Raw genomic sequence first — 54,987 nt, forward strand, 5'->3', positions numbered from 1 at the left:
AGCCGGAGCCGGAGCCCAGGCCGAAGCCGGAGCCGGAGCCCAGGCCGAAGCCGGAGCCGGAGCCCAGGCCGAAGCCGGAGCCGGAGCCCAGGCCGGAGCCGGAGCCGGGGCCCAGGCCGGAGCCGGAGCCGGGGCCGAAGCCGGAGCCCAGGCCGAGGCTGAAGCCGGGGCCGATGCCCGGGCCGACGCCCGGGCCGACGCCGGGGCCGACGCCCGGGCCGACGCCCGGGCCGAAGCCGGGGCCGGGGCCCGGGCCGGGGCCGACGCCCGGGCCGACGCCGGGGCCGACGCCCGGGCCGAAGCCGGGGCCGACGCCCGGGCCGAAGCCGGGGCCGACGCCCGGGCCCGGGCCGAGGCCGGGGCCGGGGGTGGGGGCGCGTTGGAGTTGTCGGCCGAGTTGACCAATACCGCTCCCCCGGCCGAGACGCCCCGGCGGACCCTCGTGCGGCGGGTCAAGGTGTGGACGCCCATCGTGCTGCTCCTCGGCGGCGTGTTCGTCGGCGCGCAGTTGCTGCGGCCGCTGCCCGGCCCGCAGCTCGTCGCGGACCAGCCCGTGCACGTCCTCGACGGGCAGCTCTCCATCCCCTGGCCCGCCAAGGGCCAGGGGGCCGTCCGCGTCCCCGGCTCCGGTGACATCGCTACCTTCGGCGAGCAGAAGCCCGTCCCGACGGCGAGCGTCGCCAAGGTGATGACGGCGTACGTGATCCTCAAGGGGCACCCGCTGCGCAACAAGGCCGACGCGGGCCCCGACATCGCGGTCGACGCGAAGGCCGTGGCCGACGGCAACTCCGAGCACGAGTCCCGCATCGAGGGGCTCACCGCCGGTACGAAGTTCAGCCAGCAGGACATGCTCAAGATGCTCATGATCCCCTCGGGCAACAACGTGGCCCGCCTGCTCGCCCGTTGGGACACCGGCAGCGGTGACGAGACCGCGTTCGTCGCGAAGATGAACGCCGCCGCCAAGGAACTCGGGATGAAGGACACCACGTACACGGACCCCAGCGGTCTGGACGCGGGCACCGTCAGCACCGCCGTCGACCAGCTGAAGCTCGCCGAGGCCGTCATGAAGGACGAGGCGTTCCGCTCGGTCGTCGCCATGCCCAACGCCACCATCAAGGGCCTGCCCAAGCCGATCTACAACAACAACGACAGCCTGCTCACCGCGACGGGTCTGAGCATCCGGGGCATCAAGACCGGTTCGAGCACGCCGGCCGGCGGGACGCTGATGTGGGCCGCGTACAAGTCCGTCGGCGACGAGACGCCGATGGTGCTCGGCACGATGATGGACCAGCACGCGGACGGCCCGGACCCCGACGGCCGGGACAGCCTGGTCCTGGTGAAGGAGAACAGCCGGAAGGTCATCGAGGCCGTCCGGGCGGCACTGGCCGCGTCCCCGGCCGTCCGCAAGGGGCAGACGGTCGGGTACGTGGACGACGGGCTCGGCGGCCGTACCCCGCTGGTGGCCGCGAAGGACCTCAACGTGATCGGCGTACCGGGACAGCGGATGCGGCTCTCGCTCGGCGTCGCGGCCGAGGCCGGCACCGTCCCGCACGCGGCCGAGGACGGCGCCGAGGTCGGCGTCCTCACGGTGGGCGACGGGGACGGGGCCAAGCGCGTGCCGGTGGCGGTGCGCGGGAAGCCGGCCGAGCCCTCGTTCTGGGCCAGGCTCACCCGGCTGCGCTAGGCAGGGTGGGCGCGCGGCCCTCAGTCCTTGCGGGCCGCGCCCCGCCAGATCGTCACGTCGAGGGTGACGTATCTGCTCGGGTCGTTCTTCGTCGAGCTGGACTTGTAGACGACCAGGGCGATGGTCCCTTCCTCGCTCTTCACGCACATCGCGCCGCCCTTGGAGAGTGCCTCGACCGGGATCTTGCTGGTGAAGCGGGTCTCCTGGCGGCAGGCCTGGAGCGAGCCCTCGGTGCCGCTGTCCAGACGCGCCAGTTTGGCTTGGGAGACGCCGAACTCGCAGTCCTGGAAGGCGCAGTAGTAGTAGAAGTCGTCCTTGGTGCCGTCGTGTGGCTCCAGCGCGTCGTCGGCGAACTTGAGGTGGTAGCCGCTGGGGAGCTTGAAGTCCTTGGAGACGACGGGCTGGGGGTCGGGGCGCGGCTGCCCCTTGGCCGTGGCCGTCGGCGTGGCTCGGTCGGCGCCGTCAGCGTAGGAGCCGCGGGTGCTCTTGCCGATGGCGTTGAGCATGGCGCCGCAACCGGCCAGGAGCAGGAGCAGACCGCCGAAGACGGAGACCAGGATGATCGCGGTCCGGTTGCGCCGCTTCGGGGGGTGCGGCGTGCCCACCTGGATGAGCGGCATCTGGACGGGTACGGGCGCCGTCGGGCGCGGCGCGTACGTGGCCTGCGGCGGCCCGAAGGACCCGGACGGGCCGTAGCCCTGCGGGCGGGGCGGAGTGACCGGCTGGGCGGGATGCGGAGCGGGGTGGGCGGCGCCCGAGGGGTACGGGGTGGGCGGCTGCGGTGCCGGGGTGGGCGGCTGCGGTGCCGCGGTGGGCGGCTGCGGTGCCGGGGTGGGCGGCTGCGGTGCCGGGGTGGGGGTGAACGCGGGCTGGGCCACGGGCGGTGCGGCCGGGGGTGCGGGTGGCGCTGCCGGCGCGGTCGGGACCGCGGGCGTCGGGACCGGGGCCAGGGACTTCCTGGCGGTTCGAGATGCCCGCGGCGATCCCTCCCGGCAGCCAGTCCTCCGGGCGGCGCAGCTGGGTCTGGTCGGCGGCGGTGCGGCACAGGTCGAGGATCTCGGTCAGCGAGGCCCGCCCGGCCGGGTCCTTGACGAGGCAGCGCGTGATCAGCGGCCGCAGTTCGGCGGGGATCCCGGAGAGGTCCGGCTCCTCGTGCACGATCCGGTACAGCACGCCGTGCGAGGGCCCTTCACCGTATGCGGGCGCGCCCAGCGCGGCGTACGCGGCGACCTGGCCGAGGGCGAAGATGTCGGTGGCGCCGCTGATCTCGCGGCCGGCGGCCTGCTCGGGGGCCATGAAGGCGGGGGTGCCGACGGCGACTCCGCTGGCGGTGAGCGACGTGGCGTCGGCGGCCCGGGCGATGCCGAAGTCGATGACCCGGGGGCCGTCGACCGCGAGCAGTACGTTGGAGGGCTTGAGGTCGCGGTGGACGATGCCCGCCCCGTGGATGACCTGGAGGGCCTCGGCGATCCCGGCGACGAGCATCAGGATGGTCCTGGCCGGGAGCGGGCCGTGTTCGGCGACCGCCGCGGAGAGGGTGGGGCCCGGTACGTAGGCGGTGGCGAGCCAGGGGTTGGGGCCGTCGGTGTCGCTGTCCATGACGGGTGCGGTGTACAGGCCCTGGACCCGCTGGGCGGACTGGACTTCCTGGCGGAACCGGCGCCGGAACTCGGGGTCTTCGGCGAATTCGGGCCGGATCACCTTGATGGCGACCGGCCGGCCTCCCGGTGTGTGCGACAGGTACACCTTGCCCATGCCGCCGGAGCCGAGCCTGGCGGCGATCCGGTAGCCCGCCACCATCGGCGGATCGTCGCCCTCCAATGGCTGGAAGACTCCGCCCGCCACGTCCCCGTTCATCAATTCCCCTTGCTTTCCGTGATGTTGAGCCAACCCTAGACGTGCGGGTGCGGGCGGGGCCGTACGGGAGTGCCGTACGGCCCCGCCCGCTGCCGGGTCAGCCCTGCGGCGGGACCCTGGACGGGCGGCCCGAGCCGCGTGTGAGGGAGTACCCGAAGAGGCCCGCGAGGGCCGCGAGGGCTCCGCCGGCCGCGGTCCAGATCCAGCGGTCCGACCACCAGCCGCCGGACCAGCCGCCCTCCGGCTCGCGCAGGGTGCCGGTCACGGTGGCGGGGACCAGCGGAGCGGAGAGGGCGCCGTCCACCGCGTAGGCGCCGCCGGCCTCCTTCACCTCGGCTTCGACTGCCGCGCGTACCGGCAGGCCCTTGTCCTCGTCCGGCAGCTCGGCGACGGTCAGGCGTACGTAGTAGCTGCCCGGCAGCGGGTCGTTGGACCACGGCTCGGCCGAGGCGCGGACCGTGCGCAGGGTGCAGGACAGTTCGACCGTCGCCGCCTCCTTGGCGGCGGCGCGGGTCTCGGCGCCGTACATGCACGCCTGGCGGCGGCGCAGCCCGTCGTACACGTCGATCTGCCAGCTCGCGGCGCCGTGCCGGGTCGCGGACTGGGGCAGCGTGACCGTGGCCTTCACCGTGGCGCGCTGTTGGGCGTCGAGGGGGAGCACCCAGTAGAGGTAGTCGCCGGTGGAGGCGTCGGCCGTGGCCCGCTGGCCCGGGCGGAAGGCGGTGGCGGTGCGGAAGCCGGTGCCCGCCTCGGTCGGCGCCGATTCGGTCTTGCCCGCGTTGCCGGCGGGGGTCGCCGTGGCCGGCGCGGTGGGCGACGCGGAGGCCGAGGGGCTGTCCGCCTCGGCCGTGCAGCCCGCCACCGCGAGGGCGGCGGCGCCGGCCAGCAGGGCGGCGGTCAGGGTGCGTACGGTACGCATCAGTTGGTCCTCCAGACGGAGATGCGCCAGCGCGAGATCCAGCCCCACACCAGACCCGCCAGCAGTCCGGCGAGCGCCAGGGCGGCGAGCAGCCACCAGCCGCGGCCGAGGCCGAAGGAGGCGACGTCGGAGGCCGTGTCGGGGCCGTCCACCAGCTCGACGGTCAGCTCGACGGGCATGCCCGGGGTGGTCTTGACGGAGGCGGGCGCGGAGAAGGAGTTGCTGACCTGGACGCAGACGGTCTCGGCGGCCGGCTTCGTGTCGGCGTCGGCCCCGTCGGCCTCGGCCTTCGGGTAGCGCAGGCCGGTGGAGATGACGTCGGTGCGTCCGTCGCCGGCCTCCGAGCCGCGGACGATCTCGCGGCCGTGGAGGGTGGTGGCGCGCAGCAGGACGCCGTAGTCCCGGTTGACGGCGCGGTCGGCGGCGATGCTCACGGAGGCGCGCAGTTCCTGGCCGGGGAGGACCTCGACGCGGTACCAGCGGTGTTCGCCGAAGGTCTCGCGGTCGCTGTACAGGCCGGGCTTCAGCAGCGGGGCGTTCGCGCACTGCTTGCCGCCCTCGGTGGCCACCGGGTTGACGACGGGCTCGGCGGCCCGGTCGATCAATTGTCTGACTCTGCTGGAGAGTTCGTCCTTGTGCTGCACGGCGGTGTAGGTACCGCCGGTCGCCTCGGCGATGCAGGTGAGCTGGGCGCGGATCTTGGCGTCGGGGACCAGGCCGAGGGTGTCGATGGTCAGGTGGATGCCCTTGGCGGCGATGTCGCGCGCAACTTCACAGGGGTCGAGCGGGGCGCAGGTGTCCTCGCCGTCGGTGATGAGGACGATCCGCTTGGTGGCTTCACCGCCCTCGAGGTCCTGGGCCGCGGCCAGCAGGGCCGGACCGATGGGCGTCCATCCGGTGGGGGCGAGGGTGGCCACGGCGGTCTTCGCCTCGGTGCGGTTGAGCGGGCCGACCGGGTACAGCTGCTTGGTGTCCTTGCAGCCGAGCGCCTTGTCCTCGCCGGGGTAGGTGGCGCCCAGGGTCCGTATGCCGAGCCGCACTTCGTCGGGGACGGCGTCGATGACCTCGTTGAAGGCCTGCTTCGCGGCGCTCATCCGGGACTGTCCGTCGATGTCGTTGGCCCGCATGGAGCCGCTGACGTCGAGGACGAGGTCGACCTTGGGGGGTTCCTTCGCCGTCTTGCCGTCGGCGGCGCTGGCGCCCGCCGGGAAGAGCCCGACGGCGAGGGCGGCGAGCAGGCCGCACGCCCGGGCCGCAAGCCGTTTTCTTGTGATCATCGCCGGATCGTATTGAGGATCGTCCGTCAATCCAAAACGTGATCCCGGCGCCGGTTTTCAGGGGGCCGCGACCGCTATCCGGACGGAAATCCGGGTGCGCGGGGCCGGCGTCCGGCTTAGCCTGCCGGGATGAGCTCCCGTACCTTCCGCATCACCGTCCGCGGCTCCTTCGACGGCCTCACCGACGACCAGCGGGCGGAGCTGCTCGCGGCGGCGCCCGAGCACGACGTGCTGCGCGCGGCGTTCACCGCCGAGGGGCATCTGACGTACGACATCGCGGCCCGCCCCTTCTTCACGTTCCGGTTCCTGGACTCGGGCGAGGCCGAGGAGGACATCCTCGACGCGACCGCCCGCGCCGAGTTGAGCGCGGAGAGCCGGCTGACCGAGCGGGGGTACGGCTTCAAGCAGCTCACGTCTCAGGCCGAGGACCTCTCCCAGGCCCCGCTGGGCAAGCGGCAGCGCCGGGAGGCCGCGAAGGCGGAGGGCCGTTCGTGACGGGGGACGGTGGTCCGCCGGACGATTTCGTCCCGAGCGCCGAGGAGTACGAGGCGGTGCGCGCAGCCGTCGGCGTCGTCACAGGCGGGCAGGCCGACGGGCGAGCGCCCACGCTCAACTCCCTGCTCGCCGAGTGGAACGACGTCGTTGCGGAGCTGGAAACGGACGGCTGCTCGGACTGCAGGCCCGAGTACGACTTCGACGTCTGGTGCCGACACCTTCTCGCGCGCGTCTGGCCTCTGCTGCCGCCGCGCATCCGGGCGCTCAGGCAACCGGAGCTCGACCGCATCGACGAGCGGTTCCGGCCTTTTCCCAAGCCGGTTGCCGTCGTGGTCAGCACCTGGGACTGACCACCCCTACGAGGGTGCGGCGAAGGTGGTCGCCAGGTGCGTGCGCAGGGCCGCCGCGTCGGGCGGGTCGAGGCGGGCGGCGAGGTAGCCGTCCGGGCGGATCACGAAGGCCGTCGGGCCGTCCGGGGCGTAGAGGCGGGCGAACAGGCCCGCGGTGTCGTGGTAGACGGGCAGCCCGTCGGGGGGAGGGGCTAGGGAGGAGGCCGGGAGGACGACGATGGTCTCCGTACGGCCGCCGGAGGCCTCCCGGGCCGTGCGGGCGAGTCCGCCCGGGTCCTGGACGTCTCCGTAGAGCAGCAGGACGTGGTCGCGGTCGCGCAGCAGGTCGAACAGGCGCAGCGGGTAGGCGGCGATCTCACCCGTGAGGCCGGCGCAGTCCGGTGCCCGGTCGCCGGGGCGCGGGTCCGGGCCCTCGTCCGACGGGCCGGTGATCGGGCCGTCCCGGTAGCCGACGAGGAGTTGGGCCTCGCGCAGCATCAGGGTCCGCGGGTCCTCCGGGTCGGCCTGGACGCCCTCCTGCGCGTGCCGGACGGTGCGGCCCACGACTTCCTCGCCGACGGGCCGGCGCTCGGCGTCGTAGCTGGCGAGGAGCGCGGCGTCGGCACGGCCCTCGACCGCGAGGGCGAGTTTCCAGGCCAGGTTCCAGGCGTCCTGGACGCCGGTGTTCATGCCCTGGGCGCCGGTCGGCGGGTGGATGTGCGCGGCGTCGCCGGCGACGAAGACCCGGCCGTCGCCGTAGCGGTTCACGATCCGGTGGCTGATGCGGAAGACGGAGGACCAGCGGATGTCCGAGGCGGTGGTCGGCTGCGGTGAGAGCCGGTCCAGGACGGTCTGGATGTCGGCCAGTTCGGGGCCGCGGCCGGTCTGCAGTCCGTGGGTGATGGCGTCGGGGTCCTTCCCCACCCGCTGCGCCGTGGACAGTTCGGGCGGGACCTTCATCGACATCCGGTAGCGGCCGGGGCCGGGCAGCGGGATGCAGACGAGTACGTCGTCCACGGCGCCGGAGGCGTCGCGGTGCATGGAGCGGACGCCGTAGCCGTGCGGCAGGTCCCAGTCGACCACCACGTCGGCCAGCATGAACTCCTCGGGGAACGCGCCGCCCTCGAAGGTGAGTCCGAGCCCCTTGCGGACGATGCTGTGCGCGCCGTCGCAGCCCACGAGGAACCGGGTCCGTACCTCCTCCTCCGCTCCGGAGGGGGTACGGACCCGGTTGGTCACTCCGTTGGCGTCCTGGGCGAACGACACCAGCTCGGTGCCGCGTTCGACCTCGGTGCCGAAGCGCGCCAGGAACTCGGTGAGCAGGCGCTCGGTCTCGTACTGGGGCAGCGCCGCGAACCCGTACGGGACTTCGGGCGGCATGAGCATCTCGAAGCGGGGCTGTTCGACGCCGTTGACGTACGCCAGCTGGCCGCGCAACGGGACGGCCGCGTCGAGGGCGGCGCGCACCAGGCCCATGCGGTCCCAGAGTTCGAGGGTGCGGGGCTGGACGCCGACGGCCTTCGCGAACGGCAGCGGGGCGGGCAGCCGGTCGACGATCCGGCAGGAGACGCCGCGTCTGCGGAGCTCCACGGCCGCCGTCAGCCCGACCGGGCCGGCGCCGACGACGAGTACGTCCGTTGCGTAGGTGTGCGCCATGGGCGCCTCCCGGCGTGCGGCCCCCGTACGGGTCGGTGCCCCTCCATGGTGGCCGCCCGCCGGATGTCCGGCATCTTCACTCGATGACGAGGTCCACGTCGATGTTGCCGCGCGTGGCGCGGGAGTAGGGGCAGACCTCGTGCGCCTGCTTGACCAGCAGGGTGCCGGTCTCGCCCGCCAGGGACTCGGGGAGCTCGACGCGCAGTACGACGCCGAGACCGAAGCCCGCGCCGTCCTTGCCGATGGAGACCTCCGCGGTGACCGAGACCTCGCTGGTGTCGGCCTTGGCCTGGCGGCCGACGAGGCCCAGCGCGCTGGCGAAGCAGGCGGCGTAGCCGGCCGCGAAGAGCTGCTCGGGGTTCGTGCCCTGTCCGTTGCCGCCGAGCGCCGGGGGCATGGCGAGCGCGAGGTCGAGCTGACCGTCGGAGCTGACGGTGCGGCCCTCGCGGCCGTTGGCGGTGGCGACAGCGGTGTACAGCGCGTCCATCGGAGTTCCTCTCGCAGAAATCAACCGTTGCGGTGGCCGGTGGTCGGCCCGCTCCATGAGTAGAGCACACAATTCAGTTGTGCACAATTAAATGCCTCGCAAGTCCACCCGGGTACACTGGCCGCATGACCGAGCAGCCGACCGCCACCCACCCCGACCAGGACTTCCTCCGCCTGGACGGCCAGATCTGCTTCGCGCTCAACGCCGCGAGCCGCGCGTTCGGGGGGCTCTACCGCGTCGTCCTCAAGGACCTCGGGCTCACCTACCCGCAGTACCTGGTGATGCTGGTGCTGTGGGAGCACGGCGAGATGCCGGTCAAGCAGCTCGGGCAGCACCTCAGGCTGGACTCGGGGACGCTGTCCCCGCTGCTCAAGCGGCTCGAGGCGGCCGGCCTGGTCCGCCGGGAGCGCAGCACGCAGGACGAGCGCTCCGTGCACGCGCACCTCACCGAGGAGGGCGCCGCCCTGCGCGCCCGGGCCGTGGAGGTCCCGCGCCGGATCGCGACCGCCACCGGCTTCGAGCTCGGCGAGATCCTCGACCTCCAGACGCGCCTGAACCGCCTCACGGCCGCCCTCGACGCCGCCGTGCCGCAGGAGTCGCGGGAGGAGTAGGCGCCGCGGGAGGCGCGGGCGCTTCCTCCGCCGGACACTGGGTCGGGGGTCAGGAGGTACGCGATGGACCCGGTTGCCGCGCTGGACCGGATCGCCTTCCTGCTGGAGCGCGCGCAGGCCCCCGCCTACCGGGTACGGGCCTTCCGGACGGCTGCGGCCGCCCTGGGCCGGATGGGCGGGCAGGAGCTGGCCGAGCGCGCCGCGGCCGGCTCCCTGGAGCAGGTCAAGGGCATCGGCCCGAAGACGGCCCAGGTCGTACGCGAGGCACTCGCCGGGGAGGTCCCGGCCTATCTGCGGACCCTGGAGGACGAGGCCGCCGCGCTCCCCGAGGCGCCGCCGGCCACCCCCGCCGCCACCGCCCTGCGGGCGGCGCTGCGCGGGGACTGCCACATGCACTCGGACTGGTCCGACGGCGGAAGCCCGATCGAGGCGATGGGGCGGGCGGCGGCAGCGCTGGGCCACGAGTGGGCCGTCCTCACCGACCACTCGCCGCGCCTGACGATCGCCCGCGGGCTCTCCCCGGAGCGGCTGCGCGAACAGCTCGAGGCCGTGGCCGCGCTCAACGAGACCTGGGCGCCGTTCCGGATGCTCACCGGCATCGAGTGCGACATCCTCGACGACGGCTCGCTGGACCAGGAGCCTGAACTGCTGGAGCGGCTGGACCTCGTGGTCGGCTCGGTGCACTCGAAGCTGCGGATGGACGCGCCCGCGATGACCCGCCGGCTGCTGGCGGCGGTGCGCGATCCGCTGATGGACGTACTGGGCCACTGCACGGGGCGGCTGGTCACGGGGCGGACCCGGCCGGAGTCGCGGTTCGACGCCGAGGCCGTCTTCGGCGCCTGCGCGGAGTCCGGTACCGCCGTGGAGATCAACAGCCGCCCCGACCGGCTGGACCCGCCCCGCCGGCTGCTGCGGCTCGCCGTGGCGGCCGGTACCTTCTTCGCGATCGACACCGACGCACACGCCCCGGGCCAGCTGGACTGGCAGATCCTGGGCTGCGAACGCGCCGTGGAGTGCGGGGTTCCGCCCGAGCGCGTGATCACCACCTGGTCCGCGGACCAGGTGGTGACGTGGACCCGCACCCGGCGCGGGCCCTGAAGCCCGCCGCACGTGAAGCGACACCCCGCGCTCGGAGCGCCGGGTGCCGCTTCGTACCGGGTCGGCCCGGGTCAGGCCGAGTTCTCCTGCGCGTTCCTCAGGGCCAGGCCCGCGAGGACGGCGCCGGCCGCCGCGCACAGCATCGCGGTGACGCCCGCCCAGGCCAGGGAGCCGCCCACCGCTCCGTCGAGCGGGTCGAACCCGGCCACGCCCCCCGCCACGTGCAGGGCGACGACGCCGAGGCCGGTGACGGCTCCGGCCCGCCACACCGCGGCGGTGTCCCGGAGCGCCAGCAGCGCGCCGAGCACCAGGCAGACCACGGTGACCAGCAGCGGCAGGAACCGGCCGGGGGCCGCCGACGGCAGGGCGGCCAGGTCCGCGGGCAGGTGGAGGGCACCGCTGACCAGCAGGGCGATCGCCACGGGCCAGCGCAGCACGTGCCGCAGCACCTGGGAGCCGCCGGCCGTCCCGGCGACCGGGGTGGGGGCGGGGGCCGGGGCCGGGGCCGGAGCGGGGACGGGGACGGGGACGGGGACGGTGCGCACCGGGCGCTGCCGGTACGGGGCGTCGTAGAGCTCCGAGTAGCCGGGATCGTACGGCTCTTCGTACAGCTCGTCGTGGATCACGGCCGGGGCCTCCGGCTCGGCCGCCACCGGGTCGGCCGGCCGTTCCGGTGCGCGGCTCTCCTCGTGGCCGAGGATGCTCGCCAGCAGGGCGACGTCCTCGATCGGGCGCCCGACGGCGGCCGCGCGCAGCGTGATGTCCGCCTCGACCGTGTCGTGCGGGGGCTCGCCGAGGAGGGCGACCATCCGCTGCACATCCTCCACGGACCGGGTCACGGCGGCCGTGCGCAGCGCCTCGTGTCCGGCGTCGGGAAGACTGCCGTCTTCCTTGAGGAGGCTCACCAGCGCGGTGACCTCTTCGAGCGGGCGGCAGGTGGCCGCCGTCTCCAGCAGCGTGCGTATGGGCCGGATGTCCGGCGCTGCGGGCGCTGCGGGCGCTGCGGGCTCTGCGGGGCCTTCCGGCGCTGCGGGCTCTTGCGGTGCTTCGGGCTCGTCCGGCGCGGCGGCGGTGTCGGGGGGCCCTTGGCGGTCTTCGTGGTCCGTCGCCGCGAGGGTGATGGGGTCATTCATGGAAAGCTCCGTTCGCCGACACGCGGGTCTACACGTCGCGCGGCGGTCATCGTGCGTCATGGGAAGCGCACGCTTTGTTACATTTACTGTCGATTCCGCTCGCTGCGCCATTCGGGGCGGGCAAACGGGGGCCCGACCGACCCCCACGGGGAAAGGGCGTCAGCCGTGCCCGACATGCGTGCCGTCCGCCGGCGGTGGTCCGCGCCGCTCCTGGCCCTCGTACTGCCCGCCGTACTGCTCCTCACGGGCGCGGCGCCGGCCCCGACGACCGCTCCCGCTCCCGGACCGCTGGTCGTGGACACCGACCGGGGGGTCGTGCGCGGGCGGGCGCACGGCGCGTACCGGACCTTCGAGGGCATCCCCTACGCCGCTCCCCCGACGGGCGCCCTGCGCTGGGCGCCGCCGCGGCCGGCGCGCCGGTGGGCGGGCGTCCGGGACGCCGGGGCCGCCGGGGCCCGGTGCGTGCAGTTGCCGCCGATGGGGACGGGCGGGCCCAGCGGCTCGGAGGACTGCCTGTTCCTCAACGTCACCGCACCGGCGGCGCATCCCCTCCCGGGCCGGCCGCCCGCACCCGTCATGGTGTGGTTCCACGGGGGCGGCTTCGTCAACGGCGCGGGCGACCTCTACCGGCCCGAGCGGCCGGCCGTCCAGGGCGGCGTGGTGGTCGTGACGGTCAATTACCGGCTCGGCGTCTTCGGACTGTTCGGCCATCCGGAGCTCGGCGGGGCCCCCGCGCTCGCCCTCGCGGACCAGCAGGCGGCGCTGCGCTGGGTGCGGGCGAACGCGGCCCGGTTCGGGGCGGATCCGGGCAACGTCACGGTGTTCGGCGAATCGGCGGGCGGCCTCAGCGTGTGCGCGCACCTCGCCTCCCCGGCCTCGGCGGGCCTGTTCCACAAGGCGATCGTGCAGAGCGGCTCCTGCTCGACCACGATGCCCGCGCGCTCGCTGCTGCCGGACCTCGGCGCGTACGAGCCCTTCGTGCCCGAGCGGCGGACCGTCGCGGACGGGGCCGCGGCAGCGGGCCGGCTCGGCTGCGACGGGCCGGCGGGCAGGGTGCTGGACTGCCTGCGCCGACTGGACGCCCGTAGGCTCGCGACCCCCGAGCTGATGCAGCGGTTCTCGCGCGTGCCGTACGGCAACGACCTGCTGCCGCTGGAGCCGTGGCGGGCCCTGGAGGCAGGCGAGTTCCACCGGGTGCCTGTGGTGCAGGGCACCACCCTCGACGAGATGCGGATCTTCGTCGCGCAGACGCTCGCCGCCTATCCGGTCGCCGACGCCGCCGCCTACCGGGCCCGGCTCGAGCGGTCCTTCGGCGCCGCGACCGCCCGTGTCGTCGAGGCGGCCTATCCGGTGTCCGGCCACCCGACGCCGGCGGCGGCCTGGGCCACCCTGCTGTCCGACGCCTCGTTCACCTGCCCGACGCTGCGCGACAGCGGTGCGCTGGCCCGGCACGTGCCGACGTACGCCTACCGGTTCAGCGACCGCGACGCGCCGAACTTCACGGGGCTGCCGGAGCCGGCCGGGCTGCCGTACGGGGCCTCGCACGGCTTCGAGCTGCCCTACCTGTTCACGATGGCTCCCCTGGCGGCGCCGCAGCGGGAGCTGGCGGACCGGATCACCGGCTACTGGTCGACGTTCGCCCGCACCGGCAGCCCCGGCGGCGCGGGCGGCACGTGGTGGCCGCGGTACGGGGTTCCGGAGTCGGTGCTGTCGCTGGCGCCGGGCGCGGCGGGGATCCACACGGTGGACGCACGGGCCGAACACCACTGCGCGCTGTGGGACGAGTGGTGGCCGGCCCGGATCACCAGGTCTCGGTGACGACGACTCCGTCGCCGGTACGGACGACCAGCGTGCCGTGGTCCCCGTAGACGTCGTGCCGCCACGCGGCGAACAGCTCGGCGATCCGCCGTGCCACGTCCCCGCGGCCCTTGCCCACCTCTCGGGTGCTGAAGAGGATGCTCGCCTCGCCGACGGTGCGGACCTTGCGGACGCGGGTCTCCTTGAGGAGGAACTCGTCGTATTCGCCGCGGTGCTTGGCGGTGTAGCCGGTGAAGTCCCGGGTCATGTCGAACCAGTCCGCCGGGCCGCAGGGGCCGCCGCCGTTGCCGATGTCGCCGTCGGTGGGCGGGCCCGCGGGGGAGCCGGTGTCCTGGTCGGTGGGCGGACCCGCGTAGCCCCCGGTCTCCTGGTCGGTCGGGGGCCCCGCGTAGCCGCCGGTCTCCTGGTCCGTGGGCGGACCGGCGTGGCCACCCGTCTCCTGGTCGGTCGGCGGGCCCGCGTGGCCACCCGTCTCCTGGTCGGTCGGCGGGCCCGCGTAACCGCCCGTCTCCTGGTCCGTCGGCGGACCGGCGGGGCCGCCGGTCTGCTCCTCGGTCGGGATGTCGAGCGCGCACTTCTCCGGCGTCAGGCTGGGCACGGGCGCGGGTCCCGCGGCCTGTCCCGCCCCCTTGGTCCCGCAGGCCGCCAGGACGGCGCACAGGAGCCCCGCCACCAGCACCCGGCCCGTCGTCTTCCTCTTCGTCATGGTCTCCCCCTTCGCTCCGACAGAGGGGAAAACACCGGCCCCGGTTCCCGGACGTAGGGTGCGGCCATGACCGATTCCGCGGCCCGTCCGCTCCTCTACCTCGATGTCGACGGACCGCTCATCCCGTTCGGGGCCGGCCCTTACCCGCAGGGGGACGCGGCCAATCCCCTGCTCGCCAGGGTCGATCCCGCGCTCGGGCCCCTGCTCGCGGCGCTGCCGTGCGAGTTGGTGTGGGCGACGACCTGGATGGACGAGGCCAACGAGTGCCTCGCGCCCCGGCTCGGGCTGCCCGAACTGCCCCTGGTGGAGTGGCCGGAGCCGTCTCCCGAGGACGAACGGGGCGGGCCGGGCAGGCCCCACTGGAAGACCTCCGTACTCGTCGGGCACGCGGCCGGGCGTCCCTTCGTCTGGGTCGACGACGAGATCACCGACGCCGACCGGGCCTGGGTGGCCGCCCACCACCCCGGCCGGGCCCTGTTGTTCCGCGTCGATCCGGGCCGGGGCCTCTCCGCGGCGGACGTCGGCGCGCTGCGCGCGTGGCTGCTCACCGGGTAGCGGCCCAGGAGGCGGCGACGAGCAGGCGCTCCGCCGCCGCGAGGTGGGTGGCCGCGGCCAGCCAGGCCCGGGCGTAGCCGTCGGCCGAGGGGTCGGCGAGGCGGCCGAAGGCGTTGCGGGGGCGTCGGTCGGCCTCGGCGGCGAGGGCGGCGGCCAGGTCCGCGGCCGCGGTGAGACCGGCCCGGCGCAAGGGGCCGTAGGCGGTCGGCGGCCCGTCCGCGCGGGCCGTTTCGGCGACGGCCCGGCGGCCGCCCGCGACCCCGGTCTCCAGGAGGCGGCGCGTCCGCCACAGCGGGGAGTCGGCCAGGGCGTCGGGGACTTCGGCCGCGGGGGCCGGTTCGGGGGCGGCGGCGCGCGGCGGGAAGTGCCCTCCCTGGAGGCGGTCGTAGCCGAGGTCGGCGCGGCCCAGCCACTCCTCGGGCAGCCGGAGGGTGTACTCCGCCCCGGGCACCGGGCCGACGGCCAGCGGGCGCAGGGTGGCGGCGCGGTCCAGGTCGGGGCGGCCCAGGACGCGGAGCACGAGCCCGGGGTACCCGGCGAGGCGGCGCAGGTTCTCCGCGTGGGGCAACTCGGGGTGGGGGTGCGCGGGCAGCAGGCGCAGCAGCGGCGCGTGTTCGCGGACCTCGCGGACCAGGAGGTGCTCCCCCGCCGCGCCGACGACCGTGACGTCGCAGCCGAGCAGTGCGGGCTCGGCCGCCTCCGCCGCCCCCTCCGCGAGCAGCTCCGCGACGGCCTCGGCCGCCGGCCGGGCGAAGAGTGCGGCGGCGGGCCGCTCCGTCCAGGGGATACCTGGCAGCGGCGTCGCCCTGACCTCGCGTCCGGCGCCGAGCCGGCCTTCCGGGGAGACCGTCGCGCCGACGATGCGCAGGCCGCCGCGGGCGAGTCCGGCGTGGTCGAGGACCGCGCCGCCGAGGGCCACGGAGGCGGTTCCCGCTCCGCGGGCGCGGGCCAGGCCGCCGGGGCGTACGTCGGAGACCGAGTAGCGGGCGCCGTCCGGGGCCAGCAGGTGGGTGACCACTCCCCCGTACCCGGTGGCGGACAGTACGGGTTCCCGGCACAGCCCGTGCACCTGGAGGCTGCCGCCGGCGGCGTACGCGCGGCGTACGGTGCCGGGGCCGGCGGAGCCGGCGGTCAGCAGTGCGGCGGTGGTGAGCAGGGCGCGGAAGGCTCCGGTGAGGTCGGCGAGGCGTTGGCCGGCGTTCCGGTCGCGGGCGGCGCGCAGGCCGCGTACGACCCGGAGGGCGGCTGCCTCGGCGGCCGGCAGCCCGGCGAGGCGTGCGGTGTGCGCGGCGCGCAGCAACTCGGCCTGGACCACGGCTCCCCCGGCCGTCACTCCGGCGGCGAGGGCCTCGGCGGCGGCCTGCCAGAGCGCGGCGGCGGCGCCGGTCTGGGCGGCGGTGAGGGGCGTCGAGGGCCCAGCGCTCACGCCCGGCCCGCCGCCCCGGACATGCCCGGCGCCCCCGGCAGGACCGGCGCCCCCGACCAGGCCGGCCGACCCAGCGGGCCCGGCGCTCCCGGCTCGCCCTGCGCCCCCGGCGCTCCTGACCCTCCCGGCAGGCCCGGCGCTCCCGGCCGGCTCAGCGTCCCCGGCAGGGCCGGCGGGCCCGACGTTCCCGGCCGGCTCGCCGCCCCCGGCAGGGCCGGCAGGGTCGGCGGCCCGCTGTGCCGTCGGGGGCTCACCCGACGTCGGGTCCGCGAGCGGCGCCGCGGCCAGGACCGCGGTCCGGTGCAGGCAGCGGGGGGCCAACAGGCAGCTGCACACGGCTTGTTCGGCCAGGGTGACCGTACCCTCCGGCCCCGGCTTCAGGGTCACCACGGCGTCCTCCCCGAAGCGGACGGCGACACTGCCGTCCGCCCCACCCGTGGCGTCCGCGGCGCAGCTCGCGGCGGCGGCATCGAGCTTCTTGCGCAGCCGCGCGGTGAGGTTCTCGACGGCCTCGGCGAGCACCTCAGGGGCGACGGCGGGCAGTTCGGTGCTCAACTGGCTTCTCCACGGAGGCGGTCGCCCACCCAGCGGGCGAGGGCGAGGGGACTGAGGGCGGCCACCGGCATGCCGGCCGCGACGAGTTGCCGGGCCACGGGAACGCTGTAGCGGGGCGTGCCCGCGTCGTCGAGCGCGGCGCAGCCCAGCAGGTGGGCGCCGGAGGCGGCCAACGCCCGGACCTCGCCCAGGAGTCCGCCGATCGGGGCGCCCTCCTCGAAGTCGCTGACCACGACGACGAGGGTGCGGCTGGGGACGGTGATGAGGGAGCGGGCGTGGGCGAGCCCGGCGGCGATGTGCGTGCCGCCGCCGACCCGGACCTCCAGGAGCAGGGAGAGCGGGTCGTCCACCCGGTCGGTGAGGTCCACCACCTGGGTGGAGAAGGCGAGGAAGTGGGTGGACAGGGTCGGCACTCCGCCCAGGACGGCCGCGGTGAGGGCCGACCAGACGACCGAGGCCTCCATGGAGCCGGAGACGTCGACGACGAGGATCAGCCGCCAGTCGGCCTGGCGGCTCGCCCGGGTGCTGAACACGGGCCGTTCCGGGACGACGACCACGCTGCCGTCGTCCAGGCGGCGGGTGTGCGCGAGGTTGGCGCGCAGGGTGCGGGCCAGGTCGAGGGTGCCGCCGGGGCGGCGGGTGGGGCGCGGGGTCGCGAGGCCGGAGAGGGCCGGGCGCAGCCGGGTGGCCAGTTCCCTGGCGAGTTCGTCGACCAGGCGCCGCACCAGGGGGCGCAGGCGGGCGAGTTGGGCTTCGGGCATGCCGCCGGCCAGGGAGAGGACGGAGCTCAGGAGTTCCACCGAGGGCCGTACGGTAGCCGGGTCGAGTTGGGTGAGCACGTCGGTGCGGCCCGCTTCGGCGGCTCCGGCGAGCACCTCTTCCCGTACGTCGGCGCCGAACAGGGACTCCAGCTCCTCGGACCACTCCCGGGCCGTGGGGTACGAGGCCTCCTGGCCCCCGCCCCGGCCCGCGCCGGCCCCTGGTTCGGAGGCGCCTTCGCCGCGGCCGGCGCCGTACAGCTCGTCGAGTGCGTGGGCGTAGCGGCGGGCTCCGGCGGGGAGGCGGTCGCGTTCCCGGCCGAGCAGCAGCCGCCAGCGGTCGGCGGGGGCGAGCCGGGTGTGGGGCGACGGGGTGGGCCGGAGAGGAGGCGCGACGGGCGCCGGCTCGGGGGCTTTCGCGGGCTCCGTCCTGGGCAGCGGGAGGGCCTCGACCGCGGCGAGTCCGGCCGCGTCGGCGGCGGCCCAGAGGGCGAGGAGCGCGGGCGGGGCGTCGAGGGTGAGGTCGATCCGGTCGCCGAGGCGTTCGGCGACGGTGTGCAGGAGCCGGTCGCGGGCGGCGGGCGACAGGGCGTCGAAGCCGCCGCGCAGGGCGGGGAGGCGGTCGAGGAAGAGGCGGTCGTCGAGGTGCTCGACCCGGTCGAGGAGCGGGGTGAGCGCGGCCGGGGAGGCCTGGAGCAGCGGCCCGGCGGCGGTGAGGAGTCCGCCGAGCCGGCGGGTCAGGGCGCGCCGGGTGTCGGGAGTGGCGGCGCCGTCGATCCATCCGGCGGCGCGGGCGCCGAGCTCGGGGGCGGGATCGAGGTCGAGGACGACCCGTACGGCCGAGGCCGCGCCCTGCATCAGCGGGGAGCCGGTGGCGGCGAGGGCGGCGAGCGCGTCGTCCGTGCGCAGGCCCAGGTGGTGGGCGGCGGCGCGGTCGGCGAGGGCCACGAGGGCGGCCGCGTCGGCGGGGTCCTCGCTGCCGGCGAGGCCGGGCAGGGCGCGGACGGCCGCTTCGAGGAGGTCGGCGGTGAGTGCGCTCGCGGTGGCGCGGGATGCGGCGGAGGTGCCGGGGAGGTGGCCGCGGTGGAGGGCGTCGAGGAGGTCGAGGGCGTCGAGGAGTTCGGGCAGGGTGGCCGTCTGCGGCAGGGCGGTGGCCGCCTCGTGCAGGCGTACGTCGACCAGCCCGGGCAGGTCGCACCGCGCGGCGGCGCCGAGCCCGGCGAGGATCTGCGCCGGGGTCGGCCCGCCGTCGGCGGCGGCGCGGCGGGCGGTGTCGCGGAGGGTTCCGGCGGCGGCCTGGGCGGCGGTGACGCCTCGCACCCCGGCGAGGTCGAGCCGGGCCGGTACGGAAGGCGTCCAGGCCAGCCGCCACTTGGTGCCGAGGGCGGTGCCGTCGCCGGTGGCGGCCACAGGGGCGGGCTCGCCGTAGGAGGCGCCGCAGACGAGGAGGCGTTGCAGCAGCACCTCGCGGCGGGCGTCGAGCGCGGAGCGCAGCGGGTCGAGGCGGAGTTCGCGCGGGGCGGGGTCATCGGGGCCGGGGAGCCGCAGTTCGGCCAGCTCCGCCTCGACGGCGGGGCCGAGGCCGGAACGGGGGGCGTGCGGGGTGACCCGCCCGCGGGCGGTGCCGACGAAGACGGCCTCCAGGGCGCGGGCCAGCGCCCGGCCCCGGCCGAGGGGTTCGCCCTGGCCGAGCACGGTGGTGACGGCCTCCAGCAGCTCACCGCGGCCGGGCGCGGGGAGCCCGCGCAGGACGGCCAGGTCGCAGGCGAGCCGCAGGGTCTCGGCGGCCTCGCCGGTCCCGGCGGTGTGCCCGGCCCGGCGCAGCTCCCGGCAGAGCCGGGTGACGGCCCGCGAAGCCGCCTCCCGCACCTGTGCGGGGTCCCCGCCGGCCTCCAGGACGGCCTGCTGCCAGAGCGGGTCCCGGATCCCGGCGGGGTAGCCGGAGCGGGAGTCGAGCAGGTCGAACGAGTAGGGCACGAGCGAGGTGACGACCCCCGCGGCCCCCTCTCCGGCCACCCCCGCCCCGGCACCGTGCCGCGCGGCGCGGAGGCCGGAGTCCGGGCCCCTCGGGGTAGCCACCCCGGCCCCGGCGGCTGGGCCGTCGCCTACCGCGGCCGGGTCGGCACCATCCCCGGGACGGGGTGCGCGAACGACGGTCGCCCCGACGCGGTCGCCCTGACCGTCGGCAGCCGCGCCCGGCAGGACGCCGCTGCCGGTGACCGCGCCGGGCACGGCACCTCCCCCCACACCACCCGGCGCGGCCGGGTCGGCACCGTGCCGCGCACCCGGAACGCCGGTACCGGCCCCGCCGCGGGGGGCCGCGCCGGACAGGACGGCCCTCTCGGCCCCGGCCTGCGCAGCTGGTTCCGCAGCATGCCCCGCACCCGGAACGCTGGTACCGGCCCCACCGTCGGAGGCCACGCCCGACACGGCACCTCCCCCCACACCGCCCGGCGCAGCCGGGTCGGCACCGTGCCGCGCACCCGGAACGCCGGTACCGGCCCCGCCGCGGGGGGCCGCGCCAGGCAGGACGGCCCTCTCGGCCCCGGCCTGCGCAGCCAGTTCGGCAGCGTCCTCCGCACCCCGCACGCCGGTAGCGGGGGCCGCAGCGGGCAGGGCAGCTTCCTCCGGGCCGGCCGGCGGGGCCGTGGTCAGGAGGGCCGGGGCGTGGAAGGCGCCGATCACGGCGGCCACGCGGTGGCCTGCGGCGACGGCGCCCGCGATGACCTCGCGCATGTACGCCTCACGGGCCAGGTCCCTCGCCGGGACGGCGGCGGTGTCCGTGCGCAGGGCCCATCCGACGCCGAGCGCGGCGCGGCGTACGGCCTCCGGGGAGCAGCCGGGGGCGAGCACCTCGACGGCCCGGTCCCACATGTCCTCCCCGTCCCGCCCGGTCCCGGCGGCGGCGAGCCCGTCCGCGAAGGAACCCCTGCCCGCGGGTTCCACCCCGGCGTCTCCGCGCGGGACCGGTGCCGAGACCATGCCCGGGACCTGACCCGGAACAGCAGGCTGTGGGGCGGGGCTTCCCGGGGTCCAGGCATCCGACGCCAGGGGGAGGTCGCAGCACAGGACGGTCGCGCCGTGGGAGGCGGCCCAGCGGATGGCCGCGAGTTCCGGGGAGAAGTCCGCGAAGGGGTAGAAGGCGAGGCTGCCGTCCCGGGAGGTGCCCGCGAGGGCGACCGGGGACAGGGTCTCCGGGTCGGCCAGGTGGTCCACCCACGGCTGGAAGTCCGCCGGGAGCTCCACGCAGACCACGTCCGCGCCGGAGGCGTCCAGCAGGGCGGGGACCACCGCCGCCAGCGCCGGGCTGTGGTGGCGTACGCCGAGCAGGTAGGGCGTACGGGCGGCGGCCAGGGCGTCCAGGGCGGTGCGCGGGTCGGCGGTCAACGCAGGCTCCCGCGCAGGTCCCAGAGGCGGCGCCACATCGCGGAGCCGTCCTCGGCCCGGCGGCGGACGGGGCCGTCCCAGTAGCCGAGGAGGCGGCCGTGGTCGGCGGGGTCGTCCTTGCGGACCACGCCCAGCAGGTGCCCCGGCAGCAGGTCGAGCACGTCGCCGCCCGGCAGGTACGCCGCCGAGACCCCCAGCGAGGCCGCGACCTGGACGGCTTCGGCGGTGGACATGACCGTGCCGGGGCGTTCCACGTCCCACCCCTCCGCGGAGCGCCCGTGCCGCAGGTCCCGGAAGACGGTGACGAGCGCGTCGAGTACGGCGTCGTCCACCGCGAAGGGGGCCCCGGCCCGCTCGACGGCGGCGACGGCCTGGCGGCGGATCAGGGTGGCTTCCGCGTCCGCGTCGGCGATGGGATCGACGGTCTCGAAGTTGAAGCGCCGCTTCAGGGCGGCGGACATCTCGCTGACGCCCCGGTCGCGCAGGTTGGCGGTGGCGATGACCGTGAAGCCGGGGGCCGCGCTGACCACCGCGTCCTCGGTGGCGGTCAGTTCGGGCACGCTGACCCGCCGGTCGGACAGGATCGACACGAGCGCGTCCTGAACTTCGGGCAGGCAGCGGGTGATCTCCTCGACGCGGACCACCTTCCCGGTCCGCATGGCGGAGAGCACGGGCGAGTCGACCAGGGCTCCGGCGCTCGGCCCCTGCGCCAGCAGCAGGGCGTAGTTCCAGCCGTAGCGGAAGGCGTCCTCCGTGGTGCCGGCGGTGCCCTGGACGGTGAGGGCGCTGGTGCCGCAGACGGCGGCGGAGAGGAGCTCGGACAGCATCGACTTGGCCGTGCCGGGTTCGCCGGTGAGCAGCAGGCCGCGCTCTCCGGCGAGGGTGACCACGCAGCGTTCGACCAGGGCGCGTTCGCCGACGAACTTGGGGGCGATGGCCTGCTTGGCGCCGCCGCCCGGGAGGGCGAGCTCGGTTCCGTCGCTGCCGCAGACGAACGTGACGACGGCGCGCGGGGTCAGGGCCCAGCCGGGCGGGCGGGGGCCGGGGTCCTGGGCGGCGAGGAAGGCGAGTTCGGCGGCGTACCGCTCCTCGGCGGGGAGCACCTGGCGGGCCGGTCCCGCCGCGGCGGTCTGATCGGTGAGGGTCATCGGGATCCTTGAAGGGCAGGGACGTCGGAAGTGGTTGGGTGGCCGGCGCACCCGGCGAGGCGCGCGCCCGGCGAGGGCCGCGCCTCGCCGGGACGAGGCAGTACGGGGGCCGGCCCCGGCGGGGGCGTCAGCGGCGGCGGGCCCGGGGGCGGGTCCGCTTGACCTTGAGTTCCTCGAAGCAGGGCGCGTCGCCCTCGCGGACCCGCTGCCAGGCCCTGCGGTACAGGTCCGCGACGGGCTCCGCGGGCACCAGTTGGCCCGCCGCGGCGGACTCGTACATCGCGAGCTTCCACTGCTCCACCGGCAGTACCGGGGAGGCCATCTCCGCCCATCCGCCCGGCAGGAAGATCGAACGCCCCGCCCTGCTCCGGGCGGCCGGGACCACCAGGTCGGTGGCGGCGAGTTCGGCGCGGGCCGCCTTCAGGCGGGCGGGCTTCCAGCCGGTCCAGCGGGCGGTGTTGCGGTCGGTGGGGTCGGGCATGGCGAGCAGCATCAGGTAGAGGGCGGCCGCGTCGGAGCCGAGGCCGTGTGCGGCGGCGGCCTCCGCGACCAGGTCCGGCACGGATCGGCCCGGGTCCTGCGGCCACCAGGTGCCGTCGGCGTCGGCCGTGCCCGCCACCGGGGCGCCCGGGTCGGCGAGCAGCGCGGCGAACGCCGGGTCGTGGGCGAGCCGCAGGGCCCGCTCGATCAGGTTGGGCTGCTGGTCGGCGCCGCGCAGCAGCGGCAGGTACGGGTCGCGGCCGGTGGAGTCCAGCAGCACCGGGCGCAGCACGGGCATGGGCCGGCCGTCGTGCGTGGGCAGGATGACCGCGCCGTAGCGCTCGTATCCCGCCGCGCCCTCCACGGTTTCGGTCGGGGGGCCGGCCGCCTTCCGGAACTCGTCGAGGTCGGTGTAGTAGCCGATGAGGAGCAGCAGTTCGGGGGCTGCCAGCCGCTGGCGTACGGCGGTCAGCGCCGGCGGCAGCGCGGCCCGTACCGGGTCGCCGGCGGGCAGCCGGTGGGCCAGCCAGGCCGCCAGGGCGAGCGCGCCGGTGAGCACGGAGGCGGTGAAGCGTGCGGCGGCCGGCTCGCACGGCTCCGCGCGGTCGCCCTTCACGGCCCAGGGCACGTCGACGGAGAGTTCCGGCGATGCCCCGGGGTCGAGCAGCGCGGGCAGGGCGCGGTGCAGGGACCATCCGGTGCGCACGGCGCGCCCGGCCTCGGTGATCAGCCAGTCGGGTACGGGCGTACGTCGTCCCACGCGCCGGTTCCACACCTGCGCGGCGGCGCCCGCGTCGGGGCCGGTGCTCCAGAGTTGAGCGGGGTCGGCGGGCAGCAGGGCGCCGACCACCGCGCGCCGGACCTCGGCGTCGAGGTCCTCGAGCTCGTCCCGGGCGTGGTCCGCGTCGGCGGCCTTGATGCCGAGGGTGCTGCGCAGCTCGGCGGGCAGGAAGTTGTGGTACCGGACGTCGACGTGCGGGAGGCCCGCGACGACCAGCCGGGCGAGGGTGCCGGAGACTCCGGTGAGGCGGGCGAACTCCTCCGCGGCTTCCGGGAAGAAGGGCGCCGGGCCGTGCTCGGCGGCGGCGTCGAGGAAGGCGCGCAGCCAGCCGGCGCCGCGGTCGCGGTCGCCGAGCGGTGCCTCGCCCCGCACGGTGTAGGGGCCGGGGACGGCGAAGCGGCCGGTGGGGTCGTGGAGCAGCGCGCCGAACTCGTGGCCGTCGGGGACCGATTGGCTGTGTTCGGTCAGGGCGAGCACGGCGCCGCCGCCGAGCGGGAGCAGGCCCCTGTGGTGGACGCCGCGTTCGATCCCGTCGGGGGTGCTCAGGTGGCGCTGGTCGAGGTGGAGCAGGACCCGGCGCCAGCGGTCGGCGGAGCCCTCGGCCGAGTCGAGGCCGAGCGCGTCCACCGCGTCGAGCAGGGAGAGCAGCGCGGCCCGCTGCTCGTCGGTGGAGCTGAAGCCGACGGCGCGGTAGGCGAGGGCGGCGGGCTGGTCGAGCCAGGGCGTCCAGTTGAGCGCGGAGTGCCGCAGGGCGGGCCGGTCCCAGTGGAGGCGCCCGGGCACGTGGGCGGCGTCGGTGTCCGCGCGGGCGGCGGCGAGTTCGCGCAGGAGCCGGTGGGCGGCGTCGGCTTCGCCTCCCCAGCGGTAGTACCCGGTGCCGACGAGGCCGTTCAGCGCGTCGCCGAGCAGGCTGTCGGCGGGACCGGTCTCGTCGTCCCCGGCCGCGTCGGCGTCCGGGTGGAGTCGGGCGGCGACGGCGTCCAGGGCCTTCTGCTGGGTGAGCGCGAGGCGCAGGACCTCGATGACGCCGCCGAGCAGCTCGGGTGCGGTGATCTGCGGGAAGGCGGCGCCGACCAGGCCGGGCAGGTCGGACGCCTTCTCGACGGCGGCTGCCGCGGCGAGCAGGGCGGCGACCGTGTCCCGGTCGGCCGCGCGCAAGGCGGCGGAGCCCTCGGGGTCGCGGGGGCGCAGGGCGTACCAGAAGGGCAGCGGCGGGAGGTCGATGCTGCCGGTGGCGAAGCCCTCGTTGCGGTGGTCGCCGCTGGTCTTCGCGGTGACGACGCCGTCGGGGTCGCCGATGCTCAGCTCGCGCCAGTTCCGGACCAGGGACCGCGGACGGTCGTCGCCGGGGACGGCGAGGGCCGCGACGGGCATGTTGCTGCCGTCGGGAGTGCGGACGGTACGGCCGGCGGTGTCGCGGCCCTGCCAGCCGTGGTCCCGGACGTGTACCGGCTGCCAGCCGAGGAGTCCGTCCACGACCGGGCCGAGGGCCGAGCCGTCGACGGCGGGGGTGGGCCGCAGCCAGGCGGAGGCCGCGGAGAGGGTGGCGTTGGCGGGGTGGTCGCGCAGCGCGTCGGCGAGGAAGGCCGGCTGGGAGAAGCGGCCGTGGGTGCCGTCGGCGGGGTTGTACTCGCACCAGCCGGCGCCGCCCTGGTCCTTGTCGCGGGACCGCCACACCCAGTACGAGGTGCCGTCGCACAGCACTGCCCGCTCGGCGGGCAGCTCGGTGTCCCCGGCGTGCAGGACGCCGCCGCCGACGGTGCGGCCGCCACCGGGCAGGGGCAGGCTGACCTCTTCGGAGCGCAGCGACCAGAGCGCGCGGTCGGTCTTCAGGGTGAGCACGTGTCCGGGGTCGGTGTGCCAGTAGCCCTGTACGTCGCTGCCCCAGGTGGACCAGAAGACGAGCAGCGCGCCGTCGACGTAGTGGAATCCGTACCGGTACGACGTGCCGGTCGGCACGCGCAGGTCGTGGGTGAGCACGGTGGAGTCGGCGTCGATGACGCGGACCTGGATGCTGTTGGCGACGATGAGGTGGGGCCAGGACTCGACGACGGTCAGGTTGGCGCGGTTCAGGGCCTTGCGGTCGGCGAGTTCGACGAGCGCTTCCTCGAAAGCCGGCCAGGCGAACTCCTCGAAGAGGCCTCCGCGCAGGGTCCGGGCGAGGATCGCGCCGACGTCGGCGGCGGCCGCCTCGGCCACCTCCTCGGCGGCGAGTTCGAGGGCCTCGGCGGGCAGCCAGGTCAGCCGGCTGATCGCGTCGGGCAGCCCGGGCAGGCCCGCGGCCTGGGAGTTGCGGGCCACTTCCCGCATCCATTCGGTGAGCATCGGGCGGCCGCCGGGCGAGGCGGCGAGGCGGCGCATGACGTCGGATTCGGCGTCGTCGAAGGCGTTCACGGCGCGGTGGAACGCGGGCCGGAACCGCGGGTCGGCGGCGAGGGCGAGCAGGTCGCGGCGCCGGTCGGCGCGTGCCCAGTCTTCCACGTTCAGCCGGCTGCGGCGGTGGTACGCGGGGGAGTTCTCTTCGGGATCGGCGACCGGGATCCCGAGGGAGAGGACCAGGTCGAGCAGATCGACGTCCTGGACGCCGATCCGCAGCCCGGTCTCGCGGCCGGGCGCGGCGAGTTCGGCGCGCAGCCGGTCGGCGGCACGGGTGACGAGGTCGAGGAGGGCGGGCGGGGTGGGGCGCCGGCCCCAGCCGCTGTGGCGGGCGGCGTGGTAGCGCTCCAGCCAGCCGGCGGCTCCGTCGGCGCAGCGCTGCTCGGCGGGCGGGTCGGCGTCGACGAGCCCGGCGGTGGCGCCCGACTCCTCCAGGATCTCCAGCCAGAGGTGGGACAGATCGCCGTCGCTGCCGGGCGGCATCAGTTCGAGGAGGGTGCCGCGCACGGCCGGTTCGCGGCGGGCCAGCGCGACGAGAGCGCCTCGGTGGGCCTTCCACCAGCCGGTCGCGGCGCGCAGGGTGGCGGGCAGCGGCAGCAGTTCGGCGAGGTACTCCTGCTCGGGCTCGGTGCCCTTCAGCCCGGCGGCGCGGGCGAGGCGGCGCAGTTCGGTGGCGGCCTGCGCGGAGGGCGGCAGTCCGCCCGCGGTGCGGCGCACGCACAGCCGCCGGAAGCGCTCGTACGCCTCGGCGGGGGTGACGCGGGCGGCCAGGTCCTTGCCGTAGCCGGTGAGCACCTTGACCGGCAGCGCGCCGGCCAGGGCGAACTCGAGGAAGACGGTGTCGAGCCGGTCCTCGTCGACGCTCAGCCCGTGCTGGGCCTCGGCGGTGCGGGCGCGGCCGAACAGCTGGGCGGCGTAGGTGGTGTTCTCGACGGCGAGGAAGATCCGTGCGGTCTGCTCGTAGAAGACGGGCAGGAAGTGCGGGACGGAAGCGGCGAGCCGGCCGGCCAGTTCGTGGCAGGCGTCGAGGGCGGCCTTGGGCTTGGTCTTGGCCTGGGGGGCGATCCGGTCGAGCTCGGGGACGACGGCGAGGGCGTGGTGGCCGTCCTCGGGGTGGTGCACGAGCACCCATTCGGGGAAGCCGAGCGCCTGGCGGCGGCTCAGGCCGACGACCGGCGGCTCGCCCTGGTCCCGTACGAGGCCCAGGAACCCGGCGGCGAGGTCCTCGGCCGCGCCCAGTTCGGCGGGGGCGAGGCGGACGACCACGCGGTCGTCGCCGAGGGCGGGGTGGCGGTAGGAACGCGCGGTCAGGTCGACGGCGGCGGTCCCGGCGCCGGGGGTGCCGGGCGGAAGCACCGCACCGGCCTTCAGCAGCAGTTCGGCCTCGCCGGTCCCGGCGGCGCCTGCCTCGACGGTGCCGGGCTCGGCGGTGCCGGGCTCGGCGGTGCCGGGCTCAGCAGTGCCACGCTCGGCGGCGCCTGCCTCGACGGTGCCGGGCTCGGCCGCGCCTGCCTCGACGGTGCCGGGCTCGGCCGTGGCTTCCTCGGCCGCGCCGGGCTCGGCCGCGCCTGCCTCGACGGTGCCGGGCTCGGCGGTGCCTGCCTCGGGCTCGGCGGTGCCGGGCCGGCGCGCGTTCGTGCCGAGTGCGTCGGCCTCGCGGGGGCCGGTCGCGGCCACGACGGCCTCGGTCGTGGCGGCCGTGGCCGCGGGCTTCGTGTCCTTCTGGTCAGTGCTCATGCTCCCGCGCCTTCCTCGATCTTGCGCCCGGCGTACAGCGCCGCGGCCATCCGCATGCCTTCGGACCAGGCCACCGGTCCGACCTCGGGCAGGCGCACCGCCCGGCCGTTCTCGTCGTGCCAGCTCAGGGCGCCGGTGGTGGTCTCGTCCTCGTAGTACGGCTCGCCGATCCACACGGCGGCCTCCGTCCCGGCGCCGGAATCGCGGACCTTGCAGGTGGCGTAGCCGCCGGAGACCCGGTAGCCGAGGCCGGTGGCCCGGGCGGCGAGGCTGAAGCGGGTGGGGAAGACCCCGCCCGCGTAGTCGCGGACCTCGGTGGCGGCTGCGGCGAGCCCGTCGGGCTTGTGCCAGGTGGCCCGGTGGATCTGCTCGACGCGCTGCACGATGCCCAGTTCGGCGGCGAACTCCCGTACGTCGTCCAGGTCGGGCAGCAGCACCGGGTGCGGCAGCGTCACCGTGCGCGGGGAGAGCCGTACGGTCTCGCCGTCCAGGTTGACCACCTTCAGCTCGCCGGACTCGGTGGCGTCCCGCAGGAAGCCCACCTCCTCCGGGTCATCGCCGACGACGGCCAGGTCGCGCAGGGCGGACTGCCAGGCCTCGTCCGGCCAGACGCGGGCCAGCAGCTCGGTCGGTACCGGGAGCGAGGACACCATCCAGGTGTCGACCTGGGCGACGCACGCCGCGGCGTGCCGGTCGAGCCATTCGGACAGCCGGCGCAGCCGGTCCACCTCGGGGTGGTCCTTGAGCGCCTTGGGCAGGGACTTCAACTGCCGTCCCGCCGCCCGGCCGGTGGTGGACCGCGCCGCCACCCGCCCTTCCACGAGGGCGATCTCGTACCCCTCGCCCGCCGCCAGCCATGCCATCAGCCCGTGCCCCCTGCTCGCCTGTCCCGAACGGATCCGCGCAGCCCTGACAGGGGGGACGAAGACCCCCTGAGCTGCGGTATGCCGGGAGACTAGCGAGAGCCACTGACAACGCCCGACGGAGGGTCCATGGCCGGTTTTATGTCCGGTTCTGGGTAGTCTTCCGGGGACAGTTGGAAGCGGCGACCGCTCGGGGTGGGGTTATGGGACGTCATATACGTGTGCGCGGTGCGGTCGTCGCGGCCGCGCTGCTGCTGGCGGTGGCCGGCTGTTCCGGTCCGACGGCTCCGGCCGCCCCGGACGCGAAACCGTCCGCCTCGGGCCCGAAGCCCCCGGCCGGTGCCGAGGCCGCCGCCGGGGACGCGCTGCCCGGCATGGTCGACGCGGCCGTGGCCCGGACGCAATTGGCGGCGCTGAAGGTGGCGCCGGCGGGCACGATGGCCGGCTACAGCCGGGACAAGTTCACGCACTGGACCCAGCAGGGGAACAAGTGCGACACCCGCGAGGTCATCCTCGAGCGCGACGGCACCGGCGTCACGCGGGACGCCGAATGCCGGGCGGTCTCCGGCACCTGGAAGAGCCTGTACGACGGGGTGGTCGTCACCGATGCCGCGAAGATGGACATCGACCACATGGTCCCGCTCGCCGAGGGGTGGCGCTCCGGCGCGGCCGGCTGGGACGCCGCCAAGCGCAAGGCCTTCGCCAACGATCTGACCAACCCTCAGCTGCTGGCCGTGACCGCGGCCTCGAACCGCTCCAAGGGCGACCAGAGCCCGGACCTGTGGCAGCCGCCGGAGAAGTCGAGCTGGTGCCAGTACGGCAGGGCCTGGACCACCGTGAAGTCCGCGTACGGGCTGACCGTCACCGAACCGGAGAAGAAGATGCTCACCACGATGCTGGACACCTGCGCCTCATGACCGGAGCGCTCCACTGGCAGGACGACGTGACCGCCGGCCCGGGCGGCGCGATGACCGACGAGGTCGGCGTGGTCACGGGCCCGCTCACGCTGCGCACGACGGCGGTGCCGGGGGACCTGGTCCGCTTCGACGTCCAGTACGAGGACGCCGACGAGTGGTACACCCTCACCGGCAGCCCGCTCCCCCACCGCGGCGACCCCGCCTCCCTGCACACCGCCGCCCTCTCCGCGATCCGCGCGGGCCGCGCGGCCCAGGCCCCGGGCACCGGGCCCGCCTGAGGAGGCGACCTCGGGGTTCGCGATGATGTCCGGCATGAATGCGATCAGCAGCATGGACCTCACCGGCTTCACCGAGCGGGAACCCGGCGTGTGGACCGACGACCGGGGCCTCGTCCTGTCGGTCCACTTCTTCGACCTCGTGCCGGACCTGCCGGCGCCGCTGGACCGGCCGGACCTCCTGCGGCACGGACTCGCCGTGTCCGTCGCCCGGGCCGGCGCGGGCCTGATCGAGGCGGTGACCGGCGAGGTGGACTCCGTCCCCGCCGTCCGGCAGCTGGTCAAGGTCCGGCGGCCGGACGGGCACGGCCAGGTCTTCCTCGGCTCCTGGACCGTGCCCCGGGCCGGCTGCAGCGCCGTGGTGAAGGTGCAGGCCGGCGAGGGCCCGATGACCGGCCTGCGGGAGGCCCTCGTCCTCGACCGGGTCGGACCGGAGCGCTACTTCACCCCGCACCCCTACGGTCCCGACGTCACGGGCGGGCTCCCGTACCACGTCGGCGACCACGAGGAGTGGGACGCGCAGTTCCCCGACCACCCGCTCACGCTGGTGCGTACGACGCTCGCGCGGATCGCCCCCACCGTGGTCCTGCAGGACGCCTTCAAGGCCCAGCCGCCCTTCAGCGCGCCCGCGCCCGCGCCTGCGCCTGCGCCTGCGCCTGCCGTCGAACCGGCCGCTCCCCGCCGCTGGTTCCGGCGCGGCCGGTCCTCCTGAGGGGCCGGGGGCTCACAGGACGGCGACGCCCAGGGGCCGGTCGCCCGCCGGGAGGCGGTGCGCGGTGCCCGTGGCCAGGTCCACCGTCGTGATGCCGTTCCAGTAGCCGTCACGGGTGTAGCCGCCCGTGACGTACGCGGTGCGGCCGTCGCGGGAGACCGCCACGGACTCGTGCGGACCGTCCAGCGGGTACACGCGTTCCGTGCCGTCCGGGGAACGGACCGTCAGTGAGGGGCCCTTGCCCTCGCCGGGCTCCACCGCTCCCGTGCCGACCACCAGGAGCCGTCCGTCGGGCGCGAGCGCGACCCCGTGCTGGTGGGTGTCGGCCGTCATCGGCTCGATGGCGGTGCGGCCGGTGCGCGGGTCGACCACCGCGAGCCGCTCGCCCTCGAACGGGAGCAGCAGCATCCCGTCGGCGGGGCGGACGGCCGTGTAGTGCGGCTTGAGCCAGGAGCCGAGCCCGCCCTCGGTTCCGTACGGGGCGACTTCGATGCGCCGCGACCGCAGGGAGCCGGCCTCCACGACGGTGACGTCGAAGGAGTCGTGTCCGGTGGCGTAGACCTCGGAGCCGTCGGCCGACACGTCCACGTCGAAGGGGCGCCGGCCCACCGGCACGACGGCGGTGACCTCGCGCTTCGCCGTGTCGATGACTTCCAGGACGCCCGTCCGGCCGGGCACGTTGACCCCGACGTAGGCGTGCGCGCCGTCGGGCGAGAGCGCGATGCCCATGCCGCCGCCGCGGTACTCGCCGTCGGTGGCGGGCCCGGTGCCGGTGCGGTACGGGATGTTCGCCACCCGGGTCCGGGTGTGGGTGTCGACGACCGCGACGCCCTCGGCCGTGGCCACCCAGGCGCGGCCGTCCGCGCCGACCGCCAGGCCGTACGGCGCCCGGCCCACCGGGACGGAGGCGACCGCGCCGCGCTCCGGGTCCACGAAGGTGACGGTGTCGGCCCCGAAGTCGGCGGTCAGCAGCAGCCCTTGCGGGGTCGGCGCGCCGGCCGGCAGCGGGGAGGCCGCGGACGGCGCCGGGCCGGGCGGCACGGTGGCGGCGCCCTGTTGGCACGCGCCGAGCAGCAGGGCGGCGGCGAGGGCGGTACGCGTGGGACGCGCGCGGCGGTTCACCGGCCGGTCCCCCGCTGCGCCTCGGCCGCGCGCAGGATCCGGGCCATGCCGTCGAAGCCCCGGCGGGCGGCGTGCTCGTACGGGGTCACCCCGTCGTGGTCGGGCAGTGCGGGGTCGGCGCCCGCCGCGAGCAGCAGGGCGACGATCTCCTCGTGGCGCGGGCCGCCGTCGCCGAGGATGACGGCCTCCAGCAGCGCGGTCCAGCCGAGCCGGTTGACGTGGTCGACATCGATGGCGGTCTCGTCGAGCACGGCGCGCACGTAGGCGGTGTGCCCGCGCTCGGCGGCCGGGATGAGGGAGATGCCGCCGAAGCGGTTGCGCTGCTTCAGGTCGGGCCCGGCCGGCAGCAGCAGGCGCATCATCCTGACGCTGCCGGTGACGCCGGTCACCAGCCAGGGGCTGTCCTCGCGCGAGTCGGGGGCGTTGGGGTCGGCTCCGGCGGCGAGCAGCAGTTCGGCCACGGCGAGGTGGTCGCCGAGCGCGGCGAGCAGCAGCGGGGTGCGCAGCTGGTCGTCGCGGGCCTCGACGGCGGCGCCCGCGGCGAGTGCGGCGCTCACCGCCGCCGCATCGCCGCGCCGGGCGCCGTCGAGGAGCAGTCGGTCGTGCGCGTTCATGGTGTCCCTCTCGGCTCCGGGGGCGGGGCCGGTTCGCCCTCCCTCTCCCCGGTCCATGCTCGCCCGGCCGGAGCGCCCGCCCGGTCCGCAAGCAGGGCGGAGCCCGCGAGCGGTCCGGTGGACCCGCGGGTCATCCGATCGGCCGATGCGCCGGTGCCGGAGCCGTGCGGAGGGGGTCAGGCCTCGTACTCGGTGAGGTCGATGCCGTGGATCTGCAGGAGGTAGCGGTGTTCGGGGTCGGTGGTGTCGCGTTCGTGGACCATGCCGAGCTTGCGGATGACGTTCTCGGATTCGTCGTTGCCGGCCCGGTTGACGGCGATCACCCGGTCGAGGCCGCGGTCCTGGAGGGCGAACTCGAGGGAGGCCTGGGCGGCCTCGGAGGCGTAGCCCTGGCCCCAGTACTGGCGGCCGAGGCGCCAGCTGATCGCGATGTCCGGGAGGGCTTCCGGGAGGTCTTCGGGCACGTACAGTCCGACGACCCCGATGAGCTCGCCCGAGGCGAGGAGTTCGACGGCGAAGAGGCCGAAGCCCTCCTCGTCCCACTCGTCCTCCATGCTCTCGATCTGCTCGGCGGTCTGGTCGAGGTCGAGGGTGGAGCCGTCGCCGATCCAGCGCATCACCTCCCGGTCGGCGTTGATCTCCGACAGGGGGACGAGGTCGTCGTCGGTCCATCGGCGCAGCAGGAGTCGGGGGGTGCGGATCTCGGTCATGGCCCCCATCCTGCCGAAGTTCGGGGGGTCGGCGGTAATCGGCCATTGCGGCGGTGTTGCGGGTTCGTGGCGGGATCGGCGGGAAGGTTCCGGCGGTCCGCCCCGGGCCGCTACGGTCCGTCGGAAATCGCGATCAAGGAGTCTCCGAGCATGCCCTTCGACCTGTCGGACGAGAGCCGGTACGACCGCACGCGCCTTCGGCAGTGGGCCCGCGGCAGCGCCCGGTCCGCCGGAGTGGACCGCCGCGACCTGCTCAAACTGCTCGCGGTCGGGGCGGCGGCCGGATCGCTGGGGCTGGGTGCGGCGGGCACGGCGGCGGCCTCGGGCACCGCGGCGGCGGCGCCGGGCATCCTCAAGCCGCTGCCGCCGGAGTTCTTCACCCTGCGCGGCACCAACGCGGAGACGAACTTCGCGGCGCTGCGCGGCACCGGCCCGCTCACCCCGGTCGACCGGTTCTTCGTGCGCAACCACACCTCCACCCCGCGGATCGACACCGCTGCCTGGCGGCTGGAGGTGTGGGGCGACGGACTGGCCGGCGGCCCGGTCGGCTTCTCGTACGAGCAGGTGCGCGCGCTGCGGCCCGTCGAGCGGACGCTGTTCATCGAGTGCGCGGGCAACGGGCGCAGCTTCTACGCCACGCAGCAGGGCCAGGCCGTCACCGGCACCCCCTGGACGCTGGGCGCGATCGGCGTGGCCCGCTGGCGCGGCGCGCGGCTCTCGGACGTGCTGCGGCTGGCGGGCGTGTCCCCCGGGGCGGTGGACGTGCTGCCGCGCGGGCTGGACGACGAGGTGGTGGCGAACGGGGTGAACCTCGGCCGGGTGCGGCGGCCGCTGCCGCTGGAGAAGGCGCTGGACGACGTACTGCTGGCGTACGAGATGAACGGGCAGCCGCTGCCGGCCGACCACGGCGGGCCGGTGCGTCTCGTCGTACCGGAGTGGGTCGGTATCTCCTCGATCAAGTGGGTCGGGGACATCGAGGTGAGCAGCCGGCCGCTGTACTCGCCGTGGAACACCGACATGTACCGCCTGTTCGGGCCCGAGCACCCGGCGCAGGGCAGCGCCCCGCTCGCCCGGCAGACCCTCAAGAGCGCCTTCGAGCTGGAGCTGGGCGCCGCCGTTCCCCTGCACCGGACACGGCTGCTGACGGGCCGTTCCTGGTCGGGCGCGGCCGCCGTCACCCGGGTGGAGGTGAGCACCGACGGCGGCCGCCGCTGGCAGCGGGCCCGGCTGCACGACGCCGCGCGCAGGGGCGGCTGGGTGCGCTGGTCGGTGCCGTGGACCCCGCGGACGGCGGGCGCGACGGCGCTGCTGGCGCGGGCGACCGACGCCACCGGGCGGACGCAGCCGGAGACGTCGGTCCACAACACGCAGGGCTACCTCTTCGACGCGGTCGTGCGGCACCCGGTGACGGTGGTCTGACCGGTCACGGGGTGTGGAAGCGGACTTCCGGCGCGTCTGCGGTCGGGCCGTCGAGCAGGGGCTGCGGGCGGCCGCGCAGGTGCTGGTCGAGGAAGGCGGCGACGTAGCGGCGGGTCAGCTCGACGGAGCGGCCGCCGGGCAGCGGGGCCGTCGGGTCGATCGACAGGCCCAGCTGTTCGCCGATCGCCGGGAAGTCGGAGAAGGTGAAGTGGCCGGAGCCGGCGAAGGTGATCCAGCGCTTCCAGCCGTCGAGCAGGGGCCAGTCGCGGTCCCAGCTCGGGTTGCCTCCAGGGCCGCGCTGCTGGGCGCCGAGCAGCATGAAGGGGCGCCCGCCGAGCCCGGCCGCGGGGACGGGCGTCGCGAGTCCGCCGTCCATGTTGACCCCGGCGCGGATCCTCGGGTCGGTCGCCATCGCGGCGACCGCGGAGGCGCCGCCGATGGAATGGCCCGCCATCGCGATGCGGGTTTCGTCGATGAGGCGGGAGTGGCGCCAGGCGGGGTGACGGCCGGTGAGGCGGTCCAGGAGGAAGGAGACGTCGCGGGCCCGGTTGTCGCTGACCGCCTTCATGGTGGCGGCCCCTGATTCGACCCTTTCGCAGGCCAGGCACTCCAGCACGCGCCCGCCGGGGAAGGCGGTGCCGACGCTCTCGTACGCGTGGTCCACCGAGGCGACCACGTAGCCGCGGGAGGCCAGGTCCTCGGCGAGCGCGGTGAGGGTGGAGCGGTGGACGGTGAACCCCGGTGAGAGGACGACCAGCGGGTACTTTCCGGCGACGGGCCGTGCGTTGGCACGGGAACGGGTCACCGTGCCGGTGAGGGTCTCGACCGGGATCACCTTGTCCAGGCCCCGGTCGACCAGCAGCAGCCGCGCCTCCTCGGCCGTGAGGTAGCGGGTCGTGCTGCCGGTGTCGCGCCGGGCCGGGTAGCGCATGGTGACCATCAGCTCGCGCGGCCCGGAGCCTGCCCAGGGATCGGTGCGGCCGTGGTCCACGAGGTGGAGCGTGTCGAGCCCCACGGAGAAACCGCCTGTGGGGCGCGGGAGTTCCACCACCGGGCCGCGGCTCCCGGCCGCGGCGGCTGGTGCTTCGGCGGCCGCCGACGTGCCGGCGGCGGCGAGCGGGACCGGAAGGAGCAGGGCAAGTAACGCGGCGGCGGCAGCTGTTCGGTATCGGCTCATGAGCCGAACCTACGGATCCCGACCCGCCGGATCGTCAACTCAAAGGAGGACGTCGGGGTCCCGCCAGGGGATGTCTCGCGGTCACTCCGAAGTCGTAGGCACGCTGATCGCGTCGAGTTTGCCCCGCAGGTACGCGTGCGAGTCGACCGGGTCGTGGACCACGCGGCCGATGGGGGCGGGGAGGGATTCCACGCGGGTGTGCGCGTCGCACTCGTAGAAGTAGACGAGGGAGATCAGTTCCTCGGCCGGGCTGTCGGCGGGCGGCGGCAGGACGCGGTGGCGGCCCGCTCGCCAGCGGTCGCCGGTCCAGCGGGCCATGAGGTCGCCGATGTTCACGGTGAGCGCCGCCGGGTCGTAGGGCGCGTCCTGCCAGCCGTCGGCGTCGGTGTGGATCTGGAGGCCGCCCGAGCCGAGCTGGCGGTCCAAGACCGTGACCGTGCCGAAGTCGGTGTGGGCGCCGATGCGGAACTGGCCGGGCAGCGGCGGGCCGACGGTGTCGGTGCCGGGGTACCAGTTGAGGTTGAACCCCCAGGTGGGGTGTGAGGTGTGGCGGGTGAAGTGGTCCTCTTCGAGGCCGAGGGCGGTGGCCAGCAGTTCCAGCAGCTCGTCGGAGAGGGCCCGCATCAGGTCCAGGTACTCGGCCACCAGCGGCCGCAGCGAGGGGACCTCGGCCGGCCAGGTGTTGGGCCGGAACCATTCGGCGTCCACGGCGGGCACCCCGGTGGGCTCGTCGGCCGCGAAGGACCAGGACTCCTTGAGGTCGGGCGGGGAGGGCTCGCCCTCCGCGTAGCTGTTGGCCTCGGCTCCGGGTCCGAGCCAGCCCCGGCCGCCGACCGTGACGGCGTACGGCTCCTTCACCGCGGCCGGCAGCCGGAAGAACTCCCCCGCCGCCTCCCGGATCCGCGCGGGCAAGGCCGGGTCCACGCCGTGCCCGGTGACCAGCAGGAATCCGGCCGCGCGCAGGGCCTCGTCGACGCGGGCCGCCGTACGGGCCCGGGCGTCGGGGTCGCCGGACCGCCACGGCCCGAGATCGATGACGGGCACGACGGGAACGACGGGAACCACCGGAACCGGGGAACCGACCATGGGAGACCTGCCTTCCGAGGGTGCGGGCGCGCGTCCGGGACGAGGCTAGCGCCGCCCGGGACGGAGCGGTATCACCACACAGCGTGACGACCGGCCACCTCTCGTGCACGAAGGGGGCCATCGGCGGTGAAGGTCCTCCCGGAAAGGCCCAGAATGGGACCGGGGGCCCCACGAGGGACGGAGCGAGCGGTGGAGATTTCGACGAGGGAGGTCTTCGGGGCTCCCTGCTGGGTGAGCCTGATGGCCCGCGACCTCGACACGGCGCAGCGGTTCTACGGTGCGGTCGCGGGCTGGACGTTCCGGCCGGCCCGCCTCGGCGAGGCCTTCTCGGTGGCGATGCTGGACGGCGTCCCGGTGGCGGGCATCGGCGCGCTGGCCGGGGACCTGGCGGTCGCGGTGGCGTGGACCCCGTACTTCGCCGTGGACGACGCCGACGTGGCGGTGGACCGGATCCGGGAGCGCACCGGCACGATCGCGGTCGGTCCCGTCTCCTTCGAGTCCGGCGGCCGCGGGGCGCTCGTCGCCGACCCCGACGGGGCGGTGTTCGGGATCTGGGAGGGCGATGTGGCGGCGGACTGGCGGGTGGGCAAGGGCCCGGCGCCGGCCTGGCTGGAGCTGCGCACCAGGAACGCGCTGGACGCGGCGATGTTCTACGGCGCGGTGCTGGAGTGGGCCACCGAGCGCCCCGGCTGCTGCGAGGTCAGCTACGAGGAGGACCAGGTGGTGCTGCGGCAGGACGGCATGCCCGTCGCGCGGCTCAACAGCGGCCCGGTCGAGCTGGCGTCGTACTCCCCGCACACCCGTCCGCGCTGGCACGTCCACTTCCGGGTGCCGAAGCTGCGCCCGGCGATCGAGGCGGCCGTGGCGCTCGGCGGCCGCACCGTCTCGGACATCATCTCGAACGCCGAGGAGCGCTGGGTGACGCTCCGCGACCCGGACGGGGCGCTGTTCACCCTCACCACCGCCCTCGGGGCGGACACGGTCTGAGACAGACCGGCTGACCGTCCGGGCTCAGCCGAGGACCGCCAGTACCCGGTCCGGGGTGAGCGGCAGTTCGCGCAGCCGGTGCCCGGTGGCGTGGTGGACGGCGTTGCCGATCGCGGCGGCCACCCCGACGATGCCGATCTCCCCGATGCCCTTGCCGCCCAGGGGGCCGAGGTGTTCGTCGTGCTCGTCGATCCAGTGCGCCTCGATGCCGGGTACGTCCGCGTGCCCGGGCAGGTGGTAGGAGGCCAGGTCGCTCTCGGCGAAGTCCCCGTAGGCCGGGTCGACCGAGCTGTGCTCGGTGAGGGCCATGCCGAGGCCCATCACCATGCCTCCGACGAACTGCGAGCGCGCGGTGGTCGGGTTCAGGATGTGCCCCGCCGCATAGACCCCGAGGAGCCGGTGTACGCGTACCTCGCCGGTGACGGTGTCGACACGGACCTCGGCGAAGTGCGCGCCAAAGGAGTGGCGGGCGTACGGGGGCTTCTCCTTGGCCGCCCGGGTGGTGTCGGCGGTCGCGGAGATCCCTTCGGGCGGCAGCGGCCCGTGGTGGCCGGCCAGCCGGGCGGCGAGGGCGGTGCAGGCCTCGTGGACGGCCCAGCCCCAGGAAGCGGTGCCGGCGGAGCCGCCTGCGAGGGGGGCCAACGGGAGGCTGGTGCGGCCGATGGCCACGGTGACGGCATCGGCCGGGACTCCGAGGGCGTCGGCGGCCACCTGGGTGAGGACGGTACGGGCGCCGGTGCCGAGGTCGGTGGCGTTGAGCTCGACGAGGTGGTCGCCGCCGGGCCGGGCGGTGGCGCGGGCGGTGGAGGGGGCGATCCAGACGGGGTAGGTGGCGGAGGCCACGCCGACCCCGCACAGCAGCGGCCCCTCCCGGCGCGGGGTGCGCAGGGCGGACCAGCCGAACCGTTCCGCGCCCTCGCGCAGGCATTCGACCAGGTGGCGGCTGCTGAAGGGGCGGCCGGAATCCGGTTCGACGGCGGGCTCGTTGCGGATCCGCAGCTCGATCGGGTCCATCCCGAGGGCGTCGGCGAGTTCGTCCATGGCCGATTCCAGGGCGTACATGCCGGGGGTCTCGCCGGGGGCCCGCATCCAGGAGGGGGTGGGGACGTCCAGGGGGACGACGCGGTGGCTGGTGCGGATGTCCGGTACGGCGTACATGATCCGGGTGGGCACGGCGGCCTGCTCGACGAACTCGCTCACCCGGGAGGTGTGGGCGGTGACGGTGTGGGTGAGGGCCGTGAGGGTGCCGTCGGGGCGGGCGCCCAGCGCGAGCCGGTGGAGCGTGGGCTCCCGGTGCCCGACGGTGGCGGCCAGGTGGCGCCGGGGCAGGGAGAGCGTGACGGGGCGGCCGGTGTGCAGGGCGGCCATGACCGCCAGGACGACGTGGGGGCGCGGGGTGCCCTTGCAGCCGAAGGCGCCGCCGACGTGTTCGGAGACGACCTCGACCTGGTCCTCGGGCAGGCCGAAGAGGGCGGCGAGGGTCATCCGGACGATGCCCGCGCCCTGGCTGGAGTCGTGGACGGTGAGGCGGCCCGGCCCGGGGTCCCAGGCGGCAGTGGCTGCATGGGGCTCCATGGGGTGGTTGTGCAGGGGCGGCACGCGGTAGGCGCAGTCGATCCGTACGGGTGCGGCGGCGAGCGCCGTGTCCGGGTCGCCCTGTTCGCGGAAGGCGGGGTAGCCGCCGTTGACCTCTTCGGGGGTGTAGGCGTCCGGGTGGTCCTCGTACAGGACGGACTCGTGCGGCTCGGTCGCGTAGTCGATCCGTACCGCTTCGGCGGCGGCGCGGGCGCCTTCCGGGGTGTCGGCGACGGCGAGCGCCACGTACCAGCCGCGGTGCGGGACGGCGGGGTCCTGGAGGACGCGCAGGGTGGGGTCCGGCCAGGGGCCCAGGCGGGGCGCGTCGTACGGGGTGAGGACGGCGAGGACGCCGGGGAGGGCCAGGGCGGCGGCCGTGTCGACGGCGGTGACGCGGCCGCGCGGGACGGTCGCGGGCACGGGCCAGGCGTAGGCGCAGCCGGGCGGGACGTGGTCGGCGGCGTAGCGGGCGGCGCCCGTGACCTTCTGCGGGCCCTCGGTGCGGACGGTGGGGGTGCCGAGTGCGGGGTGCGGCGGCATGGGGGCTGCTCCTCCGGGGGCTTACGGGGTGGCGAGTGCGCCGAGGACGTCGCAGGCGAGGTTGCGGGCGAGGGTGACCTTGAAGGCGTTGTCGCGCAGCGGCCGGGCCTCGGCCAGTTCCGCGTCGACCGCCCGCCGGAAGGTGTCGGGGGTCGGCCGGGCCCCGGTCAGCGCCCGCTCGGCGGCGGTGGCGCGCCAGGGGCGGTGGGCGAGCCCGCCGAAGGCGAGGGCGGCATGCCGGACCAGGCCCTCCTCGGGGTCGACGTCGAGGACGACGGCGACGGAGGCGAGCGCGAAGGCGAACGAGGCCCGGTCGCGGGCCTTGCGGTACCGGGAGCGGGCGCCGGGCGCGGCCGGCGGCAGCAGCACCCCGGTGACGATCTCGCCGTCCCGGATCTCGGTGTCCCGTTCGGGGTGGTCCCCCGGCAGCCGGTGGAAGGCGGTGGCCGGCACGGTGCGGGTGCCGTGGACCCCGTACAGCTCCACGTCGGCGTCGAAGGCGGCGAGGGCTACGGCCATGTCCGAGGGGTGGGTGGCGACGCAGTGGGTGGAGTGGCCGAGCACGGCGTGGTCGCGGTGGATGCCGTCGAGCGCGGAGCAACCGGTGCCGGGCGCCCGCTTGTTGCAGGCTTTGGAGAGGTCCTGGAAGTAGGTGCACCGGGTCCGTTGGAGGAGGTTGCCGCCGGTGGTGGCGACGTTGCGGAGCTGCGCGGACGCTCCGGCGAGCAGGGCCTGGGCGAGGGCCGGGTAGCGGGTGCGTACGAGGGGGTGCGCGGCCACGTCGGCGGCGCGGGCGGTGGCTCCGATGAGGAGTGCGCCGCCGGGCCGCTCCTCGATGGCGTGGAGCGGGAGCCGGGAGAGGTCGACGAGCGTGCCGGGGCGTTCGACGCCGAGCTTCATGAGGTCCACGAGGTTGGTGCCGCCGCCGAGGTAGCGGGAGCCGGGGTGGGCGGCGTGCGCCTGGGCGGCTTCCCGGAGGGTGGCGGGCCGTACGTAGCCGAAGGGCTTCATCCGGCCACGTCCCGGACGGCCCGGACGATGGCCGGGTAGGCGCCGCAGCGGCAGAGGTTGCCGCTGAGCCGTTCCCGGATCTCCCCGTCGGTGAGCACCGCCGGGCCGTCGGGCTCGTTGTCGGCTTCGGCGAGGGCGCCGACGGCGGAGCAGAGCTGGCCGGGTGTGCAGAAGCCGCACTGGAAGGCGTCGCGTTCGACGAACGCCCGCTGGAGGTCGGCGCCGACCTCGGTTTCGGCGAGCCCCTCCACGGTGGTGACCTCCGCGCCGTCCTGGGCGACCGCGAGCAGCAGGCAGCTGTAGGCCCGCCGCCCGTCGAGGAGGACGGTGCAGGCGCCGCACTGGCCGTGGTCGCAGCCCTTCTTCGCCCCGGTGAGGCCGAGGTGGTCGCGGAGGGCGTCGAGCAGGGTGACGCGGTGGTCGGGCCGCAGGGCGTGGTCCGTGCCGTTGACGCGCAGCGTGATGGGGGAGCTTCGGGTCACGACCACAGGTTCGCCGAGCGGCGGCGTCCCGGCATCCGCGGTCGGCCATTCGCGCCGGGTCACGCTGGGTGACGGTTCGAGATGCGTGTGCGGCGCAGTGCTGGTTCGCTGAATCCGCCCGCTCTCCCCCACTGATCCAAGGAGCGATCATGAGCGTTTCAGGCGAGTCCCGAGGCCGGTCCCAGCAGATGCGCGCGAAGGCCCAGGAGCTGAACGATGCGGCCGAGCGTTCGACCGACCCGGAAGAGCGCCGTCGGCTGAAGGAGAAGGCCCGCCGACTCCAGGAGCAGAGCGAGCAGGAGGCCGGCCGGATGGACGACCGGGGCATGGACCCCATGTAGCCGGACGTCCCCACAGGCCACAGGCCGGTGCCCGCCGCGACCCCCATCGCGGCGGGCACCGGCCGGTGCCGTTTCCGGGCTATTGCACGTGGGGCACGTGCTGCGTCACGCAGTGGACGCCGCCGCCGCCCCAGGCGAGGACCCGCGCCCTCGCACCGACCACCTCCCGGCCGGGGAAGAGGGCGGCGAACTCGCCGAGCGCGAGGGCGTCGGCCGGTTCCCCGGCCGTGGGTACGACGACGCTGCCGCTGGTCAGGTAGTAGTTCGTGTAGCTGAAGGTCTCCACCGCGAGCCCGTTCTGGCGGAAGTGCGGCTGGTGGTGCATCTCCACCACCTGGAAGGGACGGCCGCAGGCGTCGGTCGCGGAGGCGAGCACCGCCTTGTTCGCGGCCATCCGGGCGTGATTGGGGCTCGCGGGGTCGGGCTGGGTGTGGAGCAGGAGCCGGGCGGGGCCCAGGTAGGCGGCGACGAGGTCGACGTGTCCGTTGGTGATGTCGTCCCCGTGGAGGCCGTACGGCAGCCAGATCACCTTGCTCGCTCCGTACGCGGCGAGCAGCTCGGCCTCGATCTGCGCACGGGTCATGCCGGGGTTGCGGTTGGGGTGGAGCAGACACTCCTCGGTGGTGATGAGGGTGCCCTGTCCGTCGGTGAGGACGGCTCCGCCCTCCAGGACCATGTCGACGGGCCGGCGGGTGTCACCCAGGTGGGCGCACACGCCGACGGGGAGGAAGTCGTCCTTGTCGTACGGGTACTTGCCGCCCCAGCCGTTGAAGGCGAAGTCGAGGCCGGTGCGGGCCGTCCGGGCGGGGTTGACGGCGAAGATCGGGCCGGTGTCCCGGGTCCAGCAGTCGTTGATCGGGTACTCGATGACGGTGACCGAGCTGCCGCACTGCTGGCGCGCCTGCGCCGCCGTGCCCGGCTCGGCCACCATGAGCACCGGCTCGAACCGGGCGATGGCCCGGGCGATTCCGGCGATCTCGGCCTGTACGTCGGCGAGCAGGCCTCCCCAGCCGACCTGCCGGTCCCAGGGCCAGGCCATCACGCAGCCGGCGTGCGGTTCCCATTCGGCGGGTGCGTGGAGCGGGTCCGCGCTCTCCGCGGCGAAGGCGGTGTGACCGAGCAGCGGGAGGGCGGCGGCCGAGAGGGCCGCGGCGGTGAAGCCTCGGCGCGTCATGCGCGGGCGGAGCGGGGCGCGCGAGCCGTGCGGGGCGCGCGAGCCGGCCGGGCCGTGGGCGGGTGGCAGGTCCATGACAGTACTCCTTCGATGCGATGCGGATGCCGGAACGAGGGGGCTCGGTTCAGCGGCTCTCGGCGGCGAGGGCGTCCGCGCCGGGCGCGGCGCTCCCCTGGCCCTGCTCGCGCTGCTCCTGCGCGGCGCGGATCGCGCGCTGGGGCTTCTTGGCCACGAGGTAGAGCAGGCCCACCGTGACCACCACGCCGATGCCGAGCAGGCCCGCCCAGATCTGGTACCAGGGGGCTCCGGGCGGCGCGAGGATGGCGCGCGGCCAGCAGACGTTGACCACCTCGAAGGCGGTCCAGAGCACGGCCAGCACGTTCAGGAAGGTGCCCTTGCGCCCGAGCCGGATGTGTCCGGAGGGGACCCAGGTCCCGCGCAGCCGGGCGATCAGCGCGGCCAGGGCGACCAGGAAGAACGGCAGGAAGGTGGCCGCGGTGCCGAAGGCGATCAGGCTGCCGATGGCGGTGGCGTTCAGGCCGAGGAGCAGGCCGGTGCAGCTGACCAGGGTGGAGGCGATCAGCCCGCCGATGGGCGCCTGGCGGCGGTTGACCTTGCGCACCTGGCGGGAGAAGGGGAAGCCGCCGTCGCGGGCCAGCGAGTACACCCCTCGGGCGGCGCCGCCCTGGGAGGCCATGGCGCAGGCGAGGAAGCCGACGAGGACCACGGCGACGAACGGCTTGTCCGACCAGGAGCCGAAGGCGGTGGTGACGGCGGTGGTCACCGGGTCGAGGTCCTCACCGGCGACGACGGCCTGCGGCGAGGGGTGGGCGAGGGCGACTGCCATCGCGTTGAGGATGACGACGAGGCCGACGCTGAGCAGTGCCCACCACATGGCGCGGGGCACCTGGCGGCCGGCGTCCTTGGTCTCCTCGGCGGTGGACACGCAGGCGTCGAATCCGATGAAGCCCCAGCCGGCGACAGCCAGTACGGCCAGGAACGCCATCGTGGTCGAACCGCCGGAGAGCTCCTCGGCGCCCAGCGTCTCGGTGAACAGCGCGAAGCCGTGCTCGCGGAAGAACAGCAGCAGCGCGAAGCCGACCAGCACGGAGGCGATGGCCTCGGCGGCGATGCCCAGGGAGACGAACCAGCTCAGGATCCTGATCCCGTACGCGTTGACCAGCATGCAGGCCAGCAGGATCCCGGCGGCCACGGCGACCATGGAGCCGGGCGTGGGGGTGGCGCCGACGAGGGCGAAGACCCAGGGGGCCGCCAGGTAGGCGACGGTGGTGTTGCCGAACATGACGGCGAACTGCCACACCCAGCCGCTCATCCAGCCGAAGGACGGGCCGAGCAGCCGGCGCCCCCACTGGTAGGGCCCGCCGGCGAGCGGCCACTGGGAGGCCAGCTCGGAGTAGACGTTGACGACGAGGCACTGGCCGAGCAGCACGATCGGCAGCGCCCACACCCAGGCGGGCCCGGCGATCATCGTGCCGACCATCGAGACGGCGTACAGGGCCACGACGGGCGAGACGACGGCGAAGCCCATGGCGATGTTGCCGAGGACGCCGAGGCTGCGGTTCAGCTCCTGGGTGTAGCCCAGGTCGGTCATCCGGGCCGCGTCGGCGTCTGGGCGGGTGGAGGGAAGGTCTGGCATGCGTACCTCTCACGGAGCAGGAACGGGCCGGGCGGGCGGCGCGTTCCGAGAGCTAAATCTAACGTTGTTAGGTTGAGGGATTGCGGGGACCTTAACCCGACCCGGACTCCAGGGGAAGACCCTGCCAACGGGTAACCTGGCGGCCACGAACGAGGGGGATCACACGTGGGCCGACCGAACCAGCCGCTGCTCAGCCGCGGGAACATCGCCCGCGCGGCCCTCGAGCTCCTCGACGAGGAAGGCCCCCAGGCCCTCAAGATGCGCACGCTCGCCGACCGCCTCGGAGTGAAGGGGGCGTCGCTCTACCACCACGTGGCGTCCAAGGAGGACGTGCTCGACGCGGTCTCGGAACTGATCAACGAGGAGATCGACCTGAGCCCGCTCGACGGGCCCGACTGGCGCGCGGGGATCGCCGCGTACGCCCGCGGCTACCGCCGGGTCTACCTGCGCCATCCCAACGCGATCGCGCCCGCGGCCCGCCGCCAGGTCGAGGCGGACCGGGCACTGCGCGGCTACGACGCCCTGCTCGCCGCCCTCGTCCGGGCGGGCTGCACCCCGGCGCGGGCCGCCGAGGCGGCCGCCGCCATCGACTACCTGGTCCTGGGGTCCGCGCTGGAGACCTTCACGGCGGGCTTCACCCGCCCCGCCGACGAGTACCGCCCCGCGTACCCGGCCCTGGCCGACTCCCTCGCGGACGCCGCGGCCACCGGCGAGGGCCTGGCCGCGCTCGACGACCGCGGCTTCGAACTGGGTCTCGGGCTGCTGCTCGACGGTCTGTCCGCCCAGGTGGTGCAGCCGGAACCCGGGGCACCTTTGCCCGGTTTGTGAGAACCATTACCTTCTCGCCTGAATGGCCCCTTTCCGGGGTCATGATGGGTGACCGGATCGGTCATCTACGCGCCCCTGCCGCGGCCTGCGAGCCGCGCGCCGACGGTCGGCGCCACAAGGAGAGACGTGCGACCTTCGGGCAGCTGGAGTGGTAACTGGCGGATCGCGTTGCCGGTGGCGGGAGGCGCCGTGGTGCTGGGACTGGGCGGCCTCTACGCCGCCGGGCTCGCGGTCGGCGACGACATCGCCGCCGACACCCGGGTCCGGGGCGTGGACATCGGCGGCATGAGCCGCGCGCAGGCGGAGCACACGCTGGCCGGCGCGCTCGGGCCGCGGGCCGCCGCCCCGCTCACCGTCCTCGTCGGCGACCGCCTCGCGCAGGTCGCCCCCGCCTCCGTCGGGCTGTCCCTGGACACCGCCGCGACCGTCGACCGCGCCGCCCGCGCGGGCCACGGGCCGGTCGGCGTCATCGGCCGGCTGTTCGCCTCCGGCGACCCGGACGTCGAGCCCGTGGTCCGCACGGACGAGAAGACCGCCCGGGCCGGGGTCGACCGGCTCCGCGCGGACACCGCGCAGCAGGTCCGCGACGGATCCATAGCCTTCCACGACGGCAAGCCGCGGGTGGTCGCCGCGCAGCCCGGCGTCACCCTCGTCCAGGACCGGGTCTTCGACACGCTCCGGGACGCCTACCTGAGCCCCCGCCCGGACGGCGGCCCCGTCGCCCTGCCGGTCCGGAAGACCGAGCCTCGCGTGGGACCGGACGAGACCGGACGGGCCCTGCGCGAGTTCGCGGAGCCGGCGGTGTCCGGGCCCGTCACCCTCACCGTGGCCGGCACCCCCGTCCCGGTTTCCCCGGCCGTCCTCGGCGCGCACCTGAAGATGGAGGCCGACGCCCGCGGCCGCCTGGTGCCGTCCCTGGACTCCGGCGGCCTGCTCGACGATCCCGCCGTGGCCGGCCCCCTCGGGGAGAACACCGAGCCGCGCGACGCCGTGATCGGCCTGGACGCGAACGGCCGGGCCGTGGTCACCGAACCCAGCCGCTCCGGACACCGGGTCACCGAGACGGCCCTCGGCCGGGCCGTCATGCCCCTGCTGACCCGCTCGGGCGCCGACCGCCGGGCCGAGGTGGCCGCCACCGCCGTCGCGCCGGAGTTCACCGACGCCGAGGCGCGGGGCCTCGGCATCAAGGAGAAGCTCTCCTCCTTCACCGTCGCGTTCCCGGCCGCCCCGTACCGGTCCACGAACATCGGCCGGGCAGTGGAGCTGATCAACGGCTCCGTGGTGATGCCGGGGCAGGAGTGGAGCTTCAACCGCACGGTCGGCGAGCGCACGAAGGAGAACGGCTTCGTCGACGGCATCATGATCAACGACGGCCAGTACGTGAAGTCGCCCGGCGGCGGCGTGTCCGCGGTCGCCACCACGATGTTCAACGCCGTGTTCTTCGCCGGCCTCAAGCCGGTCGAGTACGGAGCGCACTCCTTCTACATCGAGCGCTACCCCGAGGGCCGGGAGGCGACCGTCGCCTGGGGCAGCCTCGACCTGCGCTGGCTCAACGACTCGGGGCACCCCGTCTACGTCCGGGCCCAGTCGAACGACACCTCGCTGACGATCACCCTCCTGGGGACGAAGAAGTACGACGAGATACGCGCGACGAAGGGTCCGCGCACCAACGTCACCCCGCCCGCCAAGCGCACGGGCACCGGCCCGGCCTGCGAGGTCCAGACGCCCCTGGAGGGCTTCGACGTCAAGATCGGCCGGATCTTCGTCAAGGACGGCCAGGAGGTCAGGCGCGAGGAGCACACCACCCACTACACCCCGCGCGACGAGGTCGTCTGCGATCCCGACCCGGCGCCCTCCACCACGCCGGACGCCGCCCCGTCGGCGGGCCCGCAGGCGCTTCCGGCACCCGGGGCGGCGTAGCCCCGTACCGCGTCACCACCAGTAGACGGGGTAGCTCCGGGCCTTGCGGCGCACGCGGGAAGCGGCGTAGCCGGTCAGGACGAGCAGGACGGTCGCGCCGAACAGCAGCGGGATGAACCGGCCCGGGGCGGGGGTCTGGAGCACGATGATCACGGCGGTGGCGACGGCCGGCGAGTGCGGGGTGCGGGCGACCATGTTGAGGCCGAGCGTGAGGCCGGCCGCCACGGCGGCCGCCCAGGCGCTGCTGCCCGCCGCCGCGAGGACCGCGTAGCCCACGGCGCTGCCCGCCAGGTGGCCGATGACCAGGTTGCGCGGCTGGGCGAGCGGCAGCGTCGGGGCGCTGTGGACCAGCGCGGCGCTCGCGGCCAGCGGGGGTATCAGCACCGGCTCGTGGATCAGCGCGCCGATCGCGACGAGGCCCAGCAGGACCGTGGTCGCCGCCGCGATGCTGTGCAGGGCAGCCGCCGGGGCGGGCCTGGCCGGAGCCCGGACGGTGACCGCCGGCCACCGGCGCGGCGGGGCGCTGTCGGGTGCCGGGGCTGCGGCCGTGACTGCGGCTGGGGTGGCGGGTGGGGGCTGCGTGCGGGGCGCGGCGTTCGAGCTCATTTCAGGGGTTTCCGGGCAGGCGGCCGCCGGGGCGGCCGGGGCAGGGCAGGACGACGCCGGGCGAGGGTGGTGCCGGGGCGGTGTGCCCCCGGGGCGCTGGCGGCCCGGGGACATTCCGGACGACTCTACCTGCCGGGTCGCCGAAGCCCCCGGCCGAGGGGGTGGCTCCGCTCCGGCGGGGGCCCGGATGCGCCCGCGGGCCACCGGAAAGCCCGGACCGTAGAGTGGACGTGTGCGCCCCACGCGCCCGGCGCCCGCCTCGCTGATCGCGGCCCTCGTGTTGTGCGCGAGCGCGACACCCGGATGCTCGCCGTCTCAGCAGACGCAGCTCCGGGCTCCGGTACGGGCCGCCGCGCACGTGCTCGCGGCGGAGGTCACGGACGTTCCCGCGGGGAAACTCGCCACGACCCTCCGGGCGGGGTGCCCGGTACCCCCGGAGCGGCTGCGGCTGATCCGGGTGAACCACTGGGGCTTCGACGGCAAGGTCCACCGCGGTGAGCTGATCGCCCACGGCGACGCGGTCGCCCCGCTGCTGCACGTCTTGGAGCGGGCCTTCGGGGCCCGCTTCCCTATCCGGCGGATGCGCGTGATGGCCGAGTACCGCGGCGACGACGCGGCGGCCATGGCCGCCGACAACACCTCGGCGTTCAACTGCCGGCCGGTGACCGGGGACCCCGGGAAGCTCTCGCGGCACGCCTGGGGCCTCGCGGTGGACATCAACCCGGTCGAGAACCCGTACGTGGACGTGCGCGGGAAGGTGCACCCGACAGCGGGCCGGGCGCACCTTCGACGGGACCCGGCGCGCCCCGGAATGATCACGGAGGACGGCGTCGTCGCCACCGCGTTCCGCGAGGTCGGCTGGCACTGGGGCGGCACCTGGTCCCACCCCGACTACCAGCACTTCTCCGCCGACGGCGGGTAGACCACCGGAGCTGCCGGCCCTAGAGGCGGACGCTCCAGGCGGCCGTGGAGCGCAGGGTCCGCAGGAGCTTCGGGTCGCGGACCGACGGGGTGCGGTCCTCGACCGTGACCGACAGCCGGTGCGTGCGGAGGTCGAAGATCCAGAGGTCGGCCACGGCCACCTCGGTCCGGCCCTCGAAGCGCTTCAGCTCCTTGCCGTCGAGGTACCAGCGCACCACCGGCTGGCGCCCGTCCGCGCCCTCCAGCCTCGGGACGGCCGCCTTCGCCGTGTCACGGACCCGCAGGGTGCGGTCGGTCGGGGTGAGCGCGGTCGCGATCCGGGCGTGCCGGTAGAAGCCGGCGATCATCGACTCGACGCCGGGGAGGTTGAACGGCTTGCCCAGCACCCGCATGATCGAGTTCTCGGTGGGCCGGTAGAGCCCGGTGACGTAGTAGCCGCCGCCCTCGTACGCGCCGACCGCGCCGCCGTCCGGCGACGGCTCGCCCAGCCAGCGGTGCCACTTGGCGCGCTGGGTGGCCATCCGGTCCGCGGTCAGGCCCGAGATGTTGGTGTCGGCGGGCTCGGGGCCGGTGTACTTCTCGTAGTCCGGGACGCCCGGGTAGAAGTACTCGTCGGCGAGCTTGCCCAGCGAGTGCCCGGTTTCGTGGATGGCGACCTGGCCGGACTTGGCGTGCCCCGCGGAGGCCGTCGAGATCCCCTCGTAACCGAGGGTGGCGCTGGGCTCGTTGTAGCCGGCCCCGCCGTACTTGGCGCTGTTGGCCAGCACGATGACCAGGTCGGCCTCCGGCGCCTTGGCCACGTACGCGTCGACCTTCGCCTGGTCGACGCACAGGAGCCGCTCGATGCCCTCGCACCAGAAGTACGAGCCGACCGCGGTGTCGCGCACGGTGGCCTGGTCGGGGTCGCCGGTCACGCCGGACTCGCGGGAGACCGCGTCGACCGTCCAGACGTTGAAGAGGTTCCGGTAGGTGGTGTACGGCTCGACGGCGGTCACCTCGGCCCATTTCCCGGCCGCGTCGGCGTGGAAGCGGTCCAGTTCGGCGGCGGTGTAGCCGTCGCCGACGACGACGACGTCGAGGCGGTCGGCGGTGGGGCCGTTGTCGACCAGCTTGGTGACCGCCCCGTCGGCCATCCGTTCGGCCTCGGAGAGCCGGCCGCCGCTCTTCGCCGGTCCGGCACCGCCCGCCGGGACCAGCGCGTGGCCGGATCCGGCGTCGGCGCCGTGTTCCGGTCCGGGTATCTCGACCTCCACCCGGGGCTTCGCCGACGGCTCGCCGGCGCCGGCGCGGGCCGGGCCGGCGGCCACCAGAACGGCGGTCGCGCAGGCCGCCGCGGCGGCCGCGCGCAGGGCGGCGCGCACGCCGAGGCGTGTACTGACGTCCATGAAGTCATCCCCCGTGAAAGGAAGTTAAGTGAGCCGATAACCGGACTGAAGCAGCTGCTTAAACTAGGTGGGGTGCCGGGGCGTGCGCAATGGTCCATTCCCCTTGAATACTTGGGGAGTTCGAGCAATCAGGGAGTGTCCATGGACGAACCGGCCCGTATCGGGCGCAGAGTTCAGCGTCTTCGCAGTGGACTCGGCCTGACCCAACGGCAGTTGGCCGAGCCCTCCTACACCTCCGCCTACATCTCCACGCTGGAGTCGGGCAAGGTCCGCCCCTCCGAGACCGCGCTGCGCTTCCTCGCCGGGCGCCTGGGCACCTCGTACGAGGAACTCGCCACGGGCCGCCCCGCCCATCTGGCCACCGAGCTGCGCCTCGCCCTAGCCGACGCCCAGCAGACCCTCGCGACGGGTGAGGCCGACGGGGCCGCCGACCGCTACCGGAGCCTGCTCGCCCGGGCGGAGGAGCTGGCCCTGGCGCCCGAGCAGGCGGAGGCCCGGCTCGGGCTGGGGGAATGCGCCCTCGAATCCGGTGAACTGACGGAGGCCATACGCCACTTCGAGGCGGCCGAGCAGCTCCTGGCGGGCGAGCCGCTCCCCCGCCGGGCCCGCCCGATCCGGGGCCGCGCCGTCGCGCACCTCCTCTCCGGCGAGCTGCGCTACGCCTGCTACCTCCTCGAATCCACCATCGACGAGCTGGGCGCGAGCGGGCTGGCCGACCCGGAGGCACTGGTGCTGCTCTACGCGGCGGTGATCGGGCCCTACATCGACATGGGCGCCCACGCCCGCGCCGCGCACGCGGCCGAGCTGGCGCTCGCGCTGGCTCCGCAGGTCGGCGATCCGGCGCTGGTGGCGGGCATGCACCGGCAGGTGGCCCGGACCTTCCTCGCCGAGGGGCGGGTGGCCGACGCCGACGCCTCGCTCGCCAAGGCCCAGGCGATCTACGGCCAGCTGCGGCTGCGGACGGACCTCGCGCACTGCCACTGGATGCGCGGCTACGTCCAGGCCCAGAACGGTGAACTCGCGCTCGCGGAACAGGAGTTGCGCACGGCCCGGGAGATGCTCTCGGCCCGCCGGGCCGCCCTGTACACGGCGCAGGTGGAAGTGGAGCTGGCGGACGTACTGCGCCGGCTCGGCCGGCACGAGGAGGCCGCCGCGCTGCTGTCGGAGCTGCTGGAGCTGGGGGAGCGCCACGGCGCGGTGCACGCGGGCGGCGCCCACCGGCTCCTCGGGCTGATGGCCGAGGAGCGCGGCGAGACCGAGGCCGCCGAGCGGCACTACGTACAGGCGCTGGCACTGCTGGAGCGCAGCGGCGCGACGGGCGATCTGGCCGACCTGTGCCGGCTGCTGGGCGATCTGCTGCGGCGCACGGGCCGGGTGGAGGCGGCGTTGGACGCCTACCGCACGGGGCTCGGGCACCGGGCGGCGCCGGGCACCACCACCCTGGGCCCGGCGCCCGCGGCCTTCGGCCCGGTCAGTGGTTCTCGGTGGGCTGGAGGTCGTGCGGAATGAGCGCCCAGGTGGTGGCCGCGGCGGCGACCGCGAGGGCGCCTCCCATGAGGAACGCGGGGGTGATCGCCAGGGTGTAGGCGTGCGAGGCCGCGTCGATCAGGGCCTGCCCGACGGCGCCGCCGAGCCGTTCCGCGGTGTGCGCCGCCTCGCCGACGGAGTCCCGGACGGCGGCCGCCGTGGGTCCGTCCAGTTCCAGGGCGGGCAGGTTGCCGCGGTAGAGCGCCGCGGCCGTGGAGCCGAGGATGGCGACGCCCATGGCCGAGCCCAGTTCGTAGCAGGTCTCCTCGATCGCGGCGGCGCTGGACACCTCGGCCGCCGGGGCGGCGGAGATCAGCGTCACCGAGGCGACGGTGGTCGCGAGGCCGGCACCGAGGCCCATGACGGTCAGGGCGGCGGCGAAGGCGGGGTAGCCGAGGTCGGTGAACTGCTGGAACACCCACGGCATGGCCATTCCGGCGGCGAGCACGACCAGTCCGGCGCCGAGCACGTGGCGGATCGCGAAGCGCTGCATGAGGGCGGGGGCCACCATCGAGGCGACGATCAGCGCGAGCGGTGCGGGCAGCAGCCGCAGCCCGGCCTCGAGCGGCGTGTAGCCCTGCCCGTACTGGAACCACTGGGTGACGAGGAACAGGATCGCGCCCATGCCCACCATGGGCAGGAAGATCGCGGTGGCGGCCACGCTGAAGGCCGGCTTGGCGAACAGCCGCACCTGGAGCAGCGGGTGCGGCACGCGCAGCTGGCGGCGTACGAAGACGGTCAGCGCGACGGCGGCGACGAGGAGCAGGGCCCAGGGCAGCGGGTCGGCGACACCGCTCTTGCCGAGCTGCTTGATGCCGCCCGCGAGGGCCAGCATGCCGACGATGGACTGGCCGACGCCCCACCAGTCCCAGGCGCCGGTGGAGCGCGGGGCGCGCGATTCGGGGAGGTAGCGCAGGCCGGTCGCGACGATCAGGGCGGCGACGGGGAGGTTGAGGAGGAAGGCGGAGTGCCAGCCGTAGTCCTGGACGAGCAGCCCGCCGACGACCGGGCCGAAGGCCATGCCGCCGCCGAAGACGGCGGCCCAGACGGCGAGGGCGAAGGCGCGTTCCTTGGCGTCGGTGAAGACGCTGCGCAGGATCGACAGGGTGGACGGCATGATGGCCGCGCCGCCGACGCCGAGCAGGGCGCGGGCCGCGATCACGTGCCAGGCCTCGGTGGACAGCACGGCGATCAGCGAGGCCAGCGAGAAGATGCCGAAGCCGGCCATGAGCAGGCGCTTGCGGCCCCAGCGGTCGCCGAGCGCGCCCGCGGTGACGAGCAGGCCGGACAGGGCGAGCGCGTAGATGTCGATGATCCACAGCTGCTGGACCGCGCCCGGCTGGAGGTCGCCGACGAGGGAGGGGAAGGCCACGTTGAGGATCGTGGTGTCCATGGAGATGAGCAGGAGACTGCCGGAGAGGATCGCCAGGACGATCCACCGACGGGGGTCCTGCGAGGGGGTGTGCATGGGATTCCGTTCGGGTTCGAGCGGGGTTCGGTGCTCGGGAGTTGGGGTGCGGGCTACGCGGTGGGCCGCGCGCCGCCGAGGAAGGAGGTCAGGATCAGGTGGCCGATCTGGCGGGGCGCGAGGTGTCCGTCGCGTACGCCCTCGGCGGCCGCGTCGAGCAGGCCCCAGAGCGAGTACCAGATCCAGTACGGCGGGAGGTCGGCGCGCAGCCGGCCCAGCCGCTGGCCCAGGGCGAGGAAGGCGAGGGCGCGCTGGTCCTGCCGGTCCAGGCCGGCCCGGAACTCGGGGTCCGCGAGGACGGTGGCGTCGCGCGAGGTGAAGCCGTACAGGTGCGCGGCGGGCAGCAGGGCGACGACCAGTTCCTCGAGGGCGGCGTCGAAGGCGGCCCCGTCGGCGTCCTGCGGCAGGTCGACGGGGGTGAGACAGGCGTCCACCACGTGGATGGCCCGGACCGCGACGGCCTTCAGCAGGGCTTCGCGGGTCGCGTAGCGGCGGCTGAGGGTGGCCCGGCTGGTTCCGATGCCCGCGGCGATCTGCACCATCGAGGCGCTGTGGTCGCCGGCGAGGACGCGGGCGGCCGCGTCCAGTAGTTCTTCTTCGTGCACCATGGTGAGCCTCCTTCGCCTCGGATGATACAAAACTGTCTCACCCGAGGCAAAGTTGGTCCACTTCTTTACGGGATCACCCGCCCGCCGGGGGTCACCAGGAGGACTTGACGACCCCCGGGAGCAGGCCGGCGTGGGCCTGTTCGCGCATCCGGACGCGGGAGAGCCCGAACTTCCGCAGGTATCCGCGGGGCCGGCCGTCCACGCCGTCCCGGTTGCGCACCCGGGAGGCACCGGCGTCGCGGGGCTGCCCGCGCAGCTCCGCGAGTGCGGCCCGCCGCTGGACTTCCGTCGAGGAGGGCCTGCGCAGGACCTCCTTCAGCTCGGCCCGCCGGGCCGCGTACCGCTCGACGATGACTTTGCGCCGGTCGTTGCGCGCGATCTTGCTCTTCTTGGCCATCAGACCTTCACCCCGCGGGCGCGGATCCGCGCCACGGCCGCCTCGACCCCGATCAGGTCGACGGTCTTGATCGCCTTGGCGCTGAGCACCAGGCGGACGTAGCGGCCCTCGCCGGCCAGCCAGTAGCGCTTGCGCTGGATGTTGGGATCGAAGCGGCGCGAGGTGCGCCGGTGCGAGTGGGAGATGTTGTTGCCGAAGCCCGGCCGGGCGCCGGTCAGCTGACAGTGGGCGGACATGAACGTCCCTCCTGGATCGCTTATTGAAAATGATTGCCGTTGTCGTATAGTAGCGGCATGGCACGCAACGAGATACGCCCGATCGTCAAGCTCCGCTCCACCGCCGGAACCGGGTTCACCTACGTCACCCGCAAGAACCGCCGCAATGACCCGGACCGGCTGGTCCTGCGCAAGTTCGACCCGGTGGTGCGCCGGCACGTCGACTTCCGCGAAGAGCGCTGACCCCTCCCGCCGACCCCCGAGAGAGCAACCCATGAAGCCCGGGATCCACCCCGCCTACGGCCCCGTCGTCTTCCGCGACAAGGCCGCCGATTTCGCCTTCCTCACCCGCTCGACCGCCACCAGCCACAAGACGGTCCAGTGGGAGGACGGGCACACCTACCCCGTCATAGACGTGGAGATCTCCTCCGCAAGCCACCCCTTCTACACCGGCACCGCCCGCGTCCTGGACACCGCCGGCCGCGTCGAGCGCTTCCAGCGCCGCTACGGGAGCACGGCGTGACGCTGCCCGTCGTGATCGTCGGCGGGCTGCACGCCGACGCCCGCCGCGCCGCGGTGGACCAGCTGCTCGCCACCGTCCCGGGCAGCGTCGCCCTGCACCACGACCTCGCCACGGCGGCCGAGGGCACCGTACGGAGGGTCGTGCGCGACGCCTCCGGGCCGCTGGCCTCGGGGGAAGCCCCGCTCGTCAACGACTGCGCCTGCTGCGCGCTGCGCGAGGACCTGGTCCCGGAGCTGTGGCGGCTCGCCGAGGGCGGGCTGACCCGGCTCGCCGTCGTCGAGCTGTGGGACTCCGTGGAGCCCCGGGCGATGGCCGAGGTCGTCGCGGCGCACGGGGGCGGGGCACTGGCACTGACCAACGTGATCACCGCCGTCGATCCGGCGCTCGTCCTGGCGTACCTCGCCAACGGGGACGACCTGGCCGAGGCGGGCCTCGCCGCTGCCGCCACCGACCGGCGCACGGTCGGGGACACCTGGGCCCGGCAGCTGGAGTACGCCCCCGTGCTCGCCCTCCTCGACGGCGGGGAAGCGGACGACGAGGACGGGGCGCTCCTGGCCCAGCTCCACCCGACCGCTCGGCGGGTGGAGACCGGGTCGGGCGAGCTGGCCCGGCTGGCCTTCGCCGGATTCGACACCGAGGCGGCGGCCGCCGCCC

Annotated in this window: 47 protein-coding genes and 1 pseudogene (1 of these 48 only partly in view); 20 read left to right on the plus strand and 28 right to left on the minus strand. The window is 75.1% G+C overall.

Annotation, left to right across the window (positions count from 1 at the left end; translation table 11 throughout):
- The coding region (locus tag AB0O21_RS05380; RefSeq protein WP_365166480.1) for a serine hydrolase at positions 1–1,684 on the plus strand (1,684 nt) is incomplete at its 5' end.
- A gap of 20 nt (positions 1,685–1,704) precedes the next feature.
- Here AB0O21_RS05380 and AB0O21_RS05385 read toward each other — a convergent pair.
- From AB0O21_RS05385 to AB0O21_RS05395, 3 genes and pseudogenes are all read right to left on the minus strand, one after another.
- A pseudogene (locus tag AB0O21_RS05385) lies at positions 1,705–3,541 on the minus strand (serine/threonine-protein kinase).
- Between the two features lie 97 nt (positions 3,542–3,638).
- Entirely contained in the window at positions 3,639–4,460 is an 822-nt protein-coding gene (locus AB0O21_RS05390; RefSeq protein ID WP_365166483.1) for a hypothetical protein, read from the minus strand.
- Positions 4,460–5,737 (minus strand): VWA domain-containing protein, encoded by a 1,278-nt coding sequence (locus AB0O21_RS05395; RefSeq protein ID WP_365166485.1) that lies wholly within the window; start codon positions 5,735–5,737, stop codon positions 4,460–4,462. Before AB0O21_RS05395 ends, AB0O21_RS05390 begins: the two co-directional genes overlap by 1 nt.
- A gap of 129 nt (positions 5,738–5,866) precedes the next feature.
- Between AB0O21_RS05395 and AB0O21_RS05400 the strand changes: the two genes are divergently transcribed.
- Positions 5,867–6,232 carry a DUF6204 family protein gene (locus AB0O21_RS05400; protein WP_365166487.1) on the plus strand — a complete coding sequence of 122 codons (366 nt, stop codon included), beginning with the start codon at positions 5,867–5,869 and terminating at the stop codon, positions 6,230–6,232.
- Positions 6,229–6,582, plus strand: coding sequence for a hypothetical protein (locus tag AB0O21_RS05405; protein WP_365166490.1), 354 nt, complete (start codon positions 6,229–6,231; stop codon positions 6,580–6,582). Before AB0O21_RS05400 ends, AB0O21_RS05405 begins: the two co-directional genes overlap by 4 nt.
- Before the next feature lie 6 nt (positions 6,583–6,588).
- On the opposite strand, the gene AB0O21_RS05410 is transcribed toward AB0O21_RS05405, so the two are convergent.
- Entirely contained in the window at positions 6,589–8,217 is a 1,629-nt protein-coding gene (locus AB0O21_RS05410; protein WP_365166492.1) for an FAD-dependent monooxygenase, read from the minus strand.
- 76 nt (positions 8,218–8,293) lie between these two features.
- A complete protein-coding gene (locus AB0O21_RS05415) occupies positions 8,294–8,704 on the minus strand; it encodes an organic hydroperoxide resistance protein (RefSeq protein WP_328929362.1) in 411 nt (136 codons plus the stop codon).
- Between the two features lie 125 nt (positions 8,705–8,829).
- On the opposite strand from AB0O21_RS05415, the gene AB0O21_RS05420 reads away from it, so the two are divergent.
- Complete coding sequence (locus AB0O21_RS05420; protein WP_365166495.1) at positions 8,830–9,315, plus strand: MarR family transcriptional regulator; 486 nt, start codon at positions 8,830–8,832, stop codon at positions 9,313–9,315.
- Between the two features lie 63 nt (positions 9,316–9,378).
- The gene (locus AB0O21_RS05425) at positions 9,379–10,413 is read left to right on the plus strand and encodes a PHP domain-containing protein (RefSeq protein WP_365166498.1); all 1,035 of its coding nucleotides are present in this window, start codon (positions 9,379–9,381) and stop codon (positions 10,411–10,413) included.
- A gap of 71 nt (positions 10,414–10,484) precedes the next feature.
- Here the strand turns inward: AB0O21_RS05425 and AB0O21_RS05430 are convergent, their stop codons facing one another.
- The gene (locus AB0O21_RS05430) at positions 10,485–11,546 is read right to left on the minus strand and encodes a hypothetical protein (RefSeq protein ID WP_365166500.1); all 1,062 of its coding nucleotides are present in this window, start codon (positions 11,544–11,546) and stop codon (positions 10,485–10,487) included.
- Between the two features lie 174 nt (positions 11,547–11,720).
- Here AB0O21_RS05430 and AB0O21_RS05435 point away from each other — a divergent pair, with 174 nt between their 5' ends.
- Positions 11,721–13,364 carry a carboxylesterase family protein gene (locus AB0O21_RS05435; RefSeq protein WP_365167120.1) on the plus strand — a complete coding sequence of 548 codons (1,644 nt, stop codon included), beginning with the start codon at positions 11,721–11,723 and terminating at the stop codon, positions 13,362–13,364.
- Here AB0O21_RS05435 and AB0O21_RS05440 read toward each other — a convergent pair.
- Complete coding sequence (locus tag AB0O21_RS05440; protein ID WP_365166502.1) at positions 13,348–14,070, minus strand: hypothetical protein; 723 nt, start codon at positions 14,068–14,070, stop codon at positions 13,348–13,350. The two genes, AB0O21_RS05435 and AB0O21_RS05440, sit on opposite strands and share 17 nt — an antisense overlap.
- Before the next feature lie 66 nt (positions 14,071–14,136).
- On the opposite strand from AB0O21_RS05440, the gene AB0O21_RS05445 reads away from it, so the two are divergent.
- Entirely contained in the window at positions 14,137–14,625 is a 489-nt protein-coding gene (locus AB0O21_RS05445) for an HAD domain-containing protein (RefSeq protein ID WP_365166504.1), read from the plus strand.
- On the opposite strand, the gene AB0O21_RS05450 is transcribed toward AB0O21_RS05445, so the two are convergent.
- The 5 genes from AB0O21_RS05450 to AB0O21_RS05470 form a co-directional block, all read right to left on the minus strand.
- A complete protein-coding gene (locus tag AB0O21_RS05450) occupies positions 14,615–16,606 on the minus strand; it encodes a hypothetical protein (RefSeq protein WP_365166506.1) in 1,992 nt (663 codons plus the stop codon). The genes AB0O21_RS05445 and AB0O21_RS05450 overlap by 11 nt on opposite strands.
- Positions 16,603–20,751: a DUF5682 family protein gene (locus tag AB0O21_RS05455; protein WP_365166509.1), complete on the minus strand. Its 4,149-nt coding sequence runs from the start codon at positions 20,749–20,751 to the stop codon at positions 16,603–16,605. The genes AB0O21_RS05450 and AB0O21_RS05455 overlap by 4 nt, the downstream gene beginning before the upstream one ends.
- Positions 20,748–21,899, minus strand: a complete 1,152-nt coding sequence (locus AB0O21_RS05460; protein ID WP_365166511.1) for an AAA family ATPase — start codon at positions 21,897–21,899, stop codon at positions 20,748–20,750. Before AB0O21_RS05460 ends, AB0O21_RS05455 begins: the two co-directional genes overlap by 4 nt.
- Positions 21,900–22,026: 127 nt before the next feature.
- Positions 22,027–27,273 carry a DNA-binding protein gene (locus tag AB0O21_RS05465; RefSeq protein ID WP_365166513.1) on the minus strand — a complete coding sequence of 1,749 codons (5,247 nt, stop codon included), beginning with the start codon at positions 27,271–27,273 and terminating at the stop codon, positions 22,027–22,029.
- Positions 27,270–28,136, minus strand: coding sequence for a DUF4132 domain-containing protein (locus AB0O21_RS05470; protein WP_365166515.1), 867 nt, complete (start codon positions 28,134–28,136; stop codon positions 27,270–27,272). Before AB0O21_RS05470 ends, AB0O21_RS05465 begins: the two co-directional genes overlap by 4 nt.
- Before the next feature lie 203 nt (positions 28,137–28,339).
- Between AB0O21_RS05470 and AB0O21_RS05475 the strand changes: the two genes are divergently transcribed.
- Genes AB0O21_RS05475 through AB0O21_RS05485 form a run of 3 tightly spaced genes read left to right on the plus strand, consistent with a single transcriptional unit; the run spans position 28,340 to position 30,040 of the window.
- Positions 28,340–29,053 (plus strand): HNH endonuclease family protein, encoded by a 714-nt coding sequence (locus AB0O21_RS05475; protein WP_365166517.1) that lies wholly within the window; start codon positions 28,340–28,342, stop codon positions 29,051–29,053.
- Positions 29,050–29,331, plus strand: coding sequence for a hypothetical protein (locus AB0O21_RS05480; protein WP_365166519.1), 282 nt, complete (start codon positions 29,050–29,052; stop codon positions 29,329–29,331). Before AB0O21_RS05475 ends, AB0O21_RS05480 begins: the two co-directional genes overlap by 4 nt.
- A 34-nt stretch (positions 29,332–29,365) precedes the next feature.
- Positions 29,366–30,040 (plus strand): hypothetical protein, encoded by a 675-nt coding sequence (locus AB0O21_RS05485; protein WP_365166522.1) that lies wholly within the window; start codon positions 29,366–29,368, stop codon positions 30,038–30,040.
- Between the two features lie 12 nt (positions 30,041–30,052).
- On the opposite strand, the gene AB0O21_RS05490 is transcribed toward AB0O21_RS05485, so the two are convergent.
- The 3 genes from AB0O21_RS05490 to AB0O21_RS05500 all read right to left on the minus strand — a co-directional run bounded on the left by AB0O21_RS05490 (position 30,053) and on the right by AB0O21_RS05500 (position 32,486).
- Positions 30,053–31,081 (minus strand): hypothetical protein, encoded by a 1,029-nt coding sequence (locus AB0O21_RS05490; protein ID WP_365167123.1) that lies wholly within the window; start codon positions 31,079–31,081, stop codon positions 30,053–30,055.
- A 77-nt stretch (positions 31,082–31,158) separates the two neighbouring features.
- Complete coding sequence (locus AB0O21_RS05495; protein WP_365166525.1) at positions 31,159–31,776, minus strand: ankyrin repeat domain-containing protein; 618 nt, start codon at positions 31,774–31,776, stop codon at positions 31,159–31,161.
- Between the two features lie 176 nt (positions 31,777–31,952).
- Positions 31,953–32,486, minus strand: a complete 534-nt coding sequence (locus tag AB0O21_RS05500) for a GNAT family N-acetyltransferase (RefSeq protein ID WP_365166527.1) — start codon at positions 32,484–32,486, stop codon at positions 31,953–31,955.
- Positions 32,487–32,636: 150 nt separating this feature from the next.
- Between AB0O21_RS05500 and AB0O21_RS05505 the strand changes: the two genes are divergently transcribed.
- On the plus strand, positions 32,637–33,905 hold the full coding sequence (locus tag AB0O21_RS05505; RefSeq protein WP_365166529.1) for a sulfite oxidase: 1,269 nt from the start codon (positions 32,637–32,639) through the stop codon (positions 33,903–33,905).
- A gap of 4 nt (positions 33,906–33,909) precedes the next feature.
- Here AB0O21_RS05505 and AB0O21_RS05510 read toward each other — a convergent pair whose 3' ends face one another.
- Together AB0O21_RS05510 and AB0O21_RS05515 are read right to left on the minus strand one after the other, a co-directional pair.
- On the minus strand, positions 33,910–35,082 hold the full coding sequence (locus AB0O21_RS05510) for an alpha/beta hydrolase (protein WP_365166531.1): 1,173 nt from the start codon (positions 35,080–35,082) through the stop codon (positions 33,910–33,912).
- Positions 35,083–35,163: 81 nt separating this feature from the next.
- On the minus strand, positions 35,164–36,168 hold the full coding sequence (locus AB0O21_RS05515; protein ID WP_365166533.1) for a 2-oxoglutarate and iron-dependent oxygenase domain-containing protein: 1,005 nt from the start codon (positions 36,166–36,168) through the stop codon (positions 35,164–35,166).
- A gap of 240 nt (positions 36,169–36,408) precedes the next feature.
- On the opposite strand from AB0O21_RS05515, the gene AB0O21_RS05520 reads away from it, so the two are divergent.
- The gene (locus AB0O21_RS05520) at positions 36,409–37,155 is read left to right on the plus strand and encodes a VOC family protein (RefSeq protein WP_365167125.1); all 747 of its coding nucleotides are present in this window, start codon (positions 36,409–36,411) and stop codon (positions 37,153–37,155) included.
- A gap of 24 nt (positions 37,156–37,179) precedes the next feature.
- On the opposite strand, the gene AB0O21_RS05525 is transcribed toward AB0O21_RS05520, so the two are convergent.
- From AB0O21_RS05525 to AB0O21_RS05535, 3 genes are read right to left on the minus strand one after another with little or no spacing between them, the layout of a single operon-like run.
- Positions 37,180–39,270 carry a xanthine dehydrogenase family protein molybdopterin-binding subunit gene (locus AB0O21_RS05525; protein ID WP_365166535.1) on the minus strand — a complete coding sequence of 697 codons (2,091 nt, stop codon included), beginning with the start codon at positions 39,268–39,270 and terminating at the stop codon, positions 37,180–37,182.
- A gap of 21 nt (positions 39,271–39,291) precedes the next feature.
- Entirely contained in the window at positions 39,292–40,281 is a 990-nt protein-coding gene (locus AB0O21_RS05530; protein WP_365166537.1) for a xanthine dehydrogenase family protein subunit M, read from the minus strand.
- Entirely contained in the window at positions 40,278–40,763 is a 486-nt protein-coding gene (locus tag AB0O21_RS05535) for a (2Fe-2S)-binding protein (RefSeq protein WP_365166539.1), read from the minus strand. Before AB0O21_RS05535 ends, AB0O21_RS05530 begins: the two co-directional genes overlap by 4 nt.
- Positions 40,764–40,912: 149 nt before the next feature.
- Between AB0O21_RS05535 and AB0O21_RS05540 the strand changes: the two genes are divergently transcribed.
- A complete protein-coding gene (locus AB0O21_RS05540) occupies positions 40,913–41,104 on the plus strand; it encodes a DUF6381 family protein (RefSeq protein ID WP_365166541.1) in 192 nt (63 codons plus the stop codon).
- A 79-nt stretch (positions 41,105–41,183) separates the two neighbouring features.
- Here AB0O21_RS05540 and AB0O21_RS05545 read toward each other — a convergent pair whose 3' ends face one another.
- Together AB0O21_RS05545 and AB0O21_RS05550 are read right to left on the minus strand one after the other, a co-directional pair.
- Positions 41,184–42,353 carry an agmatine deiminase family protein gene (locus AB0O21_RS05545; RefSeq protein ID WP_365166544.1) on the minus strand — a complete coding sequence of 390 codons (1,170 nt, stop codon included), beginning with the start codon at positions 42,351–42,353 and terminating at the stop codon, positions 41,184–41,186.
- A gap of 49 nt (positions 42,354–42,402) precedes the next feature.
- Positions 42,403–43,935, minus strand: a complete 1,533-nt coding sequence (locus tag AB0O21_RS05550) for an APC family permease (RefSeq protein ID WP_365166547.1) — start codon at positions 43,933–43,935, stop codon at positions 42,403–42,405.
- A 165-nt stretch (positions 43,936–44,100) separates the two neighbouring features.
- Between AB0O21_RS05550 and AB0O21_RS05555 the strand changes: the two genes are divergently transcribed.
- Positions 44,101–44,763 carry a TetR/AcrR family transcriptional regulator C-terminal domain-containing protein gene (locus AB0O21_RS05555; protein WP_365166550.1) on the plus strand — a complete coding sequence of 221 codons (663 nt, stop codon included), beginning with the start codon at positions 44,101–44,103 and terminating at the stop codon, positions 44,761–44,763.
- 189 nt (positions 44,764–44,952) lie between these two features.
- Positions 44,953–46,683, plus strand: coding sequence for a VanW family protein (locus tag AB0O21_RS05560; protein ID WP_365166552.1), 1,731 nt, complete (start codon positions 44,953–44,955; stop codon positions 46,681–46,683).
- 12 nt (positions 46,684–46,695) lie between these two features.
- Here AB0O21_RS05560 and AB0O21_RS05565 read toward each other — a convergent pair whose 3' ends face one another.
- Entirely contained in the window at positions 46,696–47,289 is a 594-nt protein-coding gene (locus AB0O21_RS05565) for an HPP family protein (RefSeq protein ID WP_365166554.1), read from the minus strand.
- Between the two features lie 232 nt (positions 47,290–47,521).
- Here AB0O21_RS05565 and AB0O21_RS05570 point away from each other — a divergent pair, with 232 nt between their 5' ends.
- Positions 47,522–48,211 (plus strand): M15 family metallopeptidase, encoded by a 690-nt coding sequence (locus AB0O21_RS05570; protein ID WP_365166557.1) that lies wholly within the window; start codon positions 47,522–47,524, stop codon positions 48,209–48,211.
- Positions 48,212–48,230: 19 nt separating this feature from the next.
- Here the strand turns inward: AB0O21_RS05570 and AB0O21_RS05575 are convergent, their stop codons facing one another.
- On the minus strand, positions 48,231–49,595 hold the full coding sequence (locus AB0O21_RS05575; protein ID WP_365166559.1) for a M64 family metallopeptidase: 1,365 nt from the start codon (positions 49,593–49,595) through the stop codon (positions 48,231–48,233).
- 141 nt (positions 49,596–49,736) lie between these two features.
- Between AB0O21_RS05575 and AB0O21_RS05580 the strand changes: the two genes are divergently transcribed.
- Positions 49,737–51,104 carry a tetratricopeptide repeat protein gene (locus tag AB0O21_RS05580; protein ID WP_365166562.1) on the plus strand — a complete coding sequence of 456 codons (1,368 nt, stop codon included), beginning with the start codon at positions 49,737–49,739 and terminating at the stop codon, positions 51,102–51,104.
- On the opposite strand, the gene AB0O21_RS05585 is transcribed toward AB0O21_RS05580, so the two are convergent.
- From AB0O21_RS05585 to rpmB, 4 genes are all read right to left on the minus strand, one after another.
- Positions 51,067–52,590, minus strand: a complete 1,524-nt coding sequence (locus tag AB0O21_RS05585; RefSeq protein WP_365166564.1) for an MFS transporter — start codon at positions 52,588–52,590, stop codon at positions 51,067–51,069. The genes AB0O21_RS05580 and AB0O21_RS05585 overlap by 38 nt on opposite strands.
- 53 nt (positions 52,591–52,643) lie before the next feature.
- Positions 52,644–53,198 (minus strand): helix-turn-helix domain-containing protein, encoded by a 555-nt coding sequence (locus tag AB0O21_RS05590; protein ID WP_365166567.1) that lies wholly within the window; start codon positions 53,196–53,198, stop codon positions 52,644–52,646.
- Between the two features lie 91 nt (positions 53,199–53,289).
- Positions 53,290–53,595 (minus strand): 30S ribosomal protein S14, encoded by a 306-nt coding sequence (gene rpsN, locus AB0O21_RS05595; RefSeq protein WP_365166570.1) that lies wholly within the window; start codon positions 53,593–53,595, stop codon positions 53,290–53,292.
- Positions 53,595–53,831: a 50S ribosomal protein L28 gene (rpmB, locus tag AB0O21_RS05600; protein WP_365166572.1), complete on the minus strand. Its 237-nt coding sequence runs from the start codon at positions 53,829–53,831 to the stop codon at positions 53,595–53,597. Before rpmB ends, rpsN begins: the two co-directional genes overlap by 1 nt.
- Positions 53,832–53,888: 57 nt before the next feature.
- Here rpmB and rpmG point away from each other — a divergent pair, with 57 nt between their 5' ends.
- The 3 genes in view from rpmG to AB0O21_RS05615 are tightly spaced (at most 31 nt apart) and all read left to right on the plus strand, a layout consistent with a single transcriptional unit that may run on beyond the window.
- On the plus strand, positions 53,889–54,053 hold the full coding sequence (gene rpmG / locus AB0O21_RS05605; protein WP_365166574.1) for a 50S ribosomal protein L33: 165 nt from the start codon (positions 53,889–53,891) through the stop codon (positions 54,051–54,053).
- Positions 54,054–54,084: 31 nt separating this feature from the next.
- On the plus strand, positions 54,085–54,333 hold the full coding sequence (locus AB0O21_RS05610) for a type B 50S ribosomal protein L31 (RefSeq protein ID WP_365166576.1): 249 nt from the start codon (positions 54,085–54,087) through the stop codon (positions 54,331–54,333).
- Positions 54,330–54,987 carry the 5' portion of a GTP-binding protein gene (locus tag AB0O21_RS05615; protein WP_365166579.1) on the plus strand. The gene runs 485 nt beyond the window's last position, so 658 of the gene's 1,143 nt are visible here — the first part of the coding sequence; the start codon lies at positions 54,330–54,332; its stop codon lies off the right edge, out of view. The genes AB0O21_RS05610 and AB0O21_RS05615 overlap by 4 nt, the downstream gene beginning before the upstream one ends.

The organism is Streptomyces sp. NPDC091371 (assembly GCF_040684275.1).
In the GTDB taxonomy this organism is placed as follows: Bacteria; Actinomycetota; Actinomycetes; order Streptomycetales; family Streptomycetaceae; genus Streptomyces.

What these genes read in the sequence shown, in the direction of transcription:
- AB0O21_RS05520 (WP_365167125.1), top strand. Translation starts at nt 36,409, where the DNA reads ATGGCCCGCGACCTCGACACGGCGCAGCGGTTCTACGGTGCGGTCGCG.
- AB0O21_RS05460 (WP_365166511.1), bottom strand. Translation starts at nt 21,899, where the DNA reads ATGACCCTCACCGATCAGACCGCCGCGGCGGGACCGGCCCGCCAGGTG.
- AB0O21_RS05410 (WP_365166492.1), bottom strand. Translation starts at nt 8,217, where the DNA reads ATGGCGCACACCTACGCAACGGACGTACTCGTCGTCGGCGCCGGCCCG.
- AB0O21_RS05425 (WP_365166498.1), top strand. Translation starts at nt 9,379, where the DNA reads ATGGACCCGGTTGCCGCGCTGGACCGGATCGCCTTCCTGCTGGAGCGC.
- AB0O21_RS05525 (WP_365166535.1), bottom strand. Translation starts at nt 39,270, where the DNA reads ATGCCGCCGCACCCCGCACTCGGCACCCCCACCGTCCGCACCGAGGGC.
- AB0O21_RS05415 (WP_328929362.1), bottom strand. Translation starts at nt 8,704, where the DNA reads ATGGACGCGCTGTACACCGCTGTCGCCACCGCCAACGGCCGCGAGGGC.
- AB0O21_RS05430 (WP_365166500.1), bottom strand. Translation starts at nt 11,546, where the DNA reads ATGAATGACCCCATCACCCTCGCGGCGACGGACCACGAAGACCGCCAA.
- AB0O21_RS05495 (WP_365166525.1), bottom strand. Translation starts at nt 31,776, where the DNA reads ATGAACGCGCACGACCGACTGCTCCTCGACGGCGCCCGGCGCGGCGAT.
- rpsN (WP_365166570.1), bottom strand. Translation starts at nt 53,595, where the DNA reads ATGGCCAAGAAGAGCAAGATCGCGCGCAACGACCGGCGCAAAGTCATC.
- AB0O21_RS05545 (WP_365166544.1), bottom strand. Translation starts at nt 42,353, where the DNA reads ATGGACCTGCCACCCGCCCACGGCCCGGCCGGCTCGCGCGCCCCGCAC.
- AB0O21_RS05500 (WP_365166527.1), bottom strand. Translation starts at nt 32,486, where the DNA reads ATGACCGAGATCCGCACCCCCCGACTCCTGCTGCGCCGATGGACCGAC.
- AB0O21_RS05585 (WP_365166564.1), bottom strand. Translation starts at nt 52,590, where the DNA reads ATGCACACCCCCTCGCAGGACCCCCGTCGGTGGATCGTCCTGGCGATC.
- AB0O21_RS05485 (WP_365166522.1), top strand. Translation starts at nt 29,366, where the DNA reads ATGAATGCGATCAGCAGCATGGACCTCACCGGCTTCACCGAGCGGGAA.
- AB0O21_RS05420 (WP_365166495.1), top strand. Translation starts at nt 8,830, where the DNA reads ATGACCGAGCAGCCGACCGCCACCCACCCCGACCAGGACTTCCTCCGC.
- AB0O21_RS05480 (WP_365166519.1), top strand. Translation starts at nt 29,050, where the DNA reads ATGACCGGAGCGCTCCACTGGCAGGACGACGTGACCGCCGGCCCGGGC.
- AB0O21_RS05590 (WP_365166567.1), bottom strand. Translation starts at nt 53,198, where the DNA reads ATGGTGCACGAAGAAGAACTACTGGACGCGGCCGCCCGCGTCCTCGCC.
- AB0O21_RS05395 (WP_365166485.1), bottom strand. Translation starts at nt 5,737, where the DNA reads ATGATCACAAGAAAACGGCTTGCGGCCCGGGCGTGCGGCCTGCTCGCC.
- AB0O21_RS05575 (WP_365166559.1), bottom strand. Translation starts at nt 49,595, where the DNA reads ATGGACGTCAGTACACGCCTCGGCGTGCGCGCCGCCCTGCGCGCGGCC.
- AB0O21_RS05550 (WP_365166547.1), bottom strand. Translation starts at nt 43,935, where the DNA reads ATGCCAGACCTTCCCTCCACCCGCCCAGACGCCGACGCGGCCCGGATG.
- AB0O21_RS05465 (WP_365166513.1), bottom strand. Translation starts at nt 27,273, where the DNA reads ATGAGCACTGACCAGAAGGACACGAAGCCCGCGGCCACGGCCGCCACG.
- AB0O21_RS05515 (WP_365166533.1), bottom strand. Translation starts at nt 36,168, where the DNA reads ATGGTCGGTTCCCCGGTTCCGGTGGTTCCCGTCGTTCCCGTCGTGCCC.
- rpmB (WP_365166572.1), bottom strand. Translation starts at nt 53,831, where the DNA reads ATGTCCGCCCACTGTCAGCTGACCGGCGCCCGGCCGGGCTTCGGCAAC.
- AB0O21_RS05400 (WP_365166487.1), top strand. Translation starts at nt 5,867, where the DNA reads ATGAGCTCCCGTACCTTCCGCATCACCGTCCGCGGCTCCTTCGACGGC.
- rpmG (WP_365166574.1), top strand. Translation starts at nt 53,889, where the DNA reads ATGGCACGCAACGAGATACGCCCGATCGTCAAGCTCCGCTCCACCGCC.
- AB0O21_RS05505 (WP_365166529.1), top strand. Translation starts at nt 32,637, where the DNA reads ATGCCCTTCGACCTGTCGGACGAGAGCCGGTACGACCGCACGCGCCTT.
- AB0O21_RS05470 (WP_365166515.1), bottom strand. Translation starts at nt 28,136, where the DNA reads ATGGCATGGCTGGCGGCGGGCGAGGGGTACGAGATCGCCCTCGTGGAA.
- AB0O21_RS05580 (WP_365166562.1), top strand. Translation starts at nt 49,737, where the DNA reads ATGGACGAACCGGCCCGTATCGGGCGCAGAGTTCAGCGTCTTCGCAGT.
- AB0O21_RS05435 (WP_365167120.1), top strand. Translation starts at nt 11,721, where the DNA reads ATGCGTGCCGTCCGCCGGCGGTGGTCCGCGCCGCTCCTGGCCCTCGTA.
- AB0O21_RS05565 (WP_365166554.1), bottom strand. Translation starts at nt 47,289, where the DNA reads ATGAGCTCGAACGCCGCGCCCCGCACGCAGCCCCCACCCGCCACCCCA.
- AB0O21_RS05390 (WP_365166483.1), bottom strand. Translation starts at nt 4,460, where the DNA reads ATGCGTACCGTACGCACCCTGACCGCCGCCCTGCTGGCCGGCGCCGCC.
- AB0O21_RS05475 (WP_365166517.1), top strand. Translation starts at nt 28,340, where the DNA reads ATGGGACGTCATATACGTGTGCGCGGTGCGGTCGTCGCGGCCGCGCTG.
- AB0O21_RS05530 (WP_365166537.1), bottom strand. Translation starts at nt 40,281, where the DNA reads ATGAAGCCCTTCGGCTACGTACGGCCCGCCACCCTCCGGGAAGCCGCC.
- AB0O21_RS05510 (WP_365166531.1), bottom strand. Translation starts at nt 35,082, where the DNA reads ATGAGCCGATACCGAACAGCTGCCGCCGCCGCGTTACTTGCCCTGCTC.
- AB0O21_RS05540 (WP_365166541.1), top strand. Translation starts at nt 40,913, where the DNA reads ATGAGCGTTTCAGGCGAGTCCCGAGGCCGGTCCCAGCAGATGCGCGCG.
- AB0O21_RS05440 (WP_365166502.1), bottom strand. Translation starts at nt 14,070, where the DNA reads ATGACGAAGAGGAAGACGACGGGCCGGGTGCTGGTGGCGGGGCTCCTG.
- AB0O21_RS05445 (WP_365166504.1), top strand. Translation starts at nt 14,137, where the DNA reads ATGACCGATTCCGCGGCCCGTCCGCTCCTCTACCTCGATGTCGACGGA.
- AB0O21_RS05610 (WP_365166576.1), top strand. Translation starts at nt 54,085, where the DNA reads ATGAAGCCCGGGATCCACCCCGCCTACGGCCCCGTCGTCTTCCGCGAC.